Origin of the sequence: Bartonella sp. F02, assembly GCF_026929975.1 — a bacterium.
Taxonomy (GTDB): Bacteria; Pseudomonadota; Alphaproteobacteria; order Rhizobiales; family Rhizobiaceae; genus Bartonella.
In genome coordinates this window covers 230685-288355 of the sequence record NZ_JANHOK010000001.1, presented here as the reverse complement: position 1 = coordinate 288355, position 57671 = coordinate 230685, and the positions used below count along the sequence as shown (strand labels likewise).

Sequence of the window (57671 nt, the reverse complement as noted above, 5' to 3'; positions counted from 1 at the left end):
AAGATTTCCCTAATTGATAATGATCTCCTTCCTGATCACGAACCGTTAAAGGCTCTATCCGCGCAATAACACAACCATCACGCATAGATAAACGATCTGGCGTGTAATGGAAAAGAACATGGCCACGTTCTTGTGCTGATAAAGCAAGAGCAAAAGTCGTATCTCCTTGAATTTTAACTGTTGAAATGTGATCCATCTGAAGCGCAATTTTCATAAATAAACCTTTTATCACTGATAAGCAGACTAGTTGTTGTGTCATAAATTTGTTAAATATTAAAATAATTATGACAAGAGAAAGTCTATGATACAAGAAACTAACAACAAATTAAGTAGTGAATAAATTGAACGTTATGCCCGTCATATTATTTTACCTGAAATTGGTGGAAGTGGACAACAAAAGCTCAAAGCAGCTCGCGTTCTTGTCATTGGCGCTGGGGGGCTTGGATCTCCTATTTTAACCTATCTTGCTGCAGCAGGTGTTGGAACACTTGGAATCGTTGATGACGACATCGTTTCACTTTCTAATTTACAACGTCAAGTTATTCATAGCACCAATACAATTAATCAATATAAAACCATCTGTGCCGAATCCACTATAAAAGCTATTAACCCTTATGTTACAGTTATCAAACATAATTTCCGCTTAGATAAAAGTAATATTGATACACTTCTTAATGCTTACCATATCATTATTGATGGGAGCGATAATTTTGCGACGCGCTATCTTCTTGCAGATCACGCTGCTCTCTGAAAAAACCTCTAATTATCGGTGCCATAGGACGATTTGATGGTTCATTGACAGTACTCATGCCTTATAAAGATAACAGCCCTCATTATCGTGACTTATTTCCTCATCCACCCGATGACGGTGTTATTCCGACATGCGCTGAAGTTGGAATTATTGGTGCTTTGCCTGGAGTTATTGGTACCCTTCAAGCAATGGAAACGATTAAACTTATTACAAATATTGGTGAACCTTTGGTAGGGAAAATCCTCCTCTATAATGGATTATCAGCACAATTTAGTATAATTTCTTACAAATGACCCGCTTCTAATGCAAATGCAGCAGCTATTAAAGTTTTAGTATAAGCATTTTGGGGACAAGAAAAAATACGACCCGCAGATCCATACTCAACTGTTTTTCCATTATGCATAACAAGCACTTCATGTGCTAGTGCTTTAATAATTTTCAAATCATGACTGATAAACAAATAAGCTAAATGATATTTGCGTTGCAAATGACGTAAAAGCTCAACAATTTGCGCTTGCGAACTCATATCAAGAGAAGAAGTTGGTTCATCAAACATAATAAAGCGTGGTTTGAGAATAATTGCACGTGCAAGAGCAATCCGCTGTCTTTGCCCTCCAGAAAATTCATGTGGATAACGATAACGCATAGAAGGGTCAAGATCCACCTCAGACAATGCTTCAATCACACGATCATCACGTTCAGAATAAGAAAGTTGTGGCTCATGGATTGATAATCCTTCAGAAATAATTTCACTGACAGACATCCGCGGAGAAAGAGAACCAAACGGATCTTGGAAAACAATTTGAATATGACGTCGCAAGGGACGCATCTGGCTAAAAGAAAAACGACTAATATCAACACCTTCAAAATAAAGCTGCCCTTTAGAAGAAAGCATCCGCGTCAATGCTAACCCCAATGTCGTCTTACCAGACCCAGATTCACCTACAATACCAAGAGTTTGGCCAGAACGAATTGTAATATCAATATCTTGAACAGCCTTTACATAATCAACGGTTCGCCGCAATAAACCTTTTTTAATAGGAAACCAAACACGAATTTTCTGTCCTTGTATTAAAACTGGCAAACTATCATCTGTTTCAAGCAGATGATCTTTAGGTTCTGCAGCTAATAATTGTTTTGTATAAGGGTGTCGCGGATTTTTAAAAATTTCGCTTGTTTCTCCCTCTTCAACAATTTTCCCATCCTTCATCACATAAACGCGATCTGCAATACGACGCACAACAGCCAAATTATGAGTAATAAAAAGCATTGACATCTTATGACTTTTTTTAAGTTGGACTAACAATTCAAGAATCTGCGCCTGTACAGTTACATCAAGCGCTGTTGTTGGTTCGTCTGCAATCAATAGCTGCGGATTATTCGCAAGCGCCATTGCAATCATTACCCGCTGTCTTTGTCCTCCAGACAATTGGTGAGGAAATGAATTCAAACGTTTTTGTGGCTCATGAATTCCAACTTGAATCAGTAAATCAATAATACGCTCACGTAGCGGTTTATCAGATAGATTTGCATGCATTTGTAAAACTTCACCTATCTGGCGCTCTACATTATGCAAAGGATTAAGAGCAGTCATTGGCTCTTGGAAAATCATAGCAATATCCTTGCCACGCACTTTCCGCAAATCTTCCTCTTTTTGCGTCATTAAATCTTTATTATTAAAGAAAATTTTACCCGATTGATAAAATGTTTTCACAAAAGGCAGTAATTGCAAAATAGATAATGCTGTGACTGATTTTCCTGATCCAGACTCTCCCACGAGAGCGACTATTTCACTTTTCCCAATATCGAAAGAAATATTTTTAACAACATATTTTTTTTCTTCTTCTTGGCAAAATGCAACCGAAAAATCGCGGACTGAAAGCAAGTGTGTCATCATAATGTCTTTCGTGGATCAAAAGCATCTCTTGCAGCTTCACCAATAAATGCCAACAAAGAGAGCATAACAGCAATAACAACAAAACCTGTCAGCCCAATCCAAGGAGCATTTAAATTGGACGTTGCTTGCCTCATCAATTCACCCAAAGAAGCATACCCAGGAGGAAGACCAAAACCCAAATAATCAAGAGACGTCAGCAATGAAATTCCTGATGTCAATAAAAAAGGCATATATGTCAAAGAAGCAACCATAGCATTTGGCAATAAATGACGTATCATAATCGTACGATCAGACACTCCCAAAGCACGCGCCGCAGTGATATAAGTAAAATTACGTGCACGTAGAAATTCCGCACGCACCACACCAACTAATGTAACCCATTGAAAAAGAAGCATAACTCCTAACAATACCCAAAAACCCTGTGCCAAAACCGATGCCATAATAATAACGATATAAAGTGAAGGCACAGAAGACCATATTTCAATCAAACGTTGAAAAATAAGATCAACCCAACCACCAAAATAACCTTGAATCGCACCTGCTGTAACACCAATAATTGTTGAAACAGCCGTAAGAAAAATGCTAAAAATGACCGATATTCGAAAACCATATAAAACTCGTGCAAAAATATCACGTGTCAAATCATCTGTTCCAAGCCAATTCCATCGACTGATTGTACATTCTGGATCATCACTTCCTTGTGCATAACCAACACACCGCTCTTCTTTGCTTTGAAGCCAAAAAGGAGGAGATAAAGCAAATGTTTTATTTCCTACGACCGTATTATAAGAATAGCGAACTAACGGCCATAATGCCCAACCATGCTGCGCGATTTCCTGTTGAATAAAAGGATCACGAAAATCTGCTCTAGCCAAATTCCCACCAAATTTTTCATCGGGATAATCGAAAAGAACAGGGAATAATATTTCTCCTTTGTAGACAGCAATAATTGGGCGATCATTGGCAATGAACTCTGCCGAAAAAGAACAAAAACATAAAAATAAGAAAAGCCATAATGACCACCATCCACGGCGATTTTGCTTAAAATTACGCCACCGGCGTCTATTCAATGGAGAAAGAAAAAAGCGTTTCTGAAATTTCAAATCATATAATCTGTCAGGCTTTTTTTTGTCCATCACACATCCTTTTTATCAAAATCAATACGTGGATCAACACACATATAAATAATATCAGAAATAAGGCTAACAATGAGACCAATGAGTGAAAAAATATAAAGAGAAGCAAAAACAACAGGGTAGTCACGATTAACAATCGATGTATAACTTAATAGCCCCAAACCATTTAACGAATAGAGCATTTCAATCAATAAAGATCCACTAAAAAATGAACCCATAAAAGCTGCTGGAAAACTTGCAATCACAATCAAAATGGCATTGCGAAAAACATGACCATAAAGAACTGAGCGCTCACTTAATCCTTTAGCGCGAGCAGTAACAACGTATTGTTGACGAATTTCTTCTAAAAAACAATTTTTAGTCAATAAAGTTATTGTTGCAAAAGAAGAAATTATCATCGCCGTCAAGGGTAAAACTAAATGATACAAATAATCTAATATCTTACCTCCAAACGATAGCTTATCAAAATTATCGGATGTTAAATGCCCTAGCGGAAACCAATCAAAAAAAGATCCTCCAGCAAAAAAAACCAGCAAAAAAATACCAAAAAGAAAATTTGGAATCGCATAACCAATAACAATGATCGCACTTGTCCATGCATCAAAAGCAGAACCTTCCTTAAGCGCTTTGCGAATTCCTAACGGAATAGAAATAGCATAAGAAATCAGCAACTGCCAAAAGCCAAGGGAAAGAGAAACAGGTAAAGCACTCTTAATAAGCTCAATAACCGAGCGCCCCTGAATAAAAGAATCTCCAAAATCAAAACGCAAATAATTACCAAGCATCGCCAAATAGCGCTCCAGAGGAGGCTTATCAAAGCCGAATTGCCGCTCAAGTTTGGCAATAAATTCGGGATCGAGTCCTTGTGCACCACGATATTTAGAAACTCCAGAAAAAGATGATTCTGTTTGAGTCCCCTCAACCACAACATCAGAAGAAAGCCCCAAATCACCTCCTCCCGCTACTCGCCCTATTGAATCTCCCCCTGTCCCTTGTAATTGAGCAATAATATTTTCAATAGGTCCACCAGGCGTAAATTGAACAATTATAAAAGTTACAGTCAAAATACCAATAAGCGTTGGTATAATCAGTAAAAGACGCCGCAAAATATAAGTTACCATTTTGGGTTCTCACTTTATATTACATCAAATTTAGCTCCAAATGATGCATCGATAACAATAAATCTATGAAACAAAAATTACAAAAAAAACAACTCTATATTTTTCATAAAGTCAGCATTTCTAGCATCAACTATTCCTGCTCACCACTTTCATTATCAAATGGCAAAGCAACAGGATTATCAGATAAACCACGCAAATATAGCAAAAGATCGGCACGATCTTGATCATGCTTAATTCCACGAAATGTCATGATTGTTCCCGGAATTGCCTCACGCGGTGATCGGAGATAATCATCTAAAGTAGAAAAATCCCATATCTTATCAGAATTTGCGCGTAGCGCTCGCGAATAAACAAAATCTTCTACAGACGCAATGGGACGATTAACAATCTCCCACAAGGTCGGACCGACACGACGAAATTGATCAGGCCTAGAAGCATGACACCCAACGCAATGTCTAAAAACTTTGCGCCCATTTTCAACATCACCCCGTTGGAGACGCTCATTTAAAGATAAAGACGCTTGAGACATTTGTGGTGTTTCTTTATCTATATCACTTTGTGTAACATCACGAGAATCTTGAAGCCCTGCAGACTTCTCATAAAACATATCCTTAATATTGAAAAGGCCTATAAAAATAACCAATCCCAACACACAAATACAGGCTAGATAGATATATTTCGATCGTTTCATCAGAACTCAAACGCTTATATTTTCATGACAAATTGCAATCAATTTAATTTAAACTTTTTTTTTATAATGCACAATCCCATAAAAACATAATGACATATGGAACTGTATCATGACCCTTAAACCTCTTATTCTTATTCCTGCTCGTATGGGTTCAACTCGTCTTCCAGGAAAAGCTCTTGCTGAAATTGCTGGAAAACCGATGGTCGTCCATGTTGCTGAACGAGCACAAAAATCCGGATTAGGACGTGTTATCGTTGCAACCGATCATAATAAAATAGCTAAAATCGTTACAGATTACGGACACGAATGCGTCATGACATGCTCTCATCATCAATCAGGATCTGATCGCATTTATGAAGCTTTAACTCATATTGATCCCGAACAAAATTATAATGTCATTTTGAATGTGCAAGGTGATTTGCCCACAATAACTCCCAATGAAATTATCAGTACATTACGACCTTTAGAAAACAGTTTAACTGATATTGCAACTTTAGGCGCAAAAATTGTTAGCGAACGTGAAAAAACAGATCCCAATGTTGTTAAAATTATTGGCACACCTTTGACAAAAAATCGCATCCGTGCCCTTTATTTTACACGAGCAACAGCACCTTATGGAGATGGCCCTCTTTACCATCATATCGGATTATATGCTTATCGACGCAAAGCGCTCGAACAATTTGTTTCATGCGAACCATCTAGTCTCGAAAAACGTGAAAAACTTGAACAATTACGTGCATTAGAACACAGTATGCGCATCGATGTAGAAATTATTGATACAATCCCTTTGGGGATCGATACGCAACATGACCTTGATGAAGTCCGCAAAATTTTAACATAAAAATAATTGCACAAAGCAGCAATTTTGTTGCCAATAAAATAAAGTGATTAAGATTTTGTACAAACTGTCTTTATGAGATTGAAAGCGTTTATATAAAACAAAACTTGTCTTAATACCAATATACACCAAATTAAAAAAATGACGAATTCTTTTTATGTTTTGTGTTTCTTGGCTTGATTTTTCATTTTAAATCAACGATCATAGAATTGGGAGGTTGGTGATGGACGAACGGCTCGCCAACCGGGTCAGGTCTGGAAAGAAGCAGCCCTAACGAGTGACAGTACGGGTCATTATGCCAACCTCCTATCTGTTAGAAGATATTATTTCTATAATCTTTCAGGATATCATTTTTTTAATTTCTAACGTTGTTTCTCCTTTTTCTATAATAATCTTCTCCAAACCATAAAAAAGGTTTATAGTTTTCGATAAATGATATCACTTCATTAAAAAATAAATTGATTGAGAAAAAATTCTTTTATATTTAAAAGAGTAATTGATCTTATCCTTCAAATTATTGAAATAAACGTAGAAGAGCTTCGAAATTAAAATCCGTGAAAAAACCATGCCTGAAGAGATAGCTTATCGCGTTCTTGCCCGTAAATATCGCCCTCAAAATTTCTCGGATCTTATTGGTCAAGAAGCAATGGTGCGCACACTCACAAATGCTTTTGAAGCAAAGCGTATCGCGCAAGCTTGGATGTTAACAGGAATTCGTGGAGTAGGAAAAACGACTACAGCTCGTATTTTAGCGCGTGCTCTTAATTATAAAACAAAAGATATTGATCATCCTACAACAGCATTAGAAACATTTGGTGAGCACTGTGCACAAATTATTGAAGGACGGCATATTGATATCATAGAAATGGACGCTGCTTCTCATACTGGCATTGATGACATTCGTGAAATCATTGAACAAACACATTATCGCCCTGTTTCTGCGCGCTATAAAGTTTATATCATCGACGAAATTCACATGCTATCGACACAAGCATTTAATGGTCTTTTGAAAACACTTGAAGAACCACCACCTCATGTGAAGTTTATTTTTGCAACAACAGAAATACGCAAAGTTCCCATTACAATTCTTTCACGCTGTCAACGTTTTGATTTAAAACGTATTGAATCGGCTGTTTTAATAGATCATTTACGTAAAATCGCTCAAAATGAAAAAGTTGAAGTAGAAAATCAAGCTTTATCCATTATTGCTCGCGCTGCAGAAGGATCTGTACGTGATGCGCTTTCTATTTTTGATCAAGCTATTGCACATAGTAATGGAAAAATCAGCACCATTGCATTGCGCGCAATGCTAGGGCTAGCTGATCAAGCACGTATTATTGATCTCTTTGAATTTATCATGAAAGGAGATATTGTAAATGCACTGCAGGAACTTCGCAGCCAATACAATGCAGGCGCTGATCCTCACATTATCTTGACAGAATTAGCTGATTTTAATCATCTCGTAACACGTTTGCGTTTAACTCAAGAAATAGAAGAAGATTTGTCTTTAACAGAAGATGAACGTTTACGTAGTTTAGAATTTTCAAGAAAACTTTCTATTCGCGTTCTTTCTCGCAGTTGGCAAATGTTGCTCAAAGGCTTACAAGAAGTCAATCAAGCTGCACGCCCTATTCAAGCCGCTGAAATGTTGTTAATTCGTCTTACTCATACTGCTGATCTACCAACGCTTGATGAAATTTTAAAAAATATCGAAAAAGAAAAAATATCTTCTACAATCGCTCAAAATCACTCTCCTCAAACCATAACAAATATAAATAGTACAGAAACAAATGAAGCAACCCAGGATCATTTCTCTGCACAAAATTTGCTTTCCACGTCACACCAGCAAAATCTTAAAATACCTCTAGACAATCAATCTGACTCTTCTGCACAATTAGAAAAATCCGTAAAAACTGAAACTTCTGAAAATAAAAACTCACCTGATGTTAAAGCGACTCATCCTGATGAGCTTTTTGAAGAAACGAATAATTCACCGGACTCTTCTCTTCAATCTACAACAGAAAAAAAAAACTTAATCATAAATTCTTTGCATGATATTATCGATCTTGCTGAGAAGCATCGTGACACACATTTCAAATTGCTTATTAAAGAATTTGTTCATCCTGTTTCTTTCGAACCAGAAAATATCATTTTGAGACTTAATGAACGTGCACCACGCTCACTGGCACAAGATATAAAAAAAACGCTCCATCAATGGACTGGAAAATATTGGGCTATAACTTTTGTCAGTCAAGGAGGCGGTCCTACCTTACAGGAAGAAAGTGAAGCAGCTCGAAAAGCTCTTGTTTCTGATGTGCAAGCAGATCCTGATGTTGCAAAAATTCTTAACCACTTTCCAGGAGCTACAGTCGTTGATATTCGACTCAATAAAGAACAAAACGTGCTTGATTTATCATCAGACACCTCTTAAAGGTGAGAATACAATGATTCACTTTGCCTATAAAAGGAGGTTAAATTTATGAATGATATGATGGATATGATGAAAAAAGCCAAAGAAGTGCAAGAAAAAATGCAGCAACTTCAAAGAGATCTCGTACATTTAGAAATAACAGGAACATCAGGTGGTGGACTTGTGAATGTCATATTAAATGGCCAAGGAGATATGAAAGGAATTAAAATTGATCCTTCCTTAATAAAACCCGAAGAAGTTGAAATTCTTGAAGATCTTATTATAGCCGCTCATAATGAAGCTAAAGTAAAAATTAAAGCAGCTGTAGAAGAAAAAACGCAAAGCATAAGAGCAGAATTACCAATTCCTCCAGGTATTAAACTGCCATTTGAGTAAACTTATTTTAATTTAAACTTTTATTGAAACGGAAATATGTCTAAACATATTACAGGTTCTGAAATTGAACGTCTCATTCAACTTTTAGCACGAGTGCCAGGTCTTGGTCCACGTTCGGCGCGTCGTGCTGCACTTCATCTTATCAAAAAAAAAGAAACGCTTCTGGAACCTTTAGGAGCAGCAATGCAAGAAGCCATAAAAAAAGTTTGCATTTGCACTATTTGCGGAAATATTGATACAATTGATCCTTGTTCAATTTGTACAGATCCTCGTAGAGATGACACGACAATTATTGTTGTTGAAGATATTTCTGACCTCTGGGCTCTTGAGCGTGCAAAAACTTTATCAGCACGTTATCACGTATTGGGTGGGCGGTTATCGCCATTAGATGGAATTGGTCCTGATGAACTTAATATTAATTCCCTCATAAGTCGTGTGATTAATGGATCTGTTACAGAGATTATTTTAGCTGTTAACGCTACTGTTGAAGGACAAACAACAGCTCATTATATCACCGATAAACTCTCTGATTTTTCAGTTAAAATTACTCGTCTTGCTCATGGCGTTCCTGTAGGCGGTGAATTAGATTATCTTGATGATGGAACTTTAGCAGCAGCCCTACAAGCAAGGACTAATCTTTAAGTTATTCCAAGAAGAAAATCAGTCTCACATTGGTATGCACTACTGAAACAAAGCACATTAACATACTTGCATCAATAACCATTATCATTCTTCTAAATCGTATTTCTTGTTTCGTTTACAGTCGTTTCCGAGTGTAAATTTATCATGCCAACATATAATGAAACACTTCTAATTGATATTATAGAAAACAATATAAAACTTATGTATATAAATTACATTGTTTGCAATACTCTCTCTTATTCAGTCATATCCTTCTTATTGTCTATAACAACACAATCTTATTATATCATTTTTCAAATCACTAACTTCCATTATATGTTTCAACAAAATACAGCAATCAATATTCACTATGCTGTCAAAGAAAAACTCAATTTGAATATCCAATATTTATCACTGATTACAAAATATTTTTGTCGAAAATATTATCTATAAGTTTTACAATTTTCTTCAAATAACTCAAAATATATAAATAAAATGAAAAATATTTAAAAATTATGGTATATCCCTCGTTTACCATTTTACTCAGCTAAAATATTATTATGCTTAATTATGCTTATTCTTACCATAGATACCGCTTCAATTTACTGTACTGCCGCGCTTATTCATAATAAGTCTGTTATCGCATGTATCAGCGAACGCATGAAAAAAGGTCATGCTGAGAAGCTTATTGGACAAATTACAGAAGTGACTGAGCAAGCCAATATCACACTTGATCAAATTGATCGTATTGCCGTCAATATTGGCCCAGGATCATTTACGGGGATACGCGTCGGTGTTTCAACAGCAAGAGCTTTAGCTTTAGCTTTAGAAATACCGGCTATCGGGGTAAGCGCACTTGAAGCCTTAGCAAAACAAGCGGCTCTTCAAAATATCTCATCAAACATCACTGTTGCCATAGAAGCAGGGAGAGGTATGTTTTATCATCAAGATTTCAATAAAAATCTCATAACTTTAAACGCACCTGGTTTAAAAACACTTGAGAATATTATTGAAAACTTACCACAAAAAACGACCCTCACAGGTCCAGCCACAGATCTTATTGCTTTACACCTTAAAAATAATACAACCAATAAAATTCTTGAGTTTAATCAAATTCCATACGAAGCAGCAAACATTGAGATTTATGCTTATCTTGCTGCAGAAAAACAATCACAAATGTCTCCTCGTCCCTTATATCTGCGCAATGCGGATGCAAAAAAACAAACGAATTTTGCTATACCCCGAAAACAATCATGATTAAACGTTCACTGATAAAAAAACATTTTTGGATTGCGCCATTACAAGCTGAAGATAGCTTTTCTCTTCATCAAGTGCATCACAATTGTTTTGTTCCAGCTTGGGACAAACAAACATTCGATATCTTTTTAAAAGATCGCTTTATCTTCGGCTATAAAGCCTGCTTTATTGGAAAACCTTCTAAAATTTTAGGATTTTGTCTCTGCCGTCTCGTTCTCGATGAAGCAGAAGTCATAACAATTGCTGTTCATCCTCATTATCGTAAACAAGGGATTGGCAACCTTCTTATTGATCATATGTTGCGTCATCTGCACCATGAACGTACAGAAAAATTATTCCTCGAAGTCGAAGAAAGCAATTTTGCTGCTTTAGCTCTTTATCAAAATTTCAAATTTAAAAAGATTGCTAAACGCCCTGCATATTATCAATCACAAAATAACCGCACAGACGCAATTATTATGCAAAAAACTTTTAAGTCAAGAGATTGAGATTTGCATAAAAAACGTTTAGAAACACTCTATGAATCAACCAACGCCTAAAAAAATGTCTCTCACTGCTCCTAAAACTGCTCCTAAAAAAGTTTTTATAAAAACTTACGGATGCCAGATGAACGTTTATGACAGTCAACGGATGAGCGATAGTCTCAGTGCTGAAGGCTATGTCACCACACAAACACCGAATGACGCTGATCTTATTCTTGTCAACACATGCCATATTCGTGAAAAAGCTGCAGAAAAACTTTACTCTGATCTCGGTCGATTACGGATGATCCGTCAAAAACGTACGCCAGATAAACCTTTAACGATTGGTGTAACAGGGTGTGTTGCACAAGCTGAAGGAAGTGAAATCCTCCGACGTACATCAACTGTTGATCTCGTCGTTGGACCGCAAATGTATCATCGTTTGCCGGAATTACTAAAACACACTCAAGAAGGAAAAAAAATTGTCGAAACAGATTATGCTGTTGAAGACAAATTTGCTCACTTACCACCCCATAATAAACGCGCTGTACAAAAACGAGGCGTCAGTGCATTTTTAACCGTCCAAGAAGGATGCGATAAATTTTGTACCTTTTGTGTGGTTCCTTACACACGAGGTGCTGAAGTATCACGCTCTGTCGAGCAAATTACAGATGAAGCGCGCCAACTCATTGAGGCCGGTGTCAAAGAAATTACGCTCCTTGGACAAAATGTTAATGGATGGCATGGGCAAAATACTGATGGAAAAACTTGGCGTCTTGGCGATCTACTCTATCATCTTGCTAAACTTGATGGTTTAAAACGTCTACGTTATACAACCAGTCATCCACGTGATATGGATGAAAGCCTTATTGCAGCGCACCGCGATCTTGATATGCTGATGCCTTATCTGCACCTCCCTGTCCAATCAGGTTCCGATCGCATCTTAAAAGCAATGAATCGTCAGCACAAAAGTATTCATTATCTTGAACTTATTGAAAAAATTCGTACAGCACGGCCTGATATCGCTTTTTCAGGGGATTTTATTGTGGGTTTCCCAGGTGAAACAGATGAAGATTTTGAAGAAACAATCAAACTGATTAAACAAGTCGGTTATAGCTCAGCTTATTCTTTCAAATATTCACCTCGTCCTGGTACAATTGGTGCAAAAATGAATAATCATATTGATGAAGAAGTAAAAAATGCACGTCTCCAACATTTGCAAGCACTTCTTCTTGATCAACAGCATGCATTTTTACGCTCTAAAATCGGTCAAACAACTGATATCTTAATTGAAAAAGCTGGTCGTCATTCTGGACAAATGGTGGGACGTTCTCCTTGGCTGTTGCCTGTTGTTGTAGACACACAAGAAACTGCTGGTACAATTATGGAAATTCAAATTAAAAGTGCAAGCTCAAACAGCTTTGTTGGAGAAAAAGTAGCATCTTAAAAACATCAAAAGACAAACTTTTAAAAAGCTATTTCACTTTTAAAGAAAGATATTATATTGGAAATGTAAACTCTATAAAGATGAATATCGTCTTTGTAGAATTTATTAAGAAAATATACTATGCTCAAAAACACAGGAGAATAGGTTGAAAACCTCAACCGAACAGCAGAAAAAAACGCAAAAAATAAGCGTCTTTCGTAAACATACTCGTATTTTTAAAAAAGCTCAAACATCAAATATTAATTACATTGTTTTAACTTTTGAAAATAACAGCTATGCAAAAACAGTGTTTGGTAAATTTGATGAAAATCTTGCCCATATCGAAAAAAAACTTGGGGTTGAAATTTGTTCACGTGGAAATGAGATTTCAATCCGTGGTGCAACGATAGCCATTGAACGTGCACAATATATACTCAATCAGCTTTATGAACTCGCAAAAACACATCGAGAACTCATTTTATCCGATATAGACAGTGTGATTGCTATGGCAGATTTGCCCAATAATCAGTTTGAAACACAGAAAAAAACTCAGCCAGCAGCAAAACGCATACCCGCACAATTAAGTACCCACAAAAAAACAATCCATGCCCGCACTCCAGCGCAAGACTCTTATATACGTGCGATGGAACAGACGGAACTTGTTTTCGGCGTTGGACCAGCAGGCACCGGGAAAACATATCTTGCTGTTGCTCACGCTGCAATGCTCTTAGAACGAGGTATTATTGAACGTATCATACTTTCGCGCCCTGCTGTTGAAGCTGGAGAACATCTTGGTTTTTTACCCGGGGATCTCAAAGAAAAAGTTGCTCCTTATTTACGTCCCCTTTATGATGCTCTTTATGATATGATGCCTGCCGAAAAAGTGGAACGCGTTTTAACTTCTGGAGTTATAGAAATTGCCCCTTTAGCATTCATGCGTGGGCGAACATTAACACATTCAGCTATCATCCTTGATGAAGCGCAAAACACTACCCCCATGCAAATGAAAATGTTTTTGACGCGTCTTGGAGAAGGAGCGCGAATGATCATAACAGGCGATGTAAGTCAAATTGACTTGCCTGCAGGACAGAAATCAGGTTTAATAGAAGCAATACGTATTTTATCTAACATAGAAAATATTAAAATCATTCACTTTGATGAAACAGATGTTATACGTCACCCTCTTGTTGCCGCCATTGTTCGTGCATATGATTATGATACACAAACAAAGAAGTCCAATACAAATACTTCTCATAAAAAAAATGAATTAAAGACATCATGATTACCATTGATATAACCATTAAGAATGCTGAATGGGAAAAAGAAGAAGTGCTTTATGATATCACAAAAAAAGCACTACAGACTACATTTCAGCACATTTCATTGGATAATATCACAAGTGAATTGAGTTTACTTTTTACTGATGACAAACATATGGCAGAAATCAATGCTCAATGGAGAAATAAAAATCAATCTACAAATGTTCTATCCTTTCCTGCTTTTCCTTTGAAAGCAGGAACAAAACCTGGATTTATGCTTGGTGATATTGTCATTGCACGAGAAACAGTTATGCGTGAAGCTCAAGAAGAGGGAAAATTATTCCAAGAGCATTTAACGCACATGATTATCCATGGGATCCTCCATCTTCTTGGGTACGATCATGAAACAGATGAAGAAGCTCATCAAATGGAACAATTGGAAAGAGAAATTCTTCAAAAGCTTTTGATAAAAGATCCCTATACTGATTTACTTTGAAATGGTAGAGAATTAAATTTTAAAAATAAAATAATATGACAAGCATCAATTTCAATCATCTTATGCACCCAGTTATAAAAAGAAACTTTAGAATATTTTAGAACCATGGCGGATAAAACTAATATACACAATAATAATCAACAATCTTCTCATCATGAAGAATCCTCCTCTCAACGGGCTAATCATACAGAAAAAAACTCACTGTTGAATCAGCTATTTTCATTTTTACGTGGCCGTAATTACACATCACTCCGCGATGATCTGACCAATGCCTTAGCGGCCAACAATGAGGAAGATACAACACTCTTTTCTCCAGAAGAACGTATTATGCTTCATAACATTTTATGCTTACGTGAAGCACGTGTTGATGATGTTATGATTCCACGTTCTGAAATCGAAGCATTAGAAATCAATACTCCTCTTGGAGAAGCTCTTGAATGTTTTGCAAAAATTGGACACTCTCGCATGCCTGTTTACGCTGAAACGTTAGATGATCCGCGAGGCATGATTCATATCCGCGACATTCTTAACTATATGACTCGATTCATTCAAAACTCAACACAAAATGAAAAAAAATCTGATTCTCTTCAATTAAATCATGCAGACTTACATCATCCAATTGGTCAATTAGACCTTATTCGAACTGTTTTATTCGTTCCAGGTTCTATGCTTGCAAGTCAATTATTAACACGGATGCAAACCACACGCACACAAATGGCTTTAGTTATTGATGAATATGGTGGCACAGATGGTCTAGTTTCCATGGAAGATATTGTTGAACTGGTTGTTGGTGATATTGAAGATGAACACGATAACGTTGATAATGTTATCGTACGCGAACCTGATAACAAATGGCTCGTTGATGCAAGAACTGAATTAAAAGATGTCAAAAAAGCTCTTGGACCTGATTTTATCGTAGGAGAAGATGGTGACGAAGTCGATACCATTGGTGGTCTAATCGTTTCTGTCCTTGATCGTATTCCTTCAAAAGGTGAAGTCATTGAAGCTGTTCCCGGCTATCGATTTCGGATTTTAGAAGCCGATAAACGCCGGATTAAACAATTGCGTATTTTTCGTATCCCAGAGAATGAACATCTTCAAAAAAATGTCGCCTTAAAAGGATAATCGAGTGTTTTTAAAAGGATTCACAGTTTTCCTGTTTTCCATCACTGGCTGGAAAAGACAACTGTGTGTCTTTCTGTGCGGAGCTTTAACATCTTTTGCGCTTCCTCCTTTTTATCTGACATTAATAAGTTTTTTAACTTTCCCCATCTTTGTTATTTTCCTAGACGCAATAAATTCGATTCAAAATACAAAAAAACGCCTTCTAACTCACGCGATCACTTGTGGAAATTTTGGTTTTGGTTACTTTATATGCGGTCTTTGGTGGCTTAGTAATGCTTTATTAGTCAGTCCAGCTGCCTTTGCTTGGGCAATTCCTTTTGCTATTGTAGGCCCTCCCGTTTATCTTGCTTTTTATTGGTTTCTTGCTGGTTTCATTATTAGTTTATTATGGATCAAAGGAATAGCGCGTTTCTTTGTACTCGCTTTTGCACTAGGGTTAGCAGAATTGTTACGCGCTATTTTATTTACAGGGTTTCCTTGGAATTCCCTTGGTTATACAGCTATGCCAACGCCCATGTTTATGCAATCAGATGCCGTTATAGGACTTTACGGCATGAATATTCTCGCCGTTTTAGTTTATAGTCTTCCCGCTGTTTTGTTAACAAATGAAAAAAAGAAAATAGCGCTTCTTCTTTGTTGTTTGCTGATATTCATTCACAGTAGCATTGGATTTTATCGTTTAAAAACAGCTCCTAATATCGCTGATTATCAACAAAGTCGCTATTGGGTACGCATTGTTCAGCCTTCGATCCAACAACAAAGTGAGCAACTAGATTATGCAAAACAAGAATCCATATTCGCAACACACATAAAACTCAGTATGACACCAACCATGCCTCAAAATAAGGAACCTGATTTTATTGTCTGGCCTGAAGCATCTATTCCTTACATACTCAATGGAACCTCTGCCATTACCATGCGTATTGCTTCTTTTCTTAAACCCAAACAATGGGCCATTGTCGGCGCAATAAGAACGAATAATCCTTCTAACGGACAAACACAGTATTTTAATACAATTGCAGTTATCGATTCTCAAGGAAATATTCTTAACGCTTCTGACAAACTGCATCTTGTTCCTTTTGGTGAATATCTTCCTTATCAAAGTTTATTAAGTAAATTTGGCTTACAAGCGCTTGCAGACAATGTGGGTGGATATAGTTTCGCTACAGAACGTAAAACTGTCGTCATGCCAAATAATTTTTCTTATCTCCCACTCATCTGTTATGAAATCATATTTCCGAATGAAATAACTTTTAATGGTTCTTCTCCTCAAGCAATCGTTAATATTACAAATGATGCATGGTTTGGTATAACTCCCGGACCCTATCAACATTTTCAACAAGCACAATTACGAACCATAGAACTAGGAATACCTCTCATTCGCGCAGCTAATAACGGAATTTCAGCCGTTATTGATCCTTATGGACGAATCATTAGTGCACTTGGACAAAATGCTATTGGTGTTATTGATTCGCCAATCCCATCTCATATTGCCCCTTTATGGAGCAATAAATACAGAATATTCTCTACTTTCATCTTATTCATTCTTATGTTATTGTGCCGCGTTAGTTTTGGTTCTACAAAACAACTTTAATGATTAAGTGCTTATGTACAATATCATATTATGCGTATTAGTAATGTTGGGGAAAAATTTTTATATTACCTGAATTTATAAAAACTAATCTTACGTGCACCTAATAATGTTAATTTAAAAACAAAGTGCTGGAAATGAAGAGTTGCATTATGACCGAAACTAAAAAAAAACCCGATCCAATAGATGTTTATGTTGGAACCCGTATTCGTTTACGTCGTAATATACTAGGTCTTACCCAGGAAAAATTAGGTGAGAAACTAGGCATAACTTTTCAGCAAATTCAAAAATATGAAAAAGGCACAAATCGCGTTGGCGCAAGTCGTCTTAAAGCAATTGCAGAAATTATGGATGTTCCCGTTTCTTATTTTTTTGATCAAAACATGGGTATTCAACCTATCGAAGGTTTTGCTGAAAGTGAAAATAATTTTATGGATTTCTGCTCTAGCAGTGAAGGGATTCAATTAATGCGGGCTTTTACAAATATATCTGATATCAAAGTGCGTCGAAAAATCATTGATTTGGCTAAAGCTCTTTCTGAAGAAGATCCAACAAACAAGCTATAATAAAAAAATATATTCTTTCTTTATATTACCTCACCAATCAGCATTGACGATTTGCCATAGGATTGGCAAATAAAAGAAATTTTTAATATACCATTTCAATATCGGTTTTCTTTTTTTGATGGAGTTTTTATGTTGCATCAAGACTATCTTTTTACCAGTGAATCGGTATCAGAAGGACACCCCGACAAAATTTGTGATCGCATTTCTGATGAGATCGTTGATATGATCTATAAAGAAGCACACAAAACAAAGACTAACCCGTGGTTAGTCCGTGTTGCTTGCGAAACTTTAGTCAGTGTAAACCGTGTTGTCATTGCAGGTGAGGTGCGTGTTCCCGATACACTTTTAAAAAAGGATAAAAATGGCAAGTTAATTTATGATGAAACAGGTTCTCCTATTATTAATCCAACTCGTTTCCGTACAGTTGCTCGACGTGCTATTCGTGAAATCGGTTACGAACAAATAGGCTTTCATTGGAAAACTGTTAAAATTGATGTTCTTTTACGTCCACAATCCGCTGATATCGCTCAAGGAGTCGATAATGCTATCGATCGTCAAGGAGCAGAAGGTGCAGGCGATCAAGGTATAATGTTTGGATATGCTTGCCGTGAAACTCCAGACCTCATGCCTGCTCCAATTTATTATGCCCATAAAATTTTAAAACTTCTTGCTATAGCGCGTCATAAAAAAGAAGGAGAAGCTGGAAAATTGGGACCCGATGCCAAAAGTCAAATAACAATACGGTATAAAAATAGAAAACCTATAGAAGTCACATCTATCGTTCTTTCCGTACAGCATTTAGATGAAAATTGGAACTCACATAAAGTGCAAACAGTGGTTGAACCTTATATCCGTCAAGCTCTTCATGACATTCGCATTGCTGATCACTGCAGTTGGTATATTAATCCAACAGGAAAGTTCGTTATTGGAGGCCCTCAAAGTGATGCAGGAGTAACAGGAAGAAAGATTATTGTTGATACTTATGGTGGTGCAGCACCACATGGTGGTGGAGCATTTTCTGGCAAAGATACAACAAAAGTTGATCGTTCTGCCGCTTATGCTGCGCGTTATCTTGCTAAAAATATTGTCGCAGCAAATTTAGCAGAACGATGCACCATTCAACTTTCTTATGCCATTGGTGTTGCACAACCTTTATCCATTTACCTTAATCTCCATGGAACAGGGAAAGTTGATGAAAATATTCTTGAAGCCGCAATCCGCAAAATAATGGATCTCTCTCCGACAGGCATTCGAAAACATCTTGATCTCAACAAACCAATTTATGCAAAAACAGCTGCATACGGTCATTTCGGACGAGAACCAGAACACGACGGCTCATTTTCATGGGAGAAAACAGATCTTGTTCAAACACTTACAACAATAATTAAAATACCATGACTGAATATAAAACACGTATGAATGAAGCATTTTTTGGTCGTCGACAAGGAAAACGATTACGCAATAATCAACTTGTGTGTTTCGAAAAGCTCCTTCCAACTCTTAATATTGATCTCAATAAACCTGCGCCTTCTAATTTAACATCATTGTTTTCTGCAAAAATCCAAGAAATTCGACTTGAAATTGGTTTTGGTGGAGGAGAACATTTGCTCCATGAAATGGATCGTTTTCCACAAACCGGTTTTATCGGTGTAGAACCCTTTATCAATGGAATAGCCAAGGTATTAACACGTGTTGAAAAACATAAACCTTATCAAAATCATCTTCGCCTTTATGACGATGATGCTACGCGTCTTCTTGATTGGCTTCCCAAAGCATCACTCGATGGAATCGATTTATTCTATCCTGATCCATGGCCTAAAAAAAAGCATTGGAAAAGACGATTCATTAATATAAAAAATCTCAATCGTTTTGCTCGCGTTCTTAAAAGTGGTAAAAAGTTTCGCTTTGTCAGTGATATAGACACTTATATCAATTGGACCTTATACTACTGTACACGCCATAGCGACTTCGAATGGCAAGCAAACAATCCTCAAGATTGGAAAGTTCCTTATCCGCTATGGCCAAGCACCCGCTATGAAGCGAAAGCATTATATGAAGGAAGAACTCCCGCTTATCTAACTTTTATCAGAAAGTAAATGATGAAACATCTATTTTACAAACAGCTTGAAAAATTTTACGTTTAAGAATATAAATAACTTAATTCTTGATCTTATGATGAAGGGTGGATCATGTGGATCCGCTCTTTTTTAATATCATACAATGAAGAAAAGTAACTTGGATAAAATAATGCACGAAACAGAAAAAATGGATGATATTGACGAGCCTCGTTTGTTCGAAGAGCATGGAACTGAGCTGCGTATCGCTACTCTTATCATACCATTGCTCAAACCTCTGGGCTTTCGTTTAGTTCGTGTAAAACTTCTCGGGTTAAATGGTTTAACACTGCAAATTATGGCAGAACGCACTGATGGAACGATGACAATAGAAGATTGCGAAACTGTTAGTCGCACTGTTTCACCTTTCCTTGATGTGCAGAATATTATTGAGCGAAAATATCATTTAGAAATTTCATCCCCTGGAATCGACCGTCCTTTAGTCAGAAAATCTGATTTTTTTCATTGGCAAGGCCATATTGCAAAAATTGAAACGAGCACGTTAATTGATGGACGACAGAAATTTCGCGGAACACTTTCAAATGTTAAACCTGAGGGTTTTATTTTAAGTGCCGATAAAGTTGCTTATGGAGAAGAAGTCCATATTTCTATTCCTTTTTCTGATGTTACAAATGCACATTTGATCTTGACTGATAAACTTATTCAAGATGCATTGAAAAAAAACAACACATTAGATGAACAATTGACTTCTGAAGAGAACTTCAGCGTCTCAAAACAAGAAGAAAACTATAGAAATTAATATCAATGGGGTCATTCGCCCATAGGATACAAAAAGGAGAAAATCGATGGTTACAAGCGCTAATAGGCTTGAACTTCTGCAAATTGCAGATGCTGTTGCACGCGAAAAATCGATTGATCGTGAAACTGTTATTTCTGCAATGGCTGATGCGATTCAAAAAGCAGCGCGTTCTCGTTATGGTCAAGAAACCAATATCCGTGTTGATATCAATTCTAAAACAGGTGAAATTAAATTACAGCGTTTGCTGAAAATTGTTGATGTTGTTGAAGATTATACAACTGAAATTTCTTTATCAGATGCATTAAAACGTCAAATGGACTCAAAAACTGGTGATTTTCTTTCTGATCCCCTACCTCCTATGGATTTTGGACGGATTGCGGCACAATCTGCTAAACAAGTTATCGTTCAAAAAGTCCGTGATGCAGAGCGCGATCAACAATTTGAAGAATTTAAAAATAAAGTTGGAGAAATCATTTCCGGTACTGTTAAACGCGTAGAATATGGCAACGTTATTGTCGACCTAGGACGTGGAGAAGCTATCGTACGACGTGACGAATTAATTCCACGTGAATCCTTTCGTTATGGTGATCGTATCCGTGCTTTTGTTAATGATGTACACCGTGAACCACGTGGCCCTCAAATTTTTCTTTCGCGCACACATCCGCAATTTATGGCAAAACTTTTTACCATGGAAGTCCCTGAAATTTATGATGGCATTATAGAAATAAAATCTGTTGCTCGTGATCCAGGTTCACGTGCTAAAATTGCTGTTGTTTCACGTGATGGTTCTATCGATCCCGTTGGTGCTTGTGTTGGAATGCGCGGGAGCCGTGTCCAAGCTGTTGTTGCAGAATTACAAGGTGAAAAAATTGATATTATTCCTTGGTCCCCTGATGCTGCAACATTTATTGTTAATGCGCTACAACCTGCAGAAGTTTCAAAAGTTGTTCTCGATGAAGAAGCTGAGCGCATTGAAGTTGTTGTTCCTGACGATCAACTCAGTCTTGCTATCGGTCGACGTGGACAAAATGTTCGCTTAGCTTCACAATTAACGGGATGGAATATTGATATTTTAACGGAACAAGAAGAATCTGAAAATCGTCAAAAAGAATTTTCTGAACGTAGTAAACTTTTTATGGAATCTCTAGATGTTGACGAAATGATCGGTCAAGTTATGGCATCAGAAGGCTTTACTTCAATTGAAGAAATCGCCTACATCAATCTTGAGGAAATTGCTTCTATCGATGGTTTTGATCATGAAACTGCTTCAGAAATCCAAAGCCGTGCACGTGAATATTTAGAAAGAAAAGAAAAAGAGTTAGAAGAAAAACGGAAACAGCTTGGTGTTGCTGATGAGTTGCGAACACTTCCTGGTATGACGACCGCTATGCTTGTTGCTATTGGGGAAGATGGTGTCAAAACAATCGAAGACTTTGCAGGTTATGCCGTTGATGATCTAGCTGGTTGGAGAGAGCGGAAAGAAGGTCAAACAACGAATTTTTCTGGTATTCTAACTTCATTTGATATTACACGCACCGATGCAGAAAACATGATTTTAGCAGCACGTGTACAAGCAGGATGGATAGACGAAACTCATATTAATACAAAAGAATCTGATCAAAATGAAACAATAGATAATAATTTGGATGAGGATACATCTAAATGAATGAACGGACCTGCATTGTGACAAGAAAGACTGCTTCAGCAACAACGCTGATCCGGTTTGTCATAGGTCCAAACAACCAAATTGTTCCTGATCTTAAAGAAAATTTACCTGGACGAGGTGTATGGGTTTCTGCTCACAAAGATATCATTCAAGAAGCAATTAAACGCAAATCTTTTAGCAAAAGTTTTAAAACAGATGTTGAGGTTGCTCCAAATCTTGCTAATATTGTTGATAGAATTTTGCTAAAATCTGCCCTTGGTTACTTATCTATAACGCGAAAAGCAGGTGCAGTTGTCACTGGTTTAACCAAAGTTGATGCAGCTATCCGCTCAGGTCGAGTTATACTCGTTCTTCATGCAAAGGAAGCAAAAGAAGATGGAAAAAGGAAAATTTCACAAGCCATCCACGCAGTACAACAACAAATAAATCAAGAGATAAAAACGATATCTTTTTTAACAAGTGACGAAATGAGTGTGGCTTTTGGTAGTAATCCTGTTATACATGCAGCTTTATTAAATATGAAAGTTGCGAATGGATTTCTTAAGACGATATACAAACTGGCTGCTTATCGTGAAGATAAATGCAATGAGCCTAGTGGGATGACGGCAAACACCGTGAAGGAAATACAATGAGTGAAAATAATAATGACAAAATAACAGTCAAGAAGACACTTACCCTAAAACGGTCAGGACTGGAGACAAGCACAATCAAACAAAATTTTAGCCATGGCCGCACAAAGGCTGTTGTTGTTGAAACGAAACGACGTAAAATTACGCGTCCAGATGAAAAAACTGAGACACAGCAACCTATTACAAAACCCCATGTAGCACAACGCTTAAAACCACGTTTTGAAGAGGGAGCGCCGAATAAACCAAAAGCTCAAGCCAACCTTTCATCAACCGAAATGGAAGCGAGATTGCGTGCCTTAGAAGAAGCACATATTCAAGAAAAAGTAATGCGTGAGCAAGCTGAAGAACAAGAAAGACTTGCAAAACAACGCGAAGAAGAATTGCGTATGCAAGCCGCTCAAGAAATAAAAATACAACAGGAAGATAAAACTACTATAGAACAAACTTCAACACCTTCTTATGAAGTTTCCGCAATAGAACCTTTAGAATCAGTAAAAACAACATCTAAAAAAACACCTTCTGTTGCAAAACGCAGCTCTAACGAAAAAGAAGATGAAGACAAGCACGATCGGCGAGCAAATCTTTCAAAATTAGAAATGCGTACACCTAAAGCTATAAAAGGTGCTGATGAACGCCGCCGTGGAAAATTAACTCTCAATAGTGCATTAGATGAAGAAGGAAGCTCACGCGGTCGTTCAATGGCTGCTATGCGTCGCCGACAAGAGAAATTTAAACGTGCACAAAATCAAGAACCACGTGAAAAAATTTCTCGCGAAGTTATTCTTCCAGAAACAATTACTATCCAAGAACTTGCACAACGTATGACTGAACGCTCCGTTGATGTTATTAAATTTCTTATGAAACAAGGTCAAATGATGAAGCCTGGTGACATCATCGATGCAGATATCGCTGAGCTTATAGCTGTTGAATTTGGTCATACCGTTAAGCGCGTTTCAGAATCTGACGTTGAGGAAGGTATCTTTAATATAGAGGATGACCCTCAAAAGATGCAACAACGTCCTCCCGTCGTCACAATTATGGGACATGTTGACCATGGGAAAACTTCTCTTTTAGATGCTATCCGTAAAGCAAATGTGGTTTCTGGTGAAGCAGGCGGCATTACACAGCACATCGGTGCATATCAAATTGAACAAAATGGTCAAAAAATTACCTTCATTGATACTCCTGGACATGCTGCATTTACAGCGATGCGTGCACGTGGTGCTCGTGTTACTGATATCGCAATTCTCGTTGTAGCTGCAGATGACAGTGTTATGCCGCAAACAATTGAATCAATCAATCATGCGAAAGCTGCTGGTGTCCCTATTATCGTTGCTATCAATAAGATTGATAAACCCGCTGCTGATGCGCAAAAGGTACGTACAGAACTTCTGCAGCATGAGGTTTTCGTTGAAAGTATGGGTGGGGAAACTTTAGAAGTTGAGATTTCTGCTAAAACAGGCCAAAACCTTGATAAACTTCTAGAAGCTATTCTGCTTCAAGCAGAAATTCTTGATCTTAAAGCCGATCCAAAACGAACCGCAGAAGGCGTTGTTATTGAAGCTAAACTTGATCAAGGGCGAGGATCTGTTGCAACAGTTTTGATCCAAAAAGGAACATTACATCCTTCTGATATTATTGTAGCCGGCAATGAATGGGGTCGCGTTCGCGCACTCATTGATGATCATGGTCGTCATATCAAAGCAGCCGCTCCTTCTATGCCAATTGAAATTTTAGGAATGCAAGGAACACCGCAGGCAGGAGACCGCTTTGCTGTTGTAACAAATGAAGCAAAAGCACGTGAAATTGCCGCCTATCGTCAAAGACTAGCTCGAGATAAAGCCGTAGCGCGGCAAACTGGATCTCGCGGTTCTCTTGAACAAATGATGACCAAATTACAAACGACAGGTGTTAAAGAATTCCCACTTATCATAAAAGGAGATGTCCAAGGATCAATTGAGGCAATCATCTCTGCATTAGAAAAAATAGGAAATGAAGAGGTCCGTGCCCGTATCGTTCATTCTGGTGCAGGCGGTATTACCGAAAGTGATATCTCTCTTGCTGAGGCTTCTGATTCTTCTGTTATTGGTTTCAATGTTCGAGCGAATAAACAAGCACGTGATGCAGCAAAAACGCAAGGAATTGAAATTCGTTATTATAACATCATTTATGATCTTGTTGATGATATCAAAGCAGCAATGTCAGGCTTGCTTTCACCAGAACATCATGAAACGTTTCTTGGAAACGCAGAAATTCTTGAAGTCTTTAACATTACAAAAATTGGAAAAGTTGCTGGTTGTCGTGTTACAGAAGGAAAAATTGAGCGAGGTGCAGGTGTTCGCCTAATCCGCGATAATATCGTCATTCATGAAGGAAAACTTAAAACACTTAAACGCTTTAAAGATGAAGTTAATGAAGTGCATGTTGGTCAAGAATGCGGAATAGCATTTGAAAATTATGAAGATCTTCGTGTTGGTGATATCATTGAAATATTCCAAGTTGAGCATATTAATCGTACATTATAAAATAAAAATCCCTCATGTTTTTTCTCTCTAAAGATAGAAAAAAACGAGCAAATTTTATGCGCAGTGACTCTTTCCTTTCTTACTCTTAAATATAACAAAGGAAAGAAAAATTGTAATAAGGGTAAAATCTCAATGAAAAATGTAAGCCCATCACAACGGCAACTAAGAGTAGGAGAACAAGTTCGTCACGCGATAGCATATGTATTACAGCGAGGCATTTTGCTTGATAATGCCTTAAAAGATGTTGTGGTTTCTGTTTCTGAAGTGCGGATGTCACCGGATTTAAAAATTGCCACCTGCTTTATTTCAGTCCTTAGCACCATTAAGAATAATTCTAATGAAGCAATCATTAAAGTTTTTAATAAACATAGCCGTTTTATTCGTAAAGAAATCAGTCATCAGTTGCGGCAAATGAAATATATGCCTGAATTACGTTTTTACCTTGATAGTAGTTTTGATAATTTTTCAAAAATTGATGCTCTGCTCCGCTTGCCTGAAGTTGCACGTGATCTTCATAAAAATGATAAAGCTGAGGATTCTCAAATATGACACGGCAACGCAAAAAAAAAGGCCGTCCTATTTCTGGTTGGATAATTCTTGATAAACCTAAAGGAATGAAATCGACCGAAGCCGTATCAAAAATAAAATGGCTTTTTAATGCGCAAAAAGCAGGACATGCCGGCACTCTTGACCCACTTGCTTCCGGTGCACTTCCTATTGCATTAGGCGAGGCTACAAAAACCGTTCCCTATGTCATGGAAGGCACGAAAACTTACCATTTTTGTATTGCTTGGGGAGAAGAAAGATCCACAGATGATTTAGAAGGTGAAGTAACAAAAACATCTTCTAAACGTCCAACAAAAGAAGATATTCTTGCTCTTTTACCTCAATATACGGGTATTATTGCACAAAAGCCTCCACAATTTTCAGCAATCAAAATCGACGGGAACCGCGCTTATGATCTGGCACGTGAAGGAGAAATTGTTGAAATTCCACCTCGTCAAGTAAAAATTGAAACTTTCAAATTGATTAAAACGACTGCTCAAGGACATTCAATCTTTGAAGTCACATGTGGAAAAGGAACTTATATACGTTCCTTAGCGCGCGATATGGGACGTGATCTCGGATGTTATGGACATATTGCGGACTTACGCCGTATCGAAGTCGCACCTTTTCATGAAAATGATCTTATTACATGGGATGAATTAGAAAAAATAATATCTCACAAAAACAAGACAAATGAAGAGTGTCAACTCCCTAAACGTGATTTTGAAGCACTTGATGCACTGTTAATTGAAACAAGCAGTGCATTAAACTGTCTTTCTCATTATGCTCTCAATCAAATTCAAGCACAGCAAGTAAAAATCGGAAAAACAGTTCTTCTCCAAGATCTAAATGTTCCCATTGATGAACATGAAGTTTATGTAACGTACAAGAGTCAACTTCTTGCTATAGGAGCCATTGACAACAAACAATTCAAACCGAAACGTATTTTTACAATCGCATGATTTTCTACCTATAGTCATTTCTTTCAAAAAAGAATTATCCTGTATTTTATACTCAACATAAGAGAGATGCTCTTATTTCATCTCACCAATTTATTTTAATTAAAGTATTTGAGTAACAGAAGACTTCACATGCATATCACCAACCTGTGGTATGGTTTGGCGCTCAATCATGCGATGCACCCTTATACCATCTGGTGCGCGATTTAGTCGATTAAGATGTTTATTGACCTCTGCATCTGCTTTTGTCCTCCGATGATTATGACGCAAATAATCCACCCATGTTGGCATATGATAAGCCTCTGTCCAATATTCAGGTCTTTCAAGATCACGTAAAAGAACCCATTGACGCGCACCATCTCGTCGACGAATATGGCGACGACGTGTCATAACTTTAAGAAATTCTTCAAGATCACTTTCATGGATTTGATAATCAATCATAATCATAATCGGACCACTTCGTGCTTGTAAATCGAGTAAAAGCTCTGGTTCTCTAAATTGATCAAGTGGATCAAGGTCGATTTGTGGAATTTCTTGTATCTTAAATTTTATTCCTGCAAGAGCTCCAAAGAGTAAAAATACAGCACAAATACTCAAAGAAACTGTTAGAGAATAGCTATCAGCAACCGCGCCCCAAATTGCGCTTCCAATCACCATGCCCCCATAAGATGCTGTCTGATAAAGTGCTAATGTCCGTGCAACAACCCAACGTGGCGTAGAAAGTTGTACCGATGTATTAAATAACGATAAAGCTAAAACCCAACACATACCAGCCGGTAACAATACAAGATGACTAATAATCAATGAACGACTTATCGCCAAAAAAAAGCAAGAAAAAGCGAATCCAACAAATGAACTAGCAATAATTGTTTCTGAACTAAAATATCGTCTTATAGTTGAGTTAATAATACCAGCCGTAATGGCTCCCACACCAAAACAACCAAGTAAAGTTCCATAGAGAAGAGCACTTCCTTTAAGAGTCTCATGTGTGACAATTGGCAACAAAGCAAAAATAGATATAGCACCAATACCGAAAAGAAATGCCCTTGTCATAATGCTCAACAAATTTGGAGACATCGCAACATAACGCAAGCCGTCAGTGACGGCTCCCAAAAGTCTCTCTCTCGGCAATGTATTCGTTTTATAATTTGGTTTCCATAAAAATAACACGGTAATTAAAGGAATATAAGTTATAGCATTGAATATAAAAGCCACAGCTCCACCTAAAGTCGCAACAATAATCCCTCCGACAGCAGGGCCCACACTGCGCATCAAATTAAAACCAACACTATTCATGCTAACAGCAGTAGGAATATCTTCTCTTCTGACAATATCTCCCATGGTTGCTTGCCAAGCAGGATTATGAAAAGCACCTCCACACCCGATTAAAAACGTCATACATAATAAAAACCAAGGTGTTATGAAATCCATATAAGCTAAAATCGCTAAATGAATTGATACAACCATAACCATAATTTGTGCAAAAAGCATAATTTTACGCCGATTAAAGTTGTCAGCTAATGCCCCTGCCATCAAAGAAAAAAGAACAAGTGGTAATGTTGTTGCACTTTGAATAAACCCGACCATAACATGCGAAGAAGTAATCGATGTCATTAACCAACCTGCACCAACAACTTGTATAAAACCTCCTAAATTCGATGCAAGAGTAGCTACCCACAAATTTCTAAATGTTGAATTACGAAAAAGTTCTAATGTTGGAATTTCCTGCATCTTCTATCTCCAAATCAGCTGCCTTTTTTCTTCAAAAATCAAATACACTGCGTGCCAACTGTAATATATTGCTCCAATAAAATGGATAATTCTTTAAAATTTTGCATATAAAACCTTAAAATAAATATTTATAAAACAGCTATTTTTTTTAAAAGAATTTCAATTTCAAGATATTTTCTGGGACTAGTATTTTACTTCTTTTTCCTATATAAATGCAAAAGTAAGTGAGAGTCCTTGCTCTTATTGTTACCTCATAGACCCTTGCTGGACGGCATCTTGGCTTCGGGTTGTTTTTTTGTTTACTTTTGAAAGGATAATACGATGTCGATTACAGCTGACCGTAAACAAGCCCTGATTACAGAATACGCAACAAAAGCTGGTGATACAGGGTCACCAGAAGTACAAGTTGCTGTTCTTTCTGAGCGCATTGCTAATTTAACTCACCATTTTAAATCACATAAAAAGGATAATCATTCACGTCGAGGTCTTTTAAAGATGGTTTCTCAGCGTCGTCGTCTTCTTGATTATCTTAAAGATATTGATCAAAACCGCTATCAAACACTTATTCAAAAGTTAGGTTTGCGTCGCTAAAATTTCTAGGTGAGGATTATTCTGTAAAACTCACCTTTTTTATTTAACTAGCTATTTTGAATTCAAAAGCTTAAAAACTGTCATGGAGCGAGATTGCCAGCTGCTTTGCGTCTAAATTGCAATTCATTGTCTCTTTGCAAAAGACAAAAGCACCTCGTTATCTTGCCCACAGTTTTAAAACATAACACACAAAACCAGAATGTAAATACTGGTCATTAAGGATAAAAAATGTTTAAAACTCATAAGGTAGAAATTGAATGGGCCGGTCGGCCACTTACCCTTGAAACAGGAAGAATTGCACGCCAAGCTGATGGAGCAGTCATTGCTAGTTATGGTGAAACGGTTGTTTTAGCAACGGTTGTCTCAGCTAAAACACCAAAACCAGATCAAGATTTTTTTCCATTGACCGTCAATTACCAAGAAAAAACCTATGCCGTTGGTAAAATCCCCGGTGGGTATTTTAAACGAGAAGGTCGCCCCAGTGAAAGCGAAACTCTTATTTCACGTTTAATTGATCGTCCGATCCGCCCTCTTTTTGTCGACGGTTATAAAAATGATACACAAGTCATCGTTTCTGTCATGCAGTACGATTTAGAAAATAATCCCGATATTCTTGCTATAATTGCATCCTCTGCGGCGTTAACTTTATCAGGAATTCCATTTTTAGGTCCTATTGCCGGTGCTCGTGTTGGCTATTGTAATGGACAATATGTTCTCAATCCTAATATTGATGAAATGGTTGAGTCTAAACTTGATCTTGTTGTTGCCGGAACAGATAGTGCTGTCTTGATGGTTGAATCAGAAGCTCATGAACTTCCTGAAGATGTTATGTTGAATGCCGTCATGTTTGGTCAAAAAGGCTTTCAGCCTGTTATTGATGCCATCATAAAACTTGCCGAAGTTGCTGCAAAAGAACCACGTGATTTTGTGCCAGAAGATTTGTCAGATCTAGAAAATAATATGCTTGAAATGATTGAGAAAGATCTAAGAGAAGCTTATACAATTACTGACAAACAAGAACGTTATGCTGCAATTGATGCAATCAAAGAAAACGTTATTCATAAATTCATACCAGAAAAAGAAGAAAATTGTGAATTTACTGAAGAGCAAATTGCAACTGTTTTTAAGCGTTTGCAAGCAAAAATCGTTCGTTGGAATATTCTTAACAATGAAACGCGTATTGACGGGCGCGATCTTTCAACTGTACGCCCTATTCAATCAGAAGTTGGTGTTTTACCTCGTACACACGGATCAGCATTATTTACACGAGGAGAAACGCAAGCTCTGGTTGTCGCAACGCTAGGAACCGGTGAAGATGAGCAATATGTTGACTCATTAACAGGTACATACAAAGAAACATTTCTACTCCATTACAACTTTCCACCTTTTTCAGTCGGTGAAACAGGACGTCTCGGTTCTCCTGGTCGTCGTGAAATCGGGCATGGGAAACTCGCATGGCGTGCCATTCATCCAATGTTACCCACCAAAGAATCTTTTCCTTACACCATTCGTTCTGTATCAGAAATCACTGAATCAAATGGATCTTCTTCCATGGCAACAGTGTGTGGCACTTCGCTTGCATTGATGGATGCCGGTGTTCCTTTAACACGCCCTGTTGCTGGTATTGCAATGGGTCTGATTAAAGAAGGTGAACGTTTTGCTGTCTTATCTGATATCTTAGGGGATGAAGATCACCTTGGTGATATGGATTTTAAAGTAGCCGGTACAGTAAACGGTATTACTGCCTTGCAAATGGATATCAAAATTGATGGTATCACCGAAGACATTATGAAAATAGCACTTGAGCAAGCGAAAAATGGACGGATGCATATCCTCGATGAAATGGCAAAAGCTTTAACCAGTGCCCGCAATGAGCTTAGTGAATTTTCACCTCGTATCGAGGTAATGAATATTCCTGTAGAGAAAATACGTGATGTCATCGGTTCTGGTGGTAAAGTAATCCGAGAAATTGTTGAACAAACCGGAGCAAAAATTAATATTGAAGATGATGGAACAATTAAAATTGCTTCTTCTGATATGAAAACTATCGAAGCAGCAAAACGTTGGATTCATTCTATTGTTGATGAGCCTGAAATTGGTGCTATTTATCAAGGAACTGTTGTAAAAACGGCAGAGTTCGGTGCATTTGTGAACTTTTTTGGCTCACGCGATGGACTTGTTCACATCTCTCAACTTGCATCAGAACGCGTAGCAAAAACAACCAATGTCGTCAAAGAAGGTGATAAAGTTTGGGTCAAATTAATGGGCTTTGATGAACGTGGTAAAATACGGTTATCAATGAAAGTTGTTGATCAACAAACTGGAAAAGAAATTGTTCATCAAGAGTCTATGACAGTTGAAAAAGAAGAGGACATTGAAGAAAAAAAGAAGCCCGAAAAGAAGCGGAGTCGTAAGAAAAAAGAAGATTGATCTTTTTCTCTTTGTCATGGAATAAAATGCCATACAGATATATCAGTATGGCATTGTTCTTTGAAAGAATAAAATGTGTCACTATTTTTGCCTTTTAAAAACTATAATCTCTCTCATCCTGATCCCGATCAGCGTTGGTTAAGCTTTGGTTTAACTGAAACTCCTGATAAACAATGGTTGAAAAACCTCGAAATTATAGCGCCTTGGCGACCGGATTTTTTAAAATTTACAAAGGCTAAATTTTGCTGTCATCCTCAAGTCAAACAAGCATCCATTTATGACGGAGCATTTTTGCAACTGAGTAAATATCGTGCTCTCAATCAAAACTATTTTCTTAATTTATTAGAACTGGTTAAGCCCAACGGATGGATTGTGATCAGCGGAACTAAAACGGTTGGGGCTCTCTCAATGATGAAATGGGTCAAAACTATTGTTCCCATCAGCAATAAATTATCTAAAAATCACGGTCTTGTTTTCTGGCTTCAAGTACCGCCACACATAGAGAAAAAAAATATTTCACATTTTCTCTCCCCCTCACTTAATTTTGATGATAATTTTCAAACGACTTCGGGTATGTTTTCTCATGGCCGTATTGATTCAGGCTCTGCTATGCTTGTACCTCATATGACCAAAATAATTTCTGGAAAAACTGCTGATTTTGGCGCAGGCTGGGGATTTCTTTCTTATGCAGCACTTAAAACATGTGAAAATTTAACAGCACTTGATCTCTATGAAGCTGATTATAATTCTTTAGAAGCTGCCAAAAAGCATATCCAAGAAATAAAAGGTTCTCTTCCCATCAATTTTTATTGGCACGATCTTATTCAAGAGCCTATCAAAAATCTCTATGATACAATTATCTCAAACCCACCATTTCATATACAACGCACTTCAGATATTTCATTAGGAAAAAATTTCATTACGAATGCTGCAAAATACCTCAAAAAAGGTGGCTGCCTCCTTCTTGTTGCTAACCGCCACCTCCCTTATGAAACTTTATTAAAAAGCCTCTTCCGTAAAGTTTATATTCATGAAGAAGCCCATAACTTCAAAGTTATTGAAGCGCGTTTATAAAGAATAAAACACCTAAAGAATAAAACGTGAGAGATCGACATCAGCAGCAAGATCACCTATAGATTGCTTTACATAAGCAGCATCCACCTTAAAGGACGTACCCGCTTTATCAGGCGCTGTAAAAGAAATCTCATCCAAAACACGTTCCATCACTGTTTGCAAACGACGTGCTCCAATATTTTCAATCCTAGCGTTTAAATCAACAGCAATATCTGCTAAAGCATCAATCGCATCATCAGTAATTTCTAAATGAACTTCTTCTGTTGCCATTAAAGCAATATATTGCTTAATCAAACTCGCTTCAGGCTCAGTCAAAATACGCCGTAAATCTTCTCTCGTTAAGGCATTTAATTCCACACGAATGGGTAAACGCCCTTGCAATTCTGGCAACAAATCAGAAGGTTTAGAGACATGAAATGCACCAGATGCGATAAAAAGAATGTGATCGGTTTTTATTTGTCCATATTTGGTTGCAACTGTTGTTCCTTCAACTAAAGGCAAAAGATCTCGTTGAACACCTTCACGAGAAACAGCAGCACCAGCGCTTCCATCTCGTGTTGCAATTTTATCAATTTCATCAATGAAAACAATTCCATCATTTTCAGCAACACGCAATGCTTCTTGAATAATTTGATCTTGATCAAGAAGTTTCTCAGATTCATCATCAATTAATGGCTGAAAAGCATCTTTTACCGTTGTTTTACGTATCTTTGTGCGATTCCCCATTTTTCCAAAAATATCTGACAAATTCATGATACCCATTTGTGCACCAGGCATCCCAGGAATATCAAAAGTTGAAGCACTGCTACTACTATTATCAGCAACTTCAATTTCAATCTCTTTGTTATCCAATTCCCCTTCCCGCAATTTTTTACGGAAACTATCGCGTGTCGCAGGACTGGCTGTTTTTCCAACAAGAGCATCGAGAACTCGCTCTTCTGCATTGACATGAGCTTTTGCTTTTACTTCATCTCGCTTTTTCTCACGAACAAGAGAAATTGATATTTCAACAAGATCACGAATAATTTGCTCAACATCACGCCCGACATAACCTACTTCAGTAAATTTAGTAGCTTCTACTTTAACAAAAGGCGCTCCCGCTAGTTTAGCCAAGCGACGCGCTATGCCTGTTTTACCAACACCGGTAGGCCCTATCATTAAAATATTTTTAGGCATAACTTCTTCACGCATAGATTCTTCAAGCTGTTGCCGACGCCATCGATTACGCAAAGCAATAGCAACAGAACGTTTAGCATCATTTTGACCGATAATAAAACGATCGAGTTCAGAAACAGTTTCGCGAGGAGAAAATACAACACACATTCAAATAGCTTTCTATAAAGACGATAATTCAGAATCCAATGTTTCAATTATGAAATTATCATTGGTATAAACACAAATTTTAGCGGCAATACTCATAGCCTTACGCGCAATAGCTTCTGCATCCAAATCCATATCGATGAGTGCCCGCGCGGCTGAAAGAGCAAAATTACCTCCAGAACCGATAGCCATAACTCCATCTTCTGGTTCTAGTACATCTCCTAGACCTGTTAAAGCTAAAGTTACTTTTTTATCAGCTACAAGCATCATAGCTTCAAGACGGCGTAAATAGCGATCCGTTCGCCAATCTTTTGCAAGCTCTACACATGCACGCATCAGTTGATCAGGGTATTGCTCCAGTTTTGTTTCTAATCTTTCTAACAATGTAAAAGCATCTGCTGTAGCACCTGCAAACCCAGCAATAACTGTTCCACCTTTTCCAAGACGACGCACTTTACGTGCATTTCCTTTCATAACCGTTTGTCCCAGTGAAACTTGACCATCACCAGCCATAACCACTTTATCGCCTTTTCGTACAGTCACAATAGTCGTACCGTACATAATATCAGGCTTGTGTTCTGTCATAAGAAACTCCTTAATATTTTTTCCCTTCATCAAATGTCAATAAATTCAATCATCAATCTCTCTATTTAAGAACATATATTGCAAAACACAACGATTAAGCACAACTCAATTTGTCTGTGAATGAAAGAAAATGATATTATTGTTATTCATTTAAATTGTTGTTACATGTTTTTTTTAAGAGCCTGTATCTTTAAAGGAAAAATCATGAAAAAAATAGCTGTAGGAACATTAGGTGGGACAATTGCAATGGTCTCTGATAACAATGGTCTCAGGCAGCCAACTTTAACTTCAAATATACTCATCCAAAATGTTCCTGGTTTAAAAGAGATTGCGGATATTCATGCTCATACACTCAGACAATTGCCAAGTGGGTCTTTATCTTTCAAAATTCTTTTTGAAATCATAGAATGGGCAACACAACAAATCAATACTGGGGCAGATGGTGTTGTTATAACACAAGGTACAGATACATTAGAAGAAACAGCTTTTTTCCTTTCTCTCTACTGGAATAAGACGGAGCCACTTGTTGTAACGGGTGCTATGCGTGTTCCACACGAAGCAGGTGCTGACGGACCTGCTAATCTTTTAGCTGCAACTCGCGTCGCGGCTAGTCAGCAAAGCAAAAATAGAGGTGTCTTGGTTGTCATGAATGATACAATTCATTCACCCTATTGGGTACAAAAAAGCAATACCGTTAATATTGAAACCTTTCAATCGGGCTTTACAGGAGCCCTAGGAACCATTTTAGAAGGACAATTGATTTATTTCAATGATCGAAATTTCTTCCCTACAACTTTTGCACTTCCTAAAAATGATCATCATCAAGTCGCGCTTTTACATTCTACTTTATCTTCTGACACACACTTAATGAAATTCTGTCTTGAAAGTGGGTATTATGCCGGTCTTGTTATTGCTAGTTTTGGGGCAGGACACTGCAGTTTTGAAGAAGCCGATATTATAAAACAATACGCAAAAAAAATACCCATCATTATTGCTAGTCGCGCTTACACTGGCCCAACCGTTCGAGCCACTTACGGTTATAAAGGTTCAGAAATAGACATGATTGCTTCAGGCGCTCTCATGTCTGGTTATCTCTCAGCTGTAAAAGCTCGTTTACTTCTCTGGACGCTTTTAGCGCAAAATTTATCACACGAACAAATTAGCACATGTTGGAATGATTGGACTATCAGCTAAGCAAATGTTATTGAATATATTAGTTGCAAAATGCAGTCTCCTTAACAACTCAATAATCTACTTTAATCTATCTTCTAAGTCTCTCATCATCGCTATGATAAAAAACAATTTTGTACAAAACATTTTTGTCAATAACAATAATTGATATTCCTATGCCAGAAACCAATCAGAAAGATAATTTAATTCAGTGCATATCTGAACCATATTCTCCTTACAGTGTCTTTACGGCACAAGAATGGGCTCAATTTCGTGCGGATACACCGCTTACTTTAACCTTTGATGAAATTAAACGTCTACGATCTATTGATGATCCCATTGATCTTGAAGAAGTACAACGCATTTATCTATCTCTATCTCGTCTTTTATTATCTCACGTTGAAGCAGTACAGAAACTCTTTCAAAAGCGTCAACAATTTTTATATCAAGAAAATACTCATAAAACGCCTTTTATTATTGGAATTTCTGGCTCCGTTGCTGTAGGAAAATCAACCACTGCACGCATTCTTCAAGAACTTTTGAAACGTCGGACATCCCACCTTAAAGTTGATCTCGTTACAACTGATGGCTTTCTTTATCCTAACGCTATCCTTCGACAAAAAAATCGTATGAATCGTAAAGGTTTTCCTGATTCTTATGACCTTAAGAAATTATTAAACTTTCTGGCCTCTGTAAAAGCTGGCATTGGGAATATCCCTGCACCGCTTTATTCACATTTGACTTATGATGTTTTAGAAAATCAAAACATTATCATTGATCAGCCCGATATTTTAATTGTTGAAGGTCTCAATGTCCTTCAAGCCAATAATTTTTCTAAAGATGGAAAAATTGTACCTTTTGTTTCAGATTTCTTTGATTTTTCAATCTATGTGGATGCTGAAACAGAGATTATTCGCTGCTGGTATTTAGAACGTTTCAAACGTCTCCGTAAAACAGCTTTTCAAAATCCTGATTCTTATTTTCATCGCTATGCGCATTTAAGTGAAGAAGAAGCTACTCAAATTGCTGAAAATCTCTGGCGTACAATTAATCTGAAAAATTTACAGGAAAATATCCTACCAACGCGACCACGAGCCAATCTTATTCTGAGGAAAGGAAAAAAACATTTGGTTGAATATGTCGCACTTAGAAAACTATAAGGAAAAATAAATATGCCACAACACCAAATTAATTTCACGACAACACGCGCTGATAATAGCGTTCCTGTTTTCTTAATTAATCAAGAAGATCTCACTAATTTATCGTTTGATGCATTAACATCTGCATGGATAAAAGCTAATGACTTCATAGGAAAATCAGGACAAATGTTATTTGTCCCTCACGAAAATGGACACCTTAAAAAAATCTTATTTGGACTGGGAAATGGTGAAGAGCCTTTCATTACAGGTCTCTTAGCAAACAATCTCCCGACTGGCCACTGGCATTTAGAAGGACCAGCTGCAAATGACATAAATGCTTATATTGGATTAGCATTAGGAAGTTACCAATTTAACCATTATCGTCAAAATCCTTCCTTAAAATCGTTATCTATCTACGTGCGTGACACAATTGATTTTGATGAGCTCAAACGAATTTATGAAACTGTCTTTTTGGTTCGCGACCTCATCAATATTCCAGCCAATGATATGAATCCTAATGCTCTCGAAAAAGCAACGCGCGAATTAGGGCACACTTATCACGCTCGTGTTACAAGTATTTGCGGCGATGAGCTCTTAACACTCAATTTTCCAATGATTCATGCTGTGGGACGTGCAAGCAGTGTCGCACCACGACTCATCGAATTAGAATGGGGACAAGAAAATCATCCTCTCATAACATTAGTTGGTAAAGGAGTGACCTTTGATACCGGTGGATTAGATATCAAATCAGCAAGCAACATGCTATTAATGAAAAAAGATATGGGTGGTAGTGCACATGTTTTAGGACTTGCTAAACTCATTATGGATGCAAAGCTGCCTTTCCGTCTTCGTGTTTTGATCCCAGCAGTTGAAAATGCAATTTCTGGCAATGCGCTTCGGCCAAGTGACATTCTTCAAAGCCGTAAAGGTTTGAGTGTTGAAATTGGGAATACAGATGCAGAAGGTCGGCTTATTCTTGCTGATGCACTGACTTATGGAGATGAAAGAAAACCACAATACATGATCTGTATGGCCACTTTAACAGGAGCAGCTTATGTCGCATTAGGCCCAGATCTCCCAGCATTTTATTGCAATGACACATTATGGGCACAAAAAGTCTCTCAATCAGCTGATGCTGTTGCCGATCCGCTGTGGCAAATGCCTCTCTGGCACCCCTATAAAAAAGCCTTATCATCACCTGTTGCTGATCTCAACAATATAACCAATCACAGCTTTGCCGGATCTATAACTGCCGCTTTATTTCTTAATTCTTTTGTTGAAAAAACAGAACGTTTTGCACATTTTGATATTTATGGATGGACACAAAAGGAAAAACCTGGTTATCCTGTTGGCGGATCTGCGCAGGTGATCCGCGCCCTTTATAATCTTTTCAGAAATTCAGGCTCATAATGACACATGAAATTTCGCAATCATATATACCTCAAAACAACCTTACAGACAAAAATCTCGAAAGAAAACGCGTTAATATGTCTGTAGCTGGTTTGTTTAAGAATGATAGCACAAAAAGTGAAAGACAAACAGAATGTCTTTTTGGAGAAGAACTCCTCATTCTTGAATATGGAGAAACAATGTCTTTGAGCAAATTGCTCAAAGACAACTATGTGGGATATGTTGAAACAAAAGCTCTTTGTACACCAACCACGAAACAAACACATATCGTTTCAGTTCCTCGTACTTTTCTTTATTTACAAGCTGATTTACGAGGACCAGCAGAAATGGCCTTGTCTATGGGGAGTAAGGTAAGTGTTGTTGATGAAACAGAGGTTCGTAATACAATGTATTCTATTCTTGACGATGGAAAATCTATCGTTTCATGCCATCTCAAACCCATTGAGCATGTATTTGAGGATTATGTTTCTGTCGCTCAAACTTTTCTCCATACACCTTATTTTTGGGGTGGGATCAGTGGTTTTGGTATTGATTGTTCAGGATTCGTTCAAACATCCATGCTAATGGCTGGTCGAATAGTTGCACGAGATACAGCAGCACAGAAAAATACTATAGGAACTCCTCTTACAGAAAGTGATAGCCTTCAACGAGGTGATCTTATTTTTTGGGAGGGGCATGTCGCTATTATGTTTGATGACAAAAACATCATTCATGCAAATGGTCATTCTATGAATGTAGCAATTGAACCTTTGGAAGAGGCGATCACACGTATTGCAAAAATGCATGAATATCCTGTCGCAAGACGTCGACCAATTTAATAATATAATAATCATTATCTAAGAAGACTATAGAATGTAGAACACAGCATTCTAGTTTTTTGTTTTTTACATTTAAAACCTCAAATTTTTATATCTATTTCTCTTTCATTTTATCATAATTCTTAAGATTGTTCAGATCTCCTTAATGAGCACTATGTCATATTTTAAATAAGATTTTTGAGTCTGTTTCTCAAATCCTACGATGAAAATATATAAAATAGAGGTTTAAGTATGAAAGCTTCAATTTGGCTTCGATTTTCAGTCCTTTTATCCTGTCTATTAATGATAGGAATATTTTTATTCGGTTTTCTTAGTTTGTCACACGCACAAACACCTTATCATAGTCTTGGACCAAGTGGTCTACCACTTCCAAGATTTGCTTCAATTAAACCATCCCGTGTTAATGTGCGTATCGGTCCGGGAAGTCATTATTTTATTGTCTTTACCTATCAAAAACAGGGACTTCCTATTGAAATCATCCAAGAATATGATCAATGGCGTAAAATTCGTGATGCAGAAGGCAATGAAGGATGGATTTATCAATCTCTCTTATCAGGAAAACGAACAGCAATAACGATTCCATGGCAAAAAAATAAAGCAAAAAGACTCTTCTTAAGAAAAGCTCCTATAGAGAATGCAGAACCCCTTGCAGAAATAGAACCTAATGTTATTGGCAACATTCGCAAATGTGATGGACATTGGTGCGAACTTAACATTCGCAATATTCGCGGATGGCTCCCTCAAACACAATTATGGGGAATTTATCCCGATGAAAAATTAAATAATTAAAAAATAAGCCGCATTCTTTCTAATTTCTAATTTCTAATTTTTATTTTTTATCAAATATTTTCATTTTTCAAATCAAGTAACATTCTTAGATTTTAACCGAATGATTAAATCAACATGTGAAATTTCCATACCTTCTGGCGGCTGAGGCAAATTCTTGACAATAGGAACTTCTTCCACATTGTAGGGAATATCAAGAATACGATTTTCATCCTCAATATAGAAATGATAGTGATCAGATGTATTGGTATCAAACCAGGTTTTTGCTCCTTCCACAGCAATAATTCGCAGTAAACCAGCTTCCGTAAATTGATGCAGTGTATTATAAACTGTTGCCAAAGATACAAGTACCCCTGATTTAATTGCCTCCTCATATAATTCCTCAGCGGCGATATGACGATTTCCTTGAGAAAAAATCATATTTGCAAGCTCCAATCGCTGACGCGTTGGCCGCAAACCATTTTGACGCAACTGTTTTGCTAATTCAGACATGATACAATAATTCACAACTTCTTTCTGATCTTTCACAGATCTCACTTTTTCATTCAATGTAAAACCATTTACATTCACTAGCATATTTCAATTGCATCACATTTGCATCTAAATAAAGTTAAAATTAAGCAAATAAATAAAATATAACATATAATTTTTTCATTCTGCATAAGGCAAGCTTTCGTATAAAGATGCATAAAAAAGCTTTTTATCATTAAAAATGGTATAAAATCATTTCCCTCTCTTTTAATTTGCTCTAAAAGTGAGTTAGCAAAAAGCGCAGAAATAAAAATATGTAAAATAAACGGAGTAACAATGACTGAACAAAAGTCTCGCTACACTTATGAAGATCTTCTAAGCTGCGCTCGCGGCGAAATGTTTGGCAAAGGTAACGCACAATTACCAGCACCACCGATGTTAATGATTCATCGAATCACTCAAATCAACGAAACTGGTGGTGAATATAATAAAGGAATGGTTCGTGCAGAATTTGACATCACTCCAGACTTATGGTTTTTTGATTGTCACTTTATCGGTGATCCCGTCATGCCAGGATGTCTTGGTCTCGATGGTATGTGGCAATTAACGGGATTTTTTCTTGGTTGGTTAGGTGAACTCGGAAAAGGGCGAGCTATATCAGCAGGTGAAATAAAATTATCGGGTATGGTAACTCCGCAAAACAAACTGCTTGAATATGGAATAGACTTCAAACGTGTTCGACGTGGAAATTTGGTTTTAGGAATAGCCGATGGATGGATGAAGGCAGATGGAGAGACCGTCTATAAAGCCAGTGATTTACGCGTTGCTTTATTCAAAGAAGGTTGAATACTACTTCAATCAGAAACAACATTTTGTTATTCTATATGAAACAAGGAGGTATAAATGCGTCGAGTTGTCGTAACCGGAATAGGAATTGTCTCCGCAATTGGAAATGAACCTCAAACGGTTTTAACCAGTCTACGTGAAGCAAAATCAGGAATTTCCTATGCTCCGGAGTACGCAGAACTAGGATTTCGAAGCAGAGTTTATGCCAAACCAGAAATTAATATAGAGGAACTGGTTGATAGACGGGCTTTGCGATTCCACGGCCGTGGAACAGCTTGGAATCATATTGCAATGGATCAAGCAATTACTGATGCAGGTCTAGAATCTCATGAAATTTCTAATGAAGATACCGGTATTATTATGGGATCTGGAGGACCTTCAACTCTATCAATCGTTGATGCTGCTGATATTACACGTCAAAAAGGACCAAAACGCGTTGGCCCTTTTGTTGTCCCAAAAGCAATGAGCTCTACAGCTTCAGCAACTCTTGCAACTTTTTTTAAAATTAAAGGTGTAAACTACTCTATTTCTTCAGCCTGTGCGACATCAAATCATTGCATTGGAAACGCCTATGAAATGATACAGTATGGAAAACAAAAACGTATTTTTGCAGGTGGCTGTGAGGATTTAGATTGGACATTATCTGTTTTATTTGATGCCATGGGTGCGATGTCCAGCAAATATAATGACACACCGGAAACAGCTTCACGTGCTTATGATATCAACCGTGATGGATTTGTTATTGCTGGAGGAGCTGGCGTTTTGGTTCTCGAAGAATTGGAATTAGCCAAAGCACGTGGCGCAAAAATTTATGGAGAAATTATTGGTTACGGTGCTACATCTGATGGCTATGATATGGTTTCTCCATCCGGCGATGGAGCAGAACGGTGTATGCGTATGGCTCTTGCAACTGTAAAAAATAAAATAGATTATATAAATCCTCATGCAACAGCAACACCTGTTGGAGATCCTCCTGAAATAGAAGCAATTCGACGTATTTTTGGATCAGGTGATCAATGTCCACCTATTTCTGCTACAAAATCTTTAACCGGTCATTCTTTAGGTGCAGCAGGAGTTCAAGAAGCAATTTATACATTATTGATGATGAAACATAATTTTATTTGTAAAAGTGCTCATATTGAAGAACTTGATCCAGCTTTTAGTGATATGCCTATTGTTCGTGAACGTCTAGATCATCAAGAACTTAATACTGCATTATCAAATACCTTCGGTTTTGGCGGCACCAATGCAACGCTTGTTTTTCAACGCTATACATAAATGTTTTTAGCTAATTGATAACAATATGGTCTTACGGAGAGTAATATGAAAAGTTTGATGGAGGGCAAACGTGGCCTTATTATGGGAGTTGCAAACGACCATTCAATTGCGTGGGGTATTGCTTGCCAATTAGCAAATGCAGGAGCTGAATTAGCATTTACTTATCAAGGCGATGCTTTCGGAAAACGTGTTCAACCACTTGCCAAAAAACTTGGCTGCACATTATTACTTGAATGCGATGTTGAAAAAGCTGAAAATATTGATCGTGTTTTTGAATATCTCGAAAAAGAATGGGGAACTATTGATTTTGTTGTTCACGCCATTGGGTTTTCAGACAAAACACAATTAAAAGGACGTTATGTTGATGTTACAACACGAGAAAATTTTAAACGTACAATGGTAATTTCAGCTTACTCATTCACTGAAGTTGCTCAGCGTGCCGGTAAACTTATGCCTAATGGCGGCGCACTTTTAACATTAACCTATGGAGCTTCACAGCAAGTTGTACCTCATTACAATGTCATGGGTGTAGCTAAAGCAGCCCTCGAAGCTACAGTTCGTTATTTAGCTGCAGATTTTGGTCCTCAAAATATTCGTGTTAACGCTATTTCAGCTGGTCCTGTTCGAACCTTAGCAGGAAATGGTATTGCATCTGCTCGCGCCATCTTTTCACATCAACGTCGAAATTCACCTCTACGCCGCACTGTCAACATCAATGAAATTGGAAAATCTGCTCTTTATTTACTCTCTGACCTATCATCAGGCGTCACAGGTGAAATTCATTACGTTGATTCAGGCTATAATATTATGTCAATGCCAATACTCGAAGAACTAAAGACAAGTGAAGATATTCAGGAAGAATAATAAGCGAAAATTCTAAAAGACAAATTAAGACAATAATCTGCCTTAAGGTAAAATTATAACCTTCACAGTTCAAAATCTCATTTGTAAAAGTAAGACATTTTCTAAAGATTACTTCATCGAAGCTAGAAAACTGGAAATCACTCTGCAGGAGCTTGCGTATCCGATAACTCTTCTTTTGGATTTTGACTATCTGATAATTTATTTATTGGCATTTCTACCCCTGAAGTATCGTTCGAAAAATTCTTCTCTAAAATCTGTTCATTCGATAACTGTTCTGCTGGTATTTGCGGATCTGATGACGGCTTCACCGCAACAGGCTCGTTGACTTCTTTTAATATTTTTGGCTCAACAATTCGCCCTGAACCACCCATCATATTATAATTTAAATGAGAGATAGCCCACCAAGTTCCTCCAATAATAATGAAAACACACGCAGCCGCAAAATACAAAGTTCCCAGATTCCACTTAGCATCTGGTCCAGAATTCAAATGCAAAAAGAAAACAATCTGAACAGTAATCTGAATAAGCGCCATCCCAATTAAATAAATAACTTTTGTGCTAATTGCCCAACTGTCTAAGATGCCGTACATAACGGGAAGAAAAGATCCTAATGTCAAAAAAACAGCGAGAACAAAGCCAATTAAATAGGAAACAGTACTTGGATCATGCACTTTATTATGAGAACTCATTTACAATGCTCCTAACAAATAAACCATAGTAAAAACACCAACCCAAACGATATCGAGTAAATGCCAAAAAATTGACAAACATGCTAAGCGCGTTCTGTTATCCTGATCCAAGCCACAACGACGAAGATGGAAAAACATCACAATCATCCACAAAAGACCAGCACTGACATGAAGACCATGCGTTCCGACTAAAGCAAAGAATGCTGACCAATAAGCAGAAAGAACTTCTTTTCCAAAAATTGGTAAACCTGTTGCAACATCAATTCCTGCATACGCTCGAGAATCATAATAAAATACTTCACTTAAAAGTTCATGGAATTCATAAATTTCCATTCCAATAAAGCAAGCACCAAGCAAAAAAGTTAAAAACATCCAGAAACGTACACCAGCCAAATTACCTTTATGCGTTTGTACCATTACGAATCCATAGGTAATTGATGATAATAATAAAATGGCTGTCTCACCTAAAACAAAGTTTAAATTAATGAACTCATTGCCTGCTTTACCTTCACCATAAGAAGCAGAGAATACTGCAAAACTTGAAAAAAGCGTTGCAAACAAAATCAAATCTGAAAGAATATAAACCCAAAACCCAAATATCATGGTTGAGCTATTATCATGATGATGCTCATCTGATTCAACATGATGCATTGTTACAGAGCTCATGCTTTCACTCCTTGTTCTTTAAGAACAGCTGTAAAGGCATCTTCTGTTTTCTGCACCTCTTCAGCTGGAATATAATAACCATGGTGATTACCGAATAATGAATGATAAAGAATCGTTGCAACAAAGCCAACAAAACCAACCGTTGTGAGCCACCAGATATGCCATACAAGCGCAAAACCAATAATTAATGAGAAAAAGCCTGCAATAACCCCAGCAGGTGTATTTGCTGGCATATGAATTTTTGTAAATCCACTTGTTGGACGCTCAACACCTCTTTTCTTCATATCCCAATAAGCATCTTCATCTTGCACTTCTGGAATGATAGCAAAATTATAAGCAGGAGGAGGTGAAGAAATAGACCATTCAAGCGTACGTGCATCACCCCAAGGGTCATTTGATATTACCGGTAAACGTCCTTTGTGCTTAATGCCGTACCAAATAGCTAAACCTATTTGTAACACAAAACAAAGAATCCCACATAGAATAATAACAGCACCAATTGCAGCAATAATAAACATTGGTTGCCAACTCGGTTCAATATAATGCTGAAGACGACGTGTAGCACCCATCAAGCCAAGAGTGTATACCGGAAAAAAGGCAAGGTAAAAACCAATAAACCAACACCAAAAAGATGCAATTCCTAATATACGATTTGGTTTATAACCAAAAACTTTTGGAAACCAAAAAGCTAATCCTGCCAAATAAGCAAAAACAACACCTCCAATAATTGTATGATGAAAATGTGCAATCAAGAATAATGAATTATGAAACTGCCAATCAGCAGGCACAATCGCCATCAAAACACCTGTTAATCCACCACCAACAAATGTAAAGATCATTCCTAAACACCAAAGCATCGGAGGCTCAAAGCGAATTCGTCCTTTATACATGGTGAACAACCAATTAAAGACTTTAACGCCTGTTGGAACCGCAATAATCATTGTCGCAATACCAAAGAAAGTATTAACAGCTTCACCACCTCCCATTGTAAAGAAATGATGTCCCCAAACGAGAAGAGAAAGAATTAAAATAACTAAAATGGCCCATACCATTGTAGTATACCCAAAAAGACGCTTTGAAGAAAAAGTGGGCACAATCTCAGAAACGATCCCAAAAGCCGGAACAACTAAAACATAAACTTCTGGATGACCAAAAATCCAAACATAATTTATCCACACCATTGGATTTCCACCAGCAGTATTGGTAAAAAAGTTCATCCCCAAATAACGATCCCCTGCAAGCAATGCAAATGTTACAGCCAAAACAGGATAAATAATCAAAATAAGAACATTGCTAACAAAAGCGCCCCAACAAAAAACAGGCATTCTCATCATCGTCATGCCCGGAGCACGCATTTTAATAATGGTCGCTATAAAGTTGATAGCTCCCATTGTTGTTGCAATACCAGAAAGCTGAAGTGACCATAGATAATAATCAACTCCTGTATCTGGACTATTTTGCAATTCTGAAAAAGGAGGGTACATCAACCAGCCACCACGTCCAAAATTACCAATACCCAAAGATACATTAATTAATATTGCTGCCGCAGCTGTAATCCAAAATCCTAAATTATTTGCAAATGGAAAAGCAACATCACGTGCTCCAATCTGAAGTGGGACAAGATAATTGAACAAACCAAATAAAATCGGCGTAGCCATAAAGAAAATCATAATAACACCATGAGCCGAAAAAATTTGATCGAAATGCTCAGGTGGCAAATATCCCGCAGTCTCATCCCCTAGCGCCAAAGCTTGATGAGTTCGCATCATTATTGCATCAGCAAAACCACGAACAAGCATGATAATACCAAGAATAACGTACATAATGCCGATACGCTTATGATCAACTGTCGTAATCCAGTTTCTCCATAAAGCTCCCCACCAGCCCAATACTGTTAAAGCAACACCAGTAACCAAACCACCCAAAACAATCGCAATACATGTGTAAAGAACAATCGGCTCATGTGTCAGTGCATGAAAAGCACCAGCTGTGGGATCTAGAAGTCTTCCAAACATTTTTTTCAAACCCATATCAAATGAATTTCAATTTAAATGAAGCTTATCTGTTAAATAAGCTTCTTTCCTTATTGATATCTTCTAAATAACATCAATATCAAAAACAGAACAAAGTGCACCCCAAAGTGTCTTAGCTGCAGCACGCTTCATTAAGTCTTCATTACATATCGTATTTTCATCAACACATCGATTGACAATTCGATAATAAAGCCGCTCTTCAACAGGTGCAAAATAACGCACTTTAGCATCTTGTTCCTTCGCAATAACATCACCCATACGAGGGGCTATAGAAAGTTGACGATAAGACACACGATCAAGTTTTTGACCATTGGCTCGAACCTTATCAATCCAACGATCAAAATCTTTCAAAGATACAGAATGCCATTTAAAACGCATCCCTGCAAAACCATCACCACTATAATTCGCTGAACTTCCATTAAACACACCTTGCTGATCAGCAATTAAATGCAATTTAGAGTTCATCTGTGGCATAGCATAAAGAACCGTACCAAGCTTTGGAACCCAAAATGCATTAACAGAACTCTCCGACGTCAACTGTAACAGTACTTGACGTCCTTCCGGTGCATAAATTTCATTGATTGATGCAATCCCATATTCAGGATAAATGAATAACCACTTCCAATCGAGAGCAACAACATCCAATTGTAATGGCTTTTGCTCACCAACAATATTTACTGGAAGTGAATTTGAAGGCTCAAGTCTATAAGTATAATAAGCCGTCAATAAACCTAAAACAGATACAATGATAACCGGAATGCCCCACATAAAGGCTTCAATTTTATTGGAATGCCCCCAATCAGGCAAATAGTCTTCTGTTGTATTTGATGCACGATATTTGATGGCTAAATAAACCACTGCAATCATCACTGGAATGACAACGCAAAGCATAACAAAAACACAGACAGCAATCAAAATGAGCTGTTGACGCGCAACATACCCAGCCGGCTGAAGAACATCAATTTTGCAACCAGATAAAAGAAGCGCTCCCGCTAGAATTACAAGCGTTTTTATCTGTTTAAAAACATTTCCCATTTCTACCTGCCCCCATATCTGTACGAGACGTCACTCACAAATACAATGATAGCACTTTACAATAAAGCTTATAAAGTAAATTTAAATGTCTGTATATCAATATTATTCAATTTTCATTTTGTCTATATTGCACTTAAATCATCGCATAATATATTCAAGAACAAAATGGTCTCTTACCTTCAAACCCAGCAATAATTTCCCATATACCAGCAATAATTTCCCATATAATTATGAAAGCAAAAAAATGATAACAACAATTTCGAATCACTCAATATTCAATAATTGAGCTTCTCCTATTTTAAGTCTGAGAATATCTTTAAGACATCAAAAATTACAATCAATAAACTACTATAGATTGCTGAATTGATAGTCAATTGAATACTCATATCAATTGCTTTTTATACCTAGAACTTCATTCTGACATGTTTCAAATTCTCAGAGCTACAAATTTCTAACTCATAAAATAAATAACGTTAAAATGATTTAAAACCATTATAATAATAACCAGAATACATCTCTTATCTTCAAGCATTCTTTCTTTGAAATGAAAAGAGTAGATTTATTCCTGAAACAAAACTCCATTTTCAATTTTAAAAAATTCTGCTCGCCCTTTTAAAGAATCAAAGAAAATGCCATCTGTTCCTGTCATAAATGCCTGCCCACCCAAATCATCAAGAATATCAAATAAAGCAGCACGACGATAAATATCAAGATGAGCTGCAATTTCATCAAAAAGAAGAATAGGCGCCATATTTGACATCTTACCTGTTAAGCGTGCATGACACAAAATCAAACCAATCAACAATGCTTTCTGTTCACCTGTTGAGCAAGATGCCGCAGCCATATTTTTATCTGCATAAAAAACTCGAAAATCTGTGCGATGCGGCCCCTCTAATGTCCGTCCCGCCGCACAATCTAACGCACGATTATATCGCAATCGCTTTGAAAACCGCTCTTCAACTTCAACGGCTGATATTCCCTCTTCAAAAGCCCCTTCTAAAAAGCCATCAATTTGTAAAAAGGCTCGGGGAAAAGGTGAATCAACGAGTGTTTGTGCAAATAAATCATTTAAAAGTCGGATAAGATCTATCCGTACTGCTGCAATAGCCGTTGCAAGTTCAGCCATCTGTGTCTCTAAAGCATCAAACAAAGAACGATCTTGATTCCCATCTGCAAATAAACGATTCCGCGCTCGCATGACCTTTTCATAATCAACCATACGGCGACCATGCAACGGATCAATAGCCAAAACCATACGATCCAAAAAACGGCGCCTATCTTGCGAAGGTCCTGTAAAAAGTCTATCCATCGAAGGAGTTAATGCACTAATACGACAGTATTCTGTTAAGCAATCACCGGTCTCATTTACGCCATTGATATGAACTTTCCGACCATTATCACCAGCTTCTAAAGCCGTACCAATATTTACTTCACCATATAAATCACATTGAAGACGAGCAAATACAAAAAACCGATCCCTTCCATCCTCCAAATGGCAGACATCAGAATAAGCAGCACGCCGCAAACCACGGCCAGGAGAAAGAAAAGATAGAGCTTCTAGAAAATTGGTTTTACCAGCACCATTATGCCCCGTTAAAACCACATGTTTACCTGATAAATGAACATTAAGAGAGCTGTAATTGCGATAATGGGATAATTTCAACTGCCTTACCGCAACTTTATGCACAAAACCAACCCCACTCTGCAAAATGCCTAACCTTTATACACGAATAGGCATCAACACATAAAGCGCATTTGTATCACCGTTATCACGAATGAGAGCAGGCGCACCAGGTTCGTTCAGCATAAAAATCATCTCATCGCTCGAAAGTTGCGCAGCAATATCTAGGAGATAACGTGAATTAAAACCTATATCAAGTGGAGCAGAAGTATAATCTGCAACCAATTGGTCTTCTGCACTTCCCGAATCAGGATTACTGACTACAAATCGCAGTAACCCATCTTCAATCGTTAACTTTACTGCACGACCACGATCATTTGAAATAGTTGAAACGCGATCAACCGCAGAAGAAAATTCCTGTCGATTCACAATCAATTTTTTATCATTATCTGTAGGAATAACACGCTGATATTCTGGAAATACACCATCAATTAACTTAGATGTTAAAACTACAGATCCAACAGAAAAGCGAATTTTTGTCTCTGAAAGCTCTACACATACATCACTATCAGTTTCTTCTGTGAGAAGTCTTTGCAGTTCCCCAACAGTTTTACGAGGGATAATAACACCTGTCATATCTTCAGTACCCGAAGGCGCTTCTACATCTGCTTGTGCTAAACGATGACCATCAGTAGCAACTAAACGCAACTTTTTTACAGCACCATCATCAATAATATGAAAATAAATACCGTTAAGATAATAACGCGTTTCCTCAGTTGACATAGCAAACTGCGTACAATCAAGCAAATACTTCAAACTTGATGCTAATAAAGAAAAACGATAGTTGAATTGTCCCGGAAGTGATTCTGGAAAATCTTTTTTGGGAAGGCACTGCAGTCGAAAATTAGCACGGCCAGAAACAACAGACATTGTATTTTCCTGATTCACATCAGTTTCTAATATAATCTCATTTCCATCAGGGAATTTTCGAACGATATCATAAAGCAAATGCGCTGGAACAGTTATTGCTCCTGCTTCTTCAATATGAGCAATAGAAGACTCTATAACCTCCAAATCAAGATCTGTTGCTTTTAATTGTACACCATGACCACTCGCATCAATTAAAACATTCGATAAAATAGGAATAACATTACGACGCTCAACCACGCGGTGAACTCGACTAAGAGATTTAAGAAATTGACTGCGATCTATAGTAACGCGCATAAAAATTCCTATGTATAATCCATCCAATAAGATTCACTTAACCAGAAAACAATAGATACATTAAAGAATCATATTGGATTCTATGCAACCTGCATTAAAATAGCAAGAGGCTCGATTATTCAATAAAAATAACGTTCTTTTACTGATTCTCTCCAACATCAAAACTAAATTTTTTATGCAGCTTGTTCTCCAATTAAGCGTTTAAGCAATTCAAGCTCTTTCGCTAAGGTTTTATCATCACAAACCAAATCTTCAATTTTTCGTACAGCATGTAAAACCGTGGTGTGATCACGCCCTCCAAAGTGACGACCAATCTCAGGTAACGAATGAGGTGTCAATATTTTTGCTAAATACATAGCAACCTGCCGAGGTTTAACAACTGTGCGTGTACGACGATTAGATAATAAATCTTGCTTAGAAACATTATAGTGACGTGCAACAGCACGTTGAATCTCTTCAATTCGGATACGCTTCGACTCACCCAAGCGTGTGGTAGGAATAACACGCTGATATTCTGGAAATACACCATCAATTAACTTAGATGTTAAAACCACAGATCCAACAGAAAAGCGAATTTTTGTCTCTGAAAGCTCTATACATACATCACTATCAGTTTCTTCTATGAGAAGTCTTTGCAGTTCCCAAACAGTTTTACGAGGGATAATAACACCTGTCATATCTTCAGTACCCGAAGGCGCTTCTACATCTGCTTGCGCTAAACGATGACCATCAGTAGCAACTAAACGCAACTTTTTTACAGCACCATCATCAATAATATGAAAATAAATACCGTTAAGATAATAACGCGTTTCCTCAGTTGACATAGCAAACTGCGTACAATCAAGCAAATACTTCAAACTTGATGCTAATAAAGAAAAACGATAGTTGAATTGTCCCGGAAGTGATTCTGGAAAATCTTTTTTGGGAAGGCACTGCAGTCGAAAATTAGCACGGCCAGAAACAACAGACATTGTATTTTCCTGATTCACATCAGTTTCTAATATAATCTCATTTCCATCAGGGAATTTTCGAACGATATCATAAAGCAAATGCGCTGGAACAGTTATTGCTCCTGCTTCTTCAATATGAGCAATAGAAGACTCTATAACCTCCAAATCAAGATCTGTTGCTTTTAATTGTACACCATGACCACTCGCATCAATTAAAACATTCGATAAAATAGGAATAACATTACGACGCTCAACCACGCGGTGAACTCGACTAAGAGATTTAAGAAATTGACTGCGATCTATAGTAACGCGCATAAAAATTCCTATGTATAATCCATCCAATAAGATTCACTTAACCAGAAAACAATAGATACATTAAAAAATCATATTGAATTCTATGCAACCTGCATTAAAATAGCAATAGGCTCGATTATTCAATAAAAATAACGTTCTTTTATTGATTCTCTCCAACATAAAAACTATTTTTTATACAGCTTGTTCTCCAATTAAGCGTTTAAGCAATTCAAGCTCTTTCGCTAAGATTTTATCATCACAAACCAAATCTTCAATTTTTCGTACAGCATGTAAGACCGTGGTGTGATCACGCCCTCCAAAGCGACGGCCAATCTCAGGTAACGAACGAGGTGTCAATATTTTTGCTAAATACATAGCAACCTGCCGAGGTTTAACAACTGTGCGTGTGCGACGATTAGACAATAAATCTTGCTTAGAAACATTATAGTGACGTGCAACAGTACGCTGAATCTCTTCAATTCGGATACGCTTCGGCTCACCCAAGCGTGTGAAATGACTCAATAATTCTTCCACTCGCTCTAAAGATAAATCAGACTCAAATGACTGACGGAACAATAATTGATTAAATGCGCCCTCAATATCTCGACCAGATCCCAAAACTTTCTCAGCAATATATTCCAAAATAGAATCAGAAATTGTAATTGTACCATCATCTTGTTGTGCTACTTTTAACCGTTGATGCAACATTTTTAAGCGCATCTCATAATCTGGTGCTTCAACTTCAAGAGCCACTCCACACTGAAGACGAGATCGAACCCGAAGATCAAGCGATTCTAATTCTGCTGGCGGACGATCCGCGGCCACAACAACTTGCTTCGCGCTATCAAGTAACATATTCAGCAAATGACAAAATTCATGCTGTATCGATTTTCCCTGCAAAAATTGCATATCATCAATAATTAAAAGATCAATATCACGAAGCTGTTCTTTAAAAGAAAGAGCATCATTATCACGAATCGCCGTTGCAAAACGCCACATAAAATATTCAGCTGTTAAATAAATAACGCGAGCAGGCATTAAACGCTTTAGAGCCGCAGCAGCAATTGCTTGAAGCAAATGCGTCTTTCCCAAACCCACAGACGCATGAATGAAAAGAGGATTAAATCGTAAAGCACTTTTATGCCCTTCAGCAATTGAACGGGCTGCAGCTAAAGCAACGCGATTAGACGGCCCCTCAACAAAACTTTCAAAAGTATAACGCGAATCAAGAGGTGAACCAAAAATACCTGTCTGCGATCCCTTATCTGATAATTCTCCACTACTCTCTCCTAAAGAGGAAGTTATTTGCTCTTCAGAAACAAAACCAACAGGAGCTTCTATCGTCTTACATTTTGCACCTTTTGAAACGCGCTTCATACTACGAACAACAACTTCAACGCGTAGAATCGCAGAGTTTTCTTGTTTCCATAAATTTGTCAAAAGAGAACCATAATGGTTATTAATCCATGAACGCAAAAACGCCGTAGGAACAGAAAGTTTCACAAGATTACGACTGTACTCTGCAAGTTTCAAACGACCAAACCAACTAGTATAAGCCTCTACACCAACCTGCACCTTTAGTTGCGCCATAACACGCGTAAATGCAGCCGAACCCTCTTCTTCTGAAAGAACTAAACGCTCTACAGAACTCTTTGTATCAACTAACTCATTTATATTTGTCATTTTATTTATTATTCTCTCTGTTGGCAGGAGATCCATCGAAACCTTCTTAAGAGAACCAGCTTTAAAGTTCAATTTATCCACCATCTTTCATCCCGATAAAAACTAAAGTCTTGTCTTGCCAAACAGCTAAAGATCTACACTTAGCGAAGACAAATACACCTTTCCCAAATAAGATTTTACCCCCCCCTTAGGATAGCCTTATTAAAACCCCGCAAACAAAGATGACCCGTAAGGTTCATTGTGTGCTGATTACATGAATACGTTCTCAAAAACGGAGAACATATCAATAAGAGTAATAAACCACTTAAAACCCCTCTAACTCGAAGCCTTATAAAGTACCTCAAACCCAATATAATGTAGAGTACTTAACTGATATAAACTTTGCGTATTTTCAGTTTCTACAAGAACCATACAAAACAGCAGAGGTAAAATGCAAGAGGTCAAAATAAAATCAAGACACGATTAAAAGCCCCTATAAACTCTCAAATAAAAGCATCGCGTAAACAAGCTAATTGATTCAATTAACTTTTTTTTTACGAATTTTCCAAACAACGAAAAATCCATTCATAAAAAAAAAAAAAAAATAAAATAACTTGACAAAAAAAACTCAATCAAAATCCACAGATTTTGTGGATAACTATCCAAATAGTCTATAAATTTATTCTATTTTTTAATGGAAAAATAACGACATAGCTCCTTTCCAAAAAAAATGTACAAAAAAACTAGCTCCTGTGTAGGAGCTAGTTAAATACTATCTAAAATGATGATAAATTCTACGCGCTAAAAGCTTTCAAACGCTTTGCCAAACGTGACACTTTCCGCGCTGCAGTATTTTTATGAAAAACACCCTTTGAAACTGCACGCATAATCTCAGGTTCAAAATTTTTAAACGCCACTTCTGCAGATGCCTTATCACCACTCGCCAAAGCATCATCAAATTTACGCATAAAAGTGCGAACGCGTGAACGGCGGGATTTATTGATTTGCGTACGTACCGCAACTTTACGCACAGCTTTCTGAGCCGAAGGTGTATTCGCCATAAATGCATCTTTCTCTTTTAACTGATCGGTAAAAACACTCTGAGCAACCTAAAACGCAATTAAACCCTCAAGCTGCTCATTACAAGTAGACTTATAACGTAACCTTAAAGCCAACGTCAATTATTTTCTCACAAATAGCATAAAAATAAATGTTTGGCTTATTTGATACACTCTGATTTTGATACAAATCCTTAAAAAGAACGGTGATCAAACTGCTAAATTACGCAAAACATATTGCAAAATGCCACCATGATGCAAATAATCTAATTCATCTTCAGTATCAATACGACACAATAATGATATAGTTTTCACCGTTCCATCTGAAAAAGTAATTGTTCCTGTTGTTCTCTGACGAGGCTTTAAACCATTGATTCCTTCAATCGAGATCTGTTCATCTCCTTTCAAACCAAATGACTGCCAACTATCGCCTTCTTCAAAGACAAAAGGAACAATGCCCATCCCCACAAGATTAGATCGATGAATGCGCTCAAAAGATTGAGCAATCACTGCTTTGACACCAAGAAGATTAGTCCCTTTAGCAGCCCAATCACGAGACGACCCATTCCCGTACTCCGTGCCAGCAAAAACAACTAACGGAACTCCTTCATTTTTATACATCATTGCAGCATCATAAATCGCTTCTTCTTTCTTGGATGGATAATGGATTGTATATCCCCCTTCGCGACCATTTTCTCCTAGCATAAAGTTCCGAATACGAATATTAGCGAATGTTCCACGCATCATAACTTCATGATTCCCACGACGTGTTCCATACTGATTAAAATCAGCAACTTTAACACCATGATCAATCAAATATTGCCCTGCAGGTGAATCAACTTTAATGGATCCAGCCGGCGAAATATGATCTGTTGTGATTTTGTCACCAAATAAGCCTAAAATTCGTGCATTTTTAATATCTTGTAATTCACTAAGAACTTTCTGCATACCATCAAAGTAAGGCGGATTACGAACATAAGTCGATTCATCATCCCAAGAATAAGTAACACCAGCAGGAACATGAACTCTTTGCCAATTTTCATCCCCTTTGAATACATCCGCATATTTTTCGACGAAAATTTTACGTGTAACGTTCTTTTCAATGAATTCCTGCACTTCTTTAGAAGTAGGCCAAATATCTTTCAAATAAACCGGTTGACCATTTAAATCTTCCCCAAGAGGCTCTTTAGTTAAATCTTTACGAACCGTACCTACAAGAGCATGTACAACAACTAATGGCGGTGAAGCCAAATAATTTGCTTGCACATCAGGAGATACGCGTCCTTCAAAATTGCGATTACCTGAAAGAACTGCTGCTGCGATTAAACCATTATCATTAATCGTTTTGGAAATAGCAGGGAGCAAAGGACCAGAGTTCCCTATACAGGTTGTACACCCAAAACCTACCAAATTAAACCCTAACGCATCCAAATCTTTTTGGAGACCCGAGTTGGAAAGATATGCTTCAACGACTTGTGAACCAGGTGCAAAAGAAGTCTTAACCCATGGTTTACTTTTCAAACCTTTTGCCACGGCATTGCGCGCTAAAAGACCCGCAGCAATCAGAACACCTGGATTTGATGTATTCGTACAAGAAGTTATCGCTGCAATCGCTACATCTCCGTGGCCAAGATCATACTCTTCACCTTCAACTCTATAACGATTATTTTGCTCGCTCGTCTTCTTATAATCCTTGACCAACGCTTCTTCAAAAGTCTGCCCAACATTTTCCAATGCAATACGCCCTTCAGGACGCTTAGGACCAGCCATAGAAGGTGCAACACTTCCCATATCTAACTCAATTGTATCACTAAAAATAGGATCAGCTGACTTTTCATCATGCCACATCCCTTGTGCTTTAGAATAAGCTTCCACTAAAGCCATGCGATCTTCATCACGCCCTGTCATATTGAGATAACGCACAGTCTCTTTATCAATCGGGAAAAAACCACATGTCGCTCCATATTCAGGCGCCATATTTGCAATTGTTGCCCGATCAGCAAGAGTCATATGCTCTAAACCTGGGCCAAAAAATTCAACAAACTTGCCAACAACACCTTTCTTACGCAACATTTGCGTAACAACTAATACCAAATCAGTAGCTGTCACACCTTCTCTAAGCTTTCCTGTTAAACGAAAACCAACCACTTCAGGTAACAACATTGAAACAGGTTGCCCTAACATTGCAGCCTCAGCTTCAATGCCACCAACTCCCCAACCCAAAACACCTAAACCATTGACCATAGTCGTGTGCGAATCAGTTCCCACGCATGTATCAGGATAAACAGTATGACAATCATCTTCCTCTTTTATCCACACACATTGTGCTAGATATTCGAGATTAACTTGATGGCAAATCCCTGTTCCTGGAGGAACGACACGAAAATTTTGAAAAGCTTGCTGACCCCATTTCAGAAAACGGTAACGCTCACCATTACGCTCATATTCGCGTTCAACGTTCTTTTTAAATGCTGACGCATTCCCAAAATTATCAACGATAATTGAATGATCTATAACAAGATCAACAGGAATAAGTGGATTAATTTTCTCCGGATCACCTCCAAGATGAGCCATAGCATCACGCATCGCAGAAAGATCAACAACAGCAGGAACACCCGTAAAATCTTGCATTAAAACACGCGCAGGACGGTAAGCAATTTCTGCACCTGCATTGCCTTTATTTTT

General features: G+C 37.4%; 50 protein-coding genes, 1 other RNA gene and 1 pseudogene (2 of these 52 cut by a window edge). 33 read left to right on the top strand and 19 right to left on the bottom strand.

Features of this window, described 5'->3' with window-relative positions:
- On the bottom strand, positions 1 to 214 hold the 5' end (the start) of the coding sequence (gene gshB, locus NPY00_RS01205) for a glutathione synthase (RefSeq protein WP_269020202.1). Its footprint begins 743 nt before the window's first position; only the first 214 of its 957 coding nucleotides appear in the window; it begins with the start codon at positions 212 to 214; its stop codon lies off the left edge, out of view.
- 126 nt (positions 215 to 340) lie between these two features.
- Here gshB and NPY00_RS01200 point away from each other — a divergent pair.
- Positions 341 to 1044 (top strand): annotated as a pseudogene (locus tag NPY00_RS01200) (molybdopterin-synthase adenylyltransferase MoeB).
- Here NPY00_RS01200 and NPY00_RS01195 read toward each other — a convergent pair.
- The 4 genes from NPY00_RS01195 to NPY00_RS01180 form a co-directional block, all read right to left on the bottom strand.
- On the bottom strand, positions 1035 to 2645 hold the full coding sequence (locus tag NPY00_RS01195; RefSeq protein ID WP_269020252.1) for an ABC transporter ATP-binding protein: 1611 nt from the start codon (positions 2643 to 2645) through the stop codon (positions 1035 to 1037). The pseudogene NPY00_RS01200 and the gene NPY00_RS01195 sit on opposite strands and share 10 nt — an antisense overlap.
- Positions 2645 to 3784, bottom strand: a complete 1140-nt coding sequence (locus tag NPY00_RS01190) for an ABC transporter permease (protein WP_269020201.1) — start codon at positions 3782 to 3784, stop codon at positions 2645 to 2647. The genes NPY00_RS01195 and NPY00_RS01190 overlap by 1 nt, the downstream gene beginning before the upstream one ends.
- Positions 3784 to 4905, bottom strand: a complete 1122-nt coding sequence (locus tag NPY00_RS01185; RefSeq protein WP_269020200.1) for a microcin C ABC transporter permease YejB — start codon at positions 4903 to 4905, stop codon at positions 3784 to 3786. Before NPY00_RS01185 ends, NPY00_RS01190 begins: the two co-directional genes overlap by 1 nt.
- Before the next feature lie 130 nt (positions 4906 to 5035).
- Positions 5036 to 5596 (bottom strand): c-type cytochrome, encoded by a 561-nt coding sequence (locus NPY00_RS01180; protein ID WP_269020199.1) that lies wholly within the window; start codon positions 5594 to 5596, stop codon positions 5036 to 5038.
- A 109-nt stretch (positions 5597 to 5705) separates the two neighbouring features.
- On the opposite strand from NPY00_RS01180, the gene NPY00_RS01175 reads away from it, so the two are divergent.
- The 21 genes from NPY00_RS01175 (at position 5706) to truB (ending at position 27244) form a co-directional block, all read left to right on the top strand.
- The gene (locus NPY00_RS01175; RefSeq protein WP_269020198.1) at positions 5706 to 6437 is read left to right on the top strand and encodes a 3-deoxy-manno-octulosonate cytidylyltransferase; all 732 of its coding nucleotides are present in this window, start codon (positions 5706 to 5708) and stop codon (positions 6435 to 6437) included.
- 209 nt (positions 6438 to 6646) lie between these two features.
- Positions 6647 to 6744, top strand: an RNA gene (ffs, locus tag NPY00_RS01170) — signal recognition particle sRNA small type.
- Between the two features lie 255 nt (positions 6745 to 6999).
- Entirely contained in the window at positions 7000 to 8865 is a 1866-nt protein-coding gene (locus NPY00_RS01165; RefSeq protein ID WP_269020197.1) for a DNA polymerase III subunit gamma/tau, read from the top strand.
- A gap of 48 nt (positions 8866 to 8913) precedes the next feature.
- On the top strand, positions 8914 to 9240 hold the full coding sequence (locus NPY00_RS01160) for a YbaB/EbfC family nucleoid-associated protein (protein WP_269020196.1): 327 nt from the start codon (positions 8914 to 8916) through the stop codon (positions 9238 to 9240).
- 36 nt (positions 9241 to 9276) lie between these two features.
- The gene (recR, locus tag NPY00_RS01155) at positions 9277 to 9882 is read left to right on the top strand and encodes a recombination mediator RecR (RefSeq protein WP_269020195.1); all 606 of its coding nucleotides are present in this window, start codon (positions 9277 to 9279) and stop codon (positions 9880 to 9882) included.
- A gap of 549 nt (positions 9883 to 10431) precedes the next feature.
- Positions 10432 to 11118 carry a tRNA (adenosine(37)-N6)-threonylcarbamoyltransferase complex dimerization subunit type 1 TsaB gene (gene tsaB / locus NPY00_RS01150; protein ID WP_269020194.1) on the top strand — a complete coding sequence of 229 codons (687 nt, stop codon included), beginning with the start codon at positions 10432 to 10434 and terminating at the stop codon, positions 11116 to 11118.
- Positions 11115 to 11606, top strand: coding sequence for a ribosomal protein S18-alanine N-acetyltransferase (gene rimI / locus NPY00_RS01145; RefSeq protein WP_269020193.1), 492 nt, complete (start codon positions 11115 to 11117; stop codon positions 11604 to 11606). The genes tsaB and rimI overlap by 4 nt, the downstream gene beginning before the upstream one ends.
- Positions 11607 to 11661: 55 nt before the next feature.
- Positions 11662 to 13026 carry a tRNA (N6-isopentenyl adenosine(37)-C2)-methylthiotransferase MiaB gene (gene miaB / locus NPY00_RS01140; protein ID WP_269020251.1) on the top strand — a complete coding sequence of 455 codons (1365 nt, stop codon included), beginning with the start codon at positions 11662 to 11664 and terminating at the stop codon, positions 13024 to 13026.
- A 145-nt stretch (positions 13027 to 13171) separates the two neighbouring features.
- Positions 13172 to 14287: a PhoH family protein gene (locus tag NPY00_RS01135; protein WP_269020192.1), complete on the top strand. Its 1116-nt coding sequence runs from the start codon at positions 13172 to 13174 to the stop codon at positions 14285 to 14287.
- On the top strand, positions 14284 to 14760 hold the full coding sequence (ybeY, locus tag NPY00_RS01130; RefSeq protein ID WP_269020191.1) for an rRNA maturation RNase YbeY: 477 nt from the start codon (positions 14284 to 14286) through the stop codon (positions 14758 to 14760). The genes NPY00_RS01135 and ybeY overlap by 4 nt, the downstream gene beginning before the upstream one ends.
- 105 nt (positions 14761 to 14865) lie before the next feature.
- Positions 14866 to 15885 (top strand): hemolysin family protein, encoded by a 1020-nt coding sequence (locus tag NPY00_RS01125; RefSeq protein WP_269020190.1) that lies wholly within the window; start codon positions 14866 to 14868, stop codon positions 15883 to 15885.
- Positions 15886 to 15889: 4 nt separating this feature from the next.
- The gene (gene lnt / locus NPY00_RS01120; protein WP_269020189.1) at positions 15890 to 17479 is read left to right on the top strand and encodes an apolipoprotein N-acyltransferase; all 1590 of its coding nucleotides are present in this window, start codon (positions 15890 to 15892) and stop codon (positions 17477 to 17479) included.
- A 149-nt stretch (positions 17480 to 17628) separates the two neighbouring features.
- Entirely contained in the window at positions 17629 to 18042 is a 414-nt protein-coding gene (locus NPY00_RS01115; RefSeq protein ID WP_269020188.1) for a helix-turn-helix domain-containing protein, read from the top strand.
- A gap of 129 nt (positions 18043 to 18171) precedes the next feature.
- Positions 18172 to 19440: a methionine adenosyltransferase gene (gene metK, locus NPY00_RS01110; RefSeq protein WP_269020187.1), complete on the top strand. Its 1269-nt coding sequence runs from the start codon at positions 18172 to 18174 to the stop codon at positions 19438 to 19440.
- A complete protein-coding gene (gene trmB, locus NPY00_RS01105; RefSeq protein ID WP_269020186.1) occupies positions 19437 to 20138 on the top strand; it encodes a tRNA (guanine(46)-N(7))-methyltransferase TrmB in 702 nt (233 codons plus the stop codon). The genes metK and trmB overlap by 4 nt, the downstream gene beginning before the upstream one ends.
- A gap of 151 nt (positions 20139 to 20289) precedes the next feature.
- Positions 20290 to 20916, top strand: a complete 627-nt coding sequence (gene rimP, locus NPY00_RS01100; protein WP_442864019.1) for a ribosome maturation factor RimP — start codon at positions 20290 to 20292, stop codon at positions 20914 to 20916.
- A 46-nt stretch (positions 20917 to 20962) separates the two neighbouring features.
- Positions 20963 to 22582, top strand: coding sequence for a transcription termination factor NusA (gene nusA / locus NPY00_RS01095; RefSeq protein ID WP_269020184.1), 1620 nt, complete (start codon positions 20963 to 20965; stop codon positions 22580 to 22582).
- A complete protein-coding gene (locus NPY00_RS01090; protein ID WP_269020183.1) occupies positions 22579 to 23214 on the top strand; it encodes an RNA-binding protein in 636 nt (211 codons plus the stop codon). Before nusA ends, NPY00_RS01090 begins: the two co-directional genes overlap by 4 nt.
- A complete protein-coding gene (infB, locus tag NPY00_RS01085; RefSeq protein ID WP_269020182.1) occupies positions 23211 to 25736 on the top strand; it encodes a translation initiation factor IF-2 in 2526 nt (841 codons plus the stop codon). Before NPY00_RS01090 ends, infB begins: the two co-directional genes overlap by 4 nt.
- A gap of 132 nt (positions 25737 to 25868) precedes the next feature.
- A complete protein-coding gene (gene rbfA, locus NPY00_RS01080; protein WP_269020181.1) occupies positions 25869 to 26285 on the top strand; it encodes a 30S ribosome-binding factor RbfA in 417 nt (138 codons plus the stop codon).
- Positions 26282 to 27244: a tRNA pseudouridine(55) synthase TruB gene (truB, locus tag NPY00_RS01075; protein WP_269020180.1), complete on the top strand. Its 963-nt coding sequence runs from the start codon at positions 26282 to 26284 to the stop codon at positions 27242 to 27244. Before rbfA ends, truB begins: the two co-directional genes overlap by 4 nt.
- Before the next feature lie 99 nt (positions 27245 to 27343).
- On the opposite strand, the gene NPY00_RS01070 is transcribed toward truB, so the two are convergent.
- Complete coding sequence (locus NPY00_RS01070) at positions 27344 to 28972, bottom strand: MFS transporter (protein ID WP_269020179.1); 1629 nt, start codon at positions 28970 to 28972, stop codon at positions 27344 to 27346.
- A 321-nt stretch (positions 28973 to 29293) separates the two neighbouring features.
- On the opposite strand from NPY00_RS01070, the gene rpsO reads away from it, so the two are divergent.
- The 3 genes from rpsO to NPY00_RS01055 all read left to right on the top strand — a co-directional run bounded on the left by rpsO (position 29294) and on the right by NPY00_RS01055 (position 33067).
- Positions 29294 to 29563: a 30S ribosomal protein S15 gene (rpsO, locus tag NPY00_RS01065; RefSeq protein WP_269020178.1), complete on the top strand. Its 270-nt coding sequence runs from the start codon at positions 29294 to 29296 to the stop codon at positions 29561 to 29563.
- 228 nt (positions 29564 to 29791) lie between these two features.
- Positions 29792 to 31993, top strand: a complete 2202-nt coding sequence (gene pnp / locus NPY00_RS01060; protein WP_269020177.1) for a polyribonucleotide nucleotidyltransferase — start codon at positions 29792 to 29794, stop codon at positions 31991 to 31993.
- 75 nt (positions 31994 to 32068) lie between these two features.
- Positions 32069 to 33067 carry a class I SAM-dependent methyltransferase gene (locus tag NPY00_RS01055; RefSeq protein WP_269020176.1) on the top strand — a complete coding sequence of 333 codons (999 nt, stop codon included), beginning with the start codon at positions 32069 to 32071 and terminating at the stop codon, positions 33065 to 33067.
- Between the two features lie 12 nt (positions 33068 to 33079).
- Here NPY00_RS01055 and hslU read toward each other — a convergent pair whose 3' ends face one another.
- The gene (hslU, locus tag NPY00_RS01050) at positions 33080 to 34390 is read right to left on the bottom strand and encodes an ATP-dependent protease ATPase subunit HslU (RefSeq protein WP_269020175.1); all 1311 of its coding nucleotides are present in this window, start codon (positions 34388 to 34390) and stop codon (positions 33080 to 33082) included.
- A gap of 12 nt (positions 34391 to 34402) precedes the next feature.
- Positions 34403 to 34972: an ATP-dependent protease subunit HslV gene (gene hslV, locus NPY00_RS01045; protein WP_329957989.1), complete on the bottom strand. Its 570-nt coding sequence runs from the start codon at positions 34970 to 34972 to the stop codon at positions 34403 to 34405.
- 204 nt (positions 34973 to 35176) lie between these two features.
- Between hslV and NPY00_RS01040 the strand changes: the two genes are divergently transcribed.
- The 5 genes from NPY00_RS01040 (at position 35177) to NPY00_RS01020 (ending at position 40298) form a co-directional block, all read left to right on the top strand.
- Positions 35177 to 36166: an asparaginase gene (locus NPY00_RS01040; protein WP_269020174.1), complete on the top strand. Its 990-nt coding sequence runs from the start codon at positions 35177 to 35179 to the stop codon at positions 36164 to 36166.
- 191 nt (positions 36167 to 36357) lie between these two features.
- Positions 36358 to 37302, top strand: a complete 945-nt coding sequence (coaA, locus tag NPY00_RS01035; protein ID WP_269020249.1) for a type I pantothenate kinase — start codon at positions 36358 to 36360, stop codon at positions 37300 to 37302.
- Positions 37303 to 37314: 12 nt separating this feature from the next.
- A complete protein-coding gene (locus tag NPY00_RS01030) occupies positions 37315 to 38691 on the top strand; it encodes a leucyl aminopeptidase family protein (RefSeq protein ID WP_269020173.1) in 1377 nt (458 codons plus the stop codon).
- Entirely contained in the window at positions 38691 to 39509 is an 819-nt protein-coding gene (locus tag NPY00_RS01025; protein WP_269020172.1) for a C40 family peptidase, read from the top strand. The genes NPY00_RS01030 and NPY00_RS01025 overlap by 1 nt, the downstream gene beginning before the upstream one ends.
- 231 nt (positions 39510 to 39740) lie before the next feature.
- The gene (locus NPY00_RS01020; RefSeq protein WP_269020171.1) at positions 39741 to 40298 is read left to right on the top strand and encodes an SH3 domain-containing protein; all 558 of its coding nucleotides are present in this window, start codon (positions 39741 to 39743) and stop codon (positions 40296 to 40298) included.
- Positions 40299 to 40370: 72 nt separating this feature from the next.
- Here NPY00_RS01020 and irrA read toward each other — a convergent pair whose 3' ends face one another.
- On the bottom strand, positions 40371 to 40871 hold the full coding sequence (gene irrA / locus NPY00_RS01015; protein ID WP_329957988.1) for an iron response transcriptional regulator IrrA: 501 nt from the start codon (positions 40869 to 40871) through the stop codon (positions 40371 to 40373).
- A 231-nt stretch (positions 40872 to 41102) separates the two neighbouring features.
- On the opposite strand from irrA, the gene fabA reads away from it, so the two are divergent.
- From fabA to fabI, 3 genes are read left to right on the top strand one after another with little or no spacing between them, the layout of a single operon-like run.
- Entirely contained in the window at positions 41103 to 41612 is a 510-nt protein-coding gene (gene fabA / locus NPY00_RS01010) for a 3-hydroxyacyl-[acyl-carrier-protein] dehydratase FabA (RefSeq protein ID WP_269020170.1), read from the top strand.
- 57 nt (positions 41613 to 41669) lie between these two features.
- Positions 41670 to 42890, top strand: a complete 1221-nt coding sequence (gene fabB, locus NPY00_RS01005) for a beta-ketoacyl-ACP synthase I (RefSeq protein ID WP_269020169.1) — start codon at positions 41670 to 41672, stop codon at positions 42888 to 42890.
- 45 nt (positions 42891 to 42935) lie between these two features.
- Positions 42936 to 43754 (top strand): enoyl-ACP reductase FabI, encoded by an 819-nt coding sequence (fabI, locus tag NPY00_RS01000; protein WP_269020168.1) that lies wholly within the window; start codon positions 42936 to 42938, stop codon positions 43752 to 43754.
- Between the two features lie 137 nt (positions 43755 to 43891).
- On the opposite strand, the gene cyoD is transcribed toward fabI, so the two are convergent.
- The 10 genes from cyoD to acnA all read right to left on the bottom strand — a co-directional run.
- Entirely contained in the window at positions 43892 to 44443 is a 552-nt protein-coding gene (gene cyoD, locus NPY00_RS00995; RefSeq protein ID WP_269020167.1) for a cytochrome o ubiquinol oxidase subunit IV, read from the bottom strand.
- Positions 44444 to 45109, bottom strand: a complete 666-nt coding sequence (locus NPY00_RS00990) for a cytochrome (ubi)quinol oxidase subunit III (RefSeq protein WP_269020166.1) — start codon at positions 45107 to 45109, stop codon at positions 44444 to 44446.
- Positions 45106 to 47124, bottom strand: coding sequence for a cytochrome o ubiquinol oxidase subunit I (gene cyoB, locus NPY00_RS00985; protein WP_269020165.1), 2019 nt, complete (start codon positions 47122 to 47124; stop codon positions 45106 to 45108). The genes NPY00_RS00990 and cyoB overlap by 4 nt, the downstream gene beginning before the upstream one ends.
- Positions 47125 to 47205: 81 nt before the next feature.
- Complete coding sequence (gene cyoA / locus NPY00_RS00980; RefSeq protein ID WP_269020164.1) at positions 47206 to 48177, bottom strand: ubiquinol oxidase subunit II; 972 nt, start codon at positions 48175 to 48177, stop codon at positions 47206 to 47208.
- Positions 48178 to 48736: 559 nt separating this feature from the next.
- Entirely contained in the window at positions 48737 to 49885 is a 1149-nt protein-coding gene (recF, locus tag NPY00_RS00975; RefSeq protein WP_269020163.1) for a DNA replication/repair protein RecF, read from the bottom strand.
- 12 nt (positions 49886 to 49897) lie between these two features.
- Positions 49898 to 51022 carry a DNA polymerase III subunit beta gene (gene dnaN, locus NPY00_RS00970; protein ID WP_269020162.1) on the bottom strand — a complete coding sequence of 375 codons (1125 nt, stop codon included), beginning with the start codon at positions 51020 to 51022 and terminating at the stop codon, positions 49898 to 49900.
- Between the two features lie 173 nt (positions 51023 to 51195).
- Positions 51196 to 52287: a DNA polymerase III subunit beta gene (gene dnaN / locus NPY00_RS00965; RefSeq protein ID WP_269020161.1), complete on the bottom strand. Its 1092-nt coding sequence runs from the start codon at positions 52285 to 52287 to the stop codon at positions 51196 to 51198.
- 171 nt (positions 52288 to 52458) lie between these two features.
- Positions 52459 to 54033 (bottom strand): chromosomal replication initiator protein DnaA, encoded by a 1575-nt coding sequence (gene dnaA / locus NPY00_RS00960; RefSeq protein ID WP_269020160.1) that lies wholly within the window; start codon positions 54031 to 54033, stop codon positions 52459 to 52461.
- Between the two features lie 689 nt (positions 54034 to 54722).
- Entirely contained in the window at positions 54723 to 54989 is a 267-nt protein-coding gene (rpsT, locus tag NPY00_RS00955) for a 30S ribosomal protein S20 (protein ID WP_269020159.1), read from the bottom strand.
- Between the two features lie 207 nt (positions 54990 to 55196).
- Positions 55197 to 57671: the 3' portion of an aconitate hydratase AcnA gene (acnA, locus tag NPY00_RS00950; RefSeq protein ID WP_269020158.1), read on the bottom strand. Its footprint extends 213 nt past the window's final position; 2475 of the gene's 2688 nt are visible here — the last part of the coding sequence; the start codon falls outside the window, past its right edge; it ends in the stop codon at positions 55197 to 55199.

Excerpts from the sequence above, each read along its gene's own strand:
- rimI (WP_269020193.1), top strand. The coding sequence starts at position 11,115 with ATGATTAAACGTTCACTGATAAAAAAACATTTTTGGATTGCGCCATTA.
- metK (WP_269020187.1), top strand. The coding sequence starts at position 18,172 with ATGTTGCATCAAGACTATCTTTTTACCAGTGAATCGGTATCAGAAGGA.
- NPY00_RS01070 (WP_269020179.1), bottom strand. The coding sequence starts at position 28,972 with ATGCAGGAAATTCCAACATTAGAACTTTTTCGTAATTCAACATTTAGA.
- nusA (WP_269020184.1), top strand. The coding sequence starts at position 20,963 with ATGGTTACAAGCGCTAATAGGCTTGAACTTCTGCAAATTGCAGATGCT.
- NPY00_RS00990 (WP_269020166.1), bottom strand. The coding sequence starts at position 45,109 with ATGAGCTCTGTAACAATGCATCATGTTGAATCAGATGAGCATCATCAT.
- NPY00_RS01180 (WP_269020199.1), bottom strand. The coding sequence starts at position 5,596 with ATGAAACGATCGAAATATATCTATCTAGCCTGTATTTGTGTGTTGGGA.
- fabI (WP_269020168.1), top strand. The coding sequence starts at position 42,936 with ATGAAAAGTTTGATGGAGGGCAAACGTGGCCTTATTATGGGAGTTGCA.
- trmB (WP_269020186.1), top strand. The coding sequence starts at position 19,437 with ATGACTGAATATAAAACACGTATGAATGAAGCATTTTTTGGTCGTCGA.
- rimP (WP_442864019.1), top strand. The coding sequence starts at position 20,290 with ATGCACGAAACAGAAAAAATGGATGATATTGACGAGCCTCGTTTGTTC.
- NPY00_RS01165 (WP_269020197.1), top strand. The coding sequence starts at position 7,000 with ATGCCTGAAGAGATAGCTTATCGCGTTCTTGCCCGTAAATATCGCCCT.
- NPY00_RS01040 (WP_269020174.1), top strand. The coding sequence starts at position 35,177 with ATGAAAAAAATAGCTGTAGGAACATTAGGTGGGACAATTGCAATGGTC.
- dnaN (WP_269020161.1), bottom strand. The coding sequence starts at position 52,287 with ATGCGCGTTACTATAGATCGCAGTCAATTTCTTAAATCTCTTAGTCGA.
- NPY00_RS01125 (WP_269020190.1), top strand. The coding sequence starts at position 14,866 with ATGGCGGATAAAACTAATATACACAATAATAATCAACAATCTTCTCAT.
- truB (WP_269020180.1), top strand. The coding sequence starts at position 26,282 with ATGACACGGCAACGCAAAAAAAAAGGCCGTCCTATTTCTGGTTGGATA.
- cyoD (WP_269020167.1), bottom strand. The coding sequence starts at position 44,443 with ATGAGTTCTCATAATAAAGTGCATGATCCAAGTACTGTTTCCTATTTA.
- tsaB (WP_269020194.1), top strand. The coding sequence starts at position 10,432 with ATGCTTATTCTTACCATAGATACCGCTTCAATTTACTGTACTGCCGCG.
- fabA (WP_269020170.1), top strand. The coding sequence starts at position 41,103 with ATGACTGAACAAAAGTCTCGCTACACTTATGAAGATCTTCTAAGCTGC.
- recR (WP_269020195.1), top strand. The coding sequence starts at position 9,277 with ATGTCTAAACATATTACAGGTTCTGAAATTGAACGTCTCATTCAACTT.
- fabB (WP_269020169.1), top strand. The coding sequence starts at position 41,670 with ATGCGTCGAGTTGTCGTAACCGGAATAGGAATTGTCTCCGCAATTGGA.
- dnaA (WP_269020160.1), bottom strand. The coding sequence starts at position 54,033 with ATGGTGGATAAATTGAACTTTAAAGCTGGTTCTCTTAAGAAGGTTTCG.
- rpsT (WP_269020159.1), bottom strand. The coding sequence starts at position 54,989 with ATGGCGAATACACCTTCGGCTCAGAAAGCTGTGCGTAAAGTTGCGGTA.
- rbfA (WP_269020181.1), top strand. The coding sequence starts at position 25,869 with ATGAAAAATGTAAGCCCATCACAACGGCAACTAAGAGTAGGAGAACAA.
- miaB (WP_269020251.1), top strand. The coding sequence starts at position 11,662 with ATGTCTCTCACTGCTCCTAAAACTGCTCCTAAAAAAGTTTTTATAAAA.
- infB (WP_269020182.1), top strand. The coding sequence starts at position 23,211 with ATGAGTGAAAATAATAATGACAAAATAACAGTCAAGAAGACACTTACC.
- cyoB (WP_269020165.1), bottom strand. The coding sequence starts at position 47,124 with ATGTTTGGAAGACTTCTAGATCCCACAGCTGGTGCTTTTCATGCACTG.
- NPY00_RS01185 (WP_269020200.1), bottom strand. The coding sequence starts at position 4,905 with ATGGTAACTTATATTTTGCGGCGTCTTTTACTGATTATACCAACGCTT.
- ybeY (WP_269020191.1), top strand. The coding sequence starts at position 14,284 with ATGATTACCATTGATATAACCATTAAGAATGCTGAATGGGAAAAAGAA.
- NPY00_RS01175 (WP_269020198.1), top strand. The coding sequence starts at position 5,706 with ATGACCCTTAAACCTCTTATTCTTATTCCTGCTCGTATGGGTTCAACT.
- NPY00_RS01090 (WP_269020183.1), top strand. The coding sequence starts at position 22,579 with ATGAATGAACGGACCTGCATTGTGACAAGAAAGACTGCTTCAGCAACA.
- NPY00_RS01030 (WP_269020173.1), top strand. The coding sequence starts at position 37,315 with ATGCCACAACACCAAATTAATTTCACGACAACACGCGCTGATAATAGC.
- irrA (WP_329957988.1), bottom strand. The coding sequence starts at position 40,871 with ATGCTAGTGAATGTAAATGGTTTTACATTGAATGAAAAAGTGAGATCT.
- NPY00_RS01020 (WP_269020171.1), top strand. The coding sequence starts at position 39,741 with ATGAAAGCTTCAATTTGGCTTCGATTTTCAGTCCTTTTATCCTGTCTA.
- rpsO (WP_269020178.1), top strand. The coding sequence starts at position 29,294 with ATGTCGATTACAGCTGACCGTAAACAAGCCCTGATTACAGAATACGCA.
- dnaN (WP_269020162.1), bottom strand. The coding sequence starts at position 51,022 with ATGCGCGTTACTATAGATCGCAGTCAATTTCTTAAATCTCTTAGTCGA.
- NPY00_RS01115 (WP_269020188.1), top strand. The coding sequence starts at position 17,629 with ATGACCGAAACTAAAAAAAAACCCGATCCAATAGATGTTTATGTTGGA.
- NPY00_RS01025 (WP_269020172.1), top strand. The coding sequence starts at position 38,691 with ATGACACATGAAATTTCGCAATCATATATACCTCAAAACAACCTTACA.
- hslU (WP_269020175.1), bottom strand. The coding sequence starts at position 34,390 with ATGTGTGTTGTATTTTCTCCTCGCGAAACTGTTTCTGAACTCGATCGT.
- pnp (WP_269020177.1), top strand. The coding sequence starts at position 29,792 with ATGTTTAAAACTCATAAGGTAGAAATTGAATGGGCCGGTCGGCCACTT.
- NPY00_RS01195 (WP_269020252.1), bottom strand. The coding sequence starts at position 2,645 with ATGACACACTTGCTTTCAGTCCGCGATTTTTCGGTTGCATTTTGCCAA.
- NPY00_RS01190 (WP_269020201.1), bottom strand. The coding sequence starts at position 3,784 with ATGGACAAAAAAAAGCCTGACAGATTATATGATTTGAAATTTCAGAAA.
- cyoA (WP_269020164.1), bottom strand. The coding sequence starts at position 48,177 with ATGGGAAATGTTTTTAAACAGATAAAAACGCTTGTAATTCTAGCGGGA.
- NPY00_RS01160 (WP_269020196.1), top strand. The coding sequence starts at position 8,914 with ATGAATGATATGATGGATATGATGAAAAAAGCCAAAGAAGTGCAAGAA.
- hslV (WP_329957989.1), bottom strand. The coding sequence starts at position 34,972 with ATGACAGAACACAAGCCTGATATTATGTACGGTACGACTATTGTGACT.